At 55.6% G+C, this 57,671-nt stretch carries 52 protein-coding genes (1 of these 52 running past the window's edge); 22 read left to right on the top strand and 30 right to left on the bottom strand.

Annotation, left to right across the window (positions count from 1 at the left end; genetic code table 11):
• The 7 genes from RUM_RS02560 to RUM_RS02530 all read right to left on the bottom strand — a co-directional run.
• Positions 1-41 carry the 5' portion of a hypothetical protein gene (locus RUM_RS02560; RefSeq protein ID WP_015557658.1) on the bottom strand. 964 nt of this gene lie to the left of the window's left edge, so only the first 41 of its 1,005 coding nucleotides appear in the window; its start codon is at positions 39-41; its stop codon lies off the left edge, out of view.
• 11 nt (positions 42-52) lie between these two features.
• Entirely contained in the window at positions 53-1,687 is a 1,635-nt protein-coding gene (locus tag RUM_RS02555; RefSeq protein ID WP_015557657.1) for an MBOAT family O-acyltransferase, read from the bottom strand.
• A gap of 1 nt (position 1,688) precedes the next feature.
• Entirely contained in the window at positions 1,689-1,919 is a 231-nt protein-coding gene (locus RUM_RS02550) for a phosphopantetheine-binding protein (protein ID WP_015557656.1), read from the bottom strand.
• A 72-nt stretch (positions 1,920-1,991) separates the two neighbouring features.
• Positions 1,992-3,146: a diaminopimelate decarboxylase family protein gene (locus RUM_RS02545; RefSeq protein WP_041326223.1), complete on the bottom strand. Its 1,155-nt coding sequence runs from the start codon at positions 3,144-3,146 to the stop codon at positions 1,992-1,994.
• On the bottom strand, positions 3,143-4,663 hold the full coding sequence (locus RUM_RS02540) for an amino acid adenylation domain-containing protein (protein WP_015557655.1): 1,521 nt from the start codon (positions 4,661-4,663) through the stop codon (positions 3,143-3,145). The genes RUM_RS02545 and RUM_RS02540 overlap by 4 nt, the downstream gene beginning before the upstream one ends.
• Positions 4,664-4,760: 97 nt before the next feature.
• A complete protein-coding gene (locus tag RUM_RS11900; RefSeq protein WP_015557654.1) occupies positions 4,761-5,987 on the bottom strand; it encodes a sensor histidine kinase in 1,227 nt (408 codons plus the stop codon).
• Complete coding sequence (locus RUM_RS02530) at positions 5,984-6,694, bottom strand: response regulator transcription factor (RefSeq protein WP_015557653.1); 711 nt, start codon at positions 6,692-6,694, stop codon at positions 5,984-5,986. Before RUM_RS02530 ends, RUM_RS11900 begins: the two co-directional genes overlap by 4 nt.
• 454 nt (positions 6,695-7,148) lie before the next feature.
• Between RUM_RS02530 and RUM_RS02525 the strand changes: the two genes are divergently transcribed.
• Positions 7,149-8,630, top strand: a complete 1,482-nt coding sequence (locus RUM_RS02525; protein WP_041326519.1) for a glycoside hydrolase family 43 protein — start codon at positions 7,149-7,151, stop codon at positions 8,628-8,630.
• A 42-nt stretch (positions 8,631-8,672) separates the two neighbouring features.
• Here RUM_RS02525 and RUM_RS02520 read toward each other — a convergent pair whose 3' ends face one another.
• On the bottom strand, positions 8,673-9,233 hold the full coding sequence (locus RUM_RS02520; RefSeq protein ID WP_015557652.1) for a biotin transporter BioY: 561 nt from the start codon (positions 9,231-9,233) through the stop codon (positions 8,673-8,675).
• A 276-nt stretch (positions 9,234-9,509) separates the two neighbouring features.
• Between RUM_RS02520 and RUM_RS02515 the strand changes: the two genes are divergently transcribed.
• The 7 genes from RUM_RS02515 to RUM_RS02485 all read left to right on the top strand — a co-directional run bounded on the left by RUM_RS02515 (position 9,510) and on the right by RUM_RS02485 (position 19,112).
• Positions 9,510-10,904, top strand: coding sequence for an MATE family efflux transporter (locus RUM_RS02515; RefSeq protein WP_015557651.1), 1,395 nt, complete (start codon positions 9,510-9,512; stop codon positions 10,902-10,904).
• Between the two features lie 45 nt (positions 10,905-10,949).
• Positions 10,950-11,555: a cytidylate kinase-like family protein gene (locus RUM_RS02510; RefSeq protein ID WP_015557650.1), complete on the top strand. Its 606-nt coding sequence runs from the start codon at positions 10,950-10,952 to the stop codon at positions 11,553-11,555.
• A gap of 129 nt (positions 11,556-11,684) precedes the next feature.
• Positions 11,685-12,821 carry an exonuclease SbcCD subunit D gene (locus RUM_RS02505; protein WP_015557649.1) on the top strand — a complete coding sequence of 379 codons (1,137 nt, stop codon included), beginning with the start codon at positions 11,685-11,687 and terminating at the stop codon, positions 12,819-12,821.
• The gene (locus RUM_RS02500; RefSeq protein WP_015557648.1) at positions 12,818-16,069 is read left to right on the top strand and encodes an AAA family ATPase; all 3,252 of its coding nucleotides are present in this window, start codon (positions 12,818-12,820) and stop codon (positions 16,067-16,069) included. The genes RUM_RS02505 and RUM_RS02500 overlap by 4 nt, the downstream gene beginning before the upstream one ends.
• Positions 16,070-16,265: 196 nt before the next feature.
• On the top strand, positions 16,266-16,796 hold the full coding sequence (locus RUM_RS02495) for a stage V sporulation T C-terminal domain-containing protein (protein WP_015557647.1): 531 nt from the start codon (positions 16,266-16,268) through the stop codon (positions 16,794-16,796).
• A gap of 214 nt (positions 16,797-17,010) precedes the next feature.
• Positions 17,011-17,730: a LytR/AlgR family response regulator transcription factor gene (locus tag RUM_RS02490; RefSeq protein ID WP_015557646.1), complete on the top strand. Its 720-nt coding sequence runs from the start codon at positions 17,011-17,013 to the stop codon at positions 17,728-17,730.
• Positions 17,731-17,783: 53 nt separating this feature from the next.
• On the top strand, positions 17,784-19,112 hold the full coding sequence (locus RUM_RS02485) for a sensor histidine kinase (RefSeq protein ID WP_015557645.1): 1,329 nt from the start codon (positions 17,784-17,786) through the stop codon (positions 19,110-19,112).
• A 327-nt stretch (positions 19,113-19,439) separates the two neighbouring features.
• Here RUM_RS02485 and RUM_RS02480 read toward each other — a convergent pair whose 3' ends face one another.
• The 17 genes from RUM_RS02480 to RUM_RS02400 form a co-directional block, all read right to left on the bottom strand.
• Complete coding sequence (locus RUM_RS02480; RefSeq protein ID WP_015557644.1) at positions 19,440-20,159, bottom strand: zinc-ribbon domain-containing protein; 720 nt, start codon at positions 20,157-20,159, stop codon at positions 19,440-19,442.
• A gap of 103 nt (positions 20,160-20,262) precedes the next feature.
• Entirely contained in the window at positions 20,263-21,639 is a 1,377-nt protein-coding gene (locus RUM_RS11895; RefSeq protein ID WP_015557643.1) for an NPCBM/NEW2 domain-containing protein, read from the bottom strand.
• A gap of 31 nt (positions 21,640-21,670) precedes the next feature.
• Positions 21,671-22,408, bottom strand: a complete 738-nt coding sequence (locus RUM_RS02470; RefSeq protein WP_015557642.1) for a zinc ribbon domain-containing protein — start codon at positions 22,406-22,408, stop codon at positions 21,671-21,673.
• A 290-nt stretch (positions 22,409-22,698) separates the two neighbouring features.
• Positions 22,699-23,121, bottom strand: coding sequence for a TM2 domain-containing protein (locus RUM_RS02465; protein ID WP_015557641.1), 423 nt, complete (start codon positions 23,119-23,121; stop codon positions 22,699-22,701).
• A 20-nt stretch (positions 23,122-23,141) separates the two neighbouring features.
• Positions 23,142-23,534: a hypothetical protein gene (locus tag RUM_RS02460; RefSeq protein WP_147645543.1), complete on the bottom strand. Its 393-nt coding sequence runs from the start codon at positions 23,532-23,534 to the stop codon at positions 23,142-23,144.
• Positions 23,535-23,536: 2 nt separating this feature from the next.
• Positions 23,537-24,688 (bottom strand): SPFH domain-containing protein, encoded by a 1,152-nt coding sequence (locus tag RUM_RS02455; RefSeq protein ID WP_015557640.1) that lies wholly within the window; start codon positions 24,686-24,688, stop codon positions 23,537-23,539.
• Positions 24,689-24,900: 212 nt separating this feature from the next.
• Positions 24,901-25,371, bottom strand: coding sequence for a S1 RNA-binding domain-containing protein (locus RUM_RS02450; RefSeq protein ID WP_015557639.1), 471 nt, complete (start codon positions 25,369-25,371; stop codon positions 24,901-24,903).
• Between the two features lie 16 nt (positions 25,372-25,387).
• On the bottom strand, positions 25,388-25,699 hold the full coding sequence (locus RUM_RS02445) for an FtsB family cell division protein (protein ID WP_041326219.1): 312 nt from the start codon (positions 25,697-25,699) through the stop codon (positions 25,388-25,390).
• 116 nt (positions 25,700-25,815) lie between these two features.
• Positions 25,816-26,259, bottom strand: a complete 444-nt coding sequence (yabQ, locus tag RUM_RS11890; RefSeq protein WP_015557638.1) for a spore cortex biosynthesis protein YabQ — start codon at positions 26,257-26,259, stop codon at positions 25,816-25,818.
• Positions 26,260-26,263: 4 nt separating this feature from the next.
• On the bottom strand, positions 26,264-26,545 hold the full coding sequence (yabP, locus tag RUM_RS02435) for a sporulation protein YabP (protein ID WP_015557637.1): 282 nt from the start codon (positions 26,543-26,545) through the stop codon (positions 26,264-26,266).
• A gap of 130 nt (positions 26,546-26,675) precedes the next feature.
• Positions 26,676-28,766, bottom strand: a complete 2,091-nt coding sequence (locus RUM_RS13290) for a coiled-coil domain-containing protein (RefSeq protein WP_015557636.1) — start codon at positions 28,764-28,766, stop codon at positions 26,676-26,678.
• Positions 28,767-28,784: 18 nt separating this feature from the next.
• Positions 28,785-30,857, bottom strand: a complete 2,073-nt coding sequence (locus tag RUM_RS02425) for an efflux RND transporter permease subunit (protein ID WP_015557635.1) — start codon at positions 30,855-30,857, stop codon at positions 28,785-28,787.
• A complete protein-coding gene (locus RUM_RS02420) occupies positions 30,854-31,456 on the bottom strand; it encodes an HdeD family acid-resistance protein (protein WP_015557634.1) in 603 nt (200 codons plus the stop codon). The genes RUM_RS02425 and RUM_RS02420 overlap by 4 nt, the downstream gene beginning before the upstream one ends.
• A 224-nt stretch (positions 31,457-31,680) precedes the next feature.
• A complete protein-coding gene (locus RUM_RS02415) occupies positions 31,681-32,250 on the bottom strand; it encodes a TetR/AcrR family transcriptional regulator (protein ID WP_147645542.1) in 570 nt (189 codons plus the stop codon).
• A 12-nt stretch (positions 32,251-32,262) separates the two neighbouring features.
• Entirely contained in the window at positions 32,263-33,837 is a 1,575-nt protein-coding gene (locus RUM_RS02410; protein WP_015557633.1) for a S1C family serine protease, read from the bottom strand.
• 4 nt (positions 33,838-33,841) lie between these two features.
• The gene (locus tag RUM_RS11885; RefSeq protein ID WP_015557632.1) at positions 33,842-35,290 is read right to left on the bottom strand and encodes a sensor histidine kinase; all 1,449 of its coding nucleotides are present in this window, start codon (positions 35,288-35,290) and stop codon (positions 33,842-33,844) included.
• A 111-nt stretch (positions 35,291-35,401) separates the two neighbouring features.
• Positions 35,402-36,100: a response regulator transcription factor gene (locus RUM_RS02400; protein ID WP_015557631.1), complete on the bottom strand. Its 699-nt coding sequence runs from the start codon at positions 36,098-36,100 to the stop codon at positions 35,402-35,404.
• Between the two features lie 345 nt (positions 36,101-36,445).
• Between RUM_RS02400 and groES the strand changes: the two genes are divergently transcribed.
• Complete coding sequence (groES, locus tag RUM_RS02395) at positions 36,446-36,730, top strand: co-chaperone GroES (RefSeq protein WP_015557630.1); 285 nt, start codon at positions 36,446-36,448, stop codon at positions 36,728-36,730.
• 31 nt (positions 36,731-36,761) lie between these two features.
• Positions 36,762-38,390 carry a chaperonin GroEL gene (groL, locus tag RUM_RS02390; RefSeq protein ID WP_015557629.1) on the top strand — a complete coding sequence of 543 codons (1,629 nt, stop codon included), beginning with the start codon at positions 36,762-36,764 and terminating at the stop codon, positions 38,388-38,390.
• Between the two features lie 128 nt (positions 38,391-38,518).
• On the opposite strand, the gene RUM_RS02385 is transcribed toward groL, so the two are convergent.
• On the bottom strand, positions 38,519-39,859 hold the full coding sequence (locus RUM_RS02385) for a CCA tRNA nucleotidyltransferase (RefSeq protein WP_015557628.1): 1,341 nt from the start codon (positions 39,857-39,859) through the stop codon (positions 38,519-38,521).
• A 188-nt stretch (positions 39,860-40,047) separates the two neighbouring features.
• Here RUM_RS02385 and RUM_RS02380 point away from each other — a divergent pair, with 188 nt between their 5' ends.
• From RUM_RS02380 to RUM_RS02360, 5 genes are all read left to right on the top strand, one after another.
• Positions 40,048-41,487, top strand: coding sequence for a S1C family serine protease (locus RUM_RS02380; RefSeq protein WP_015557627.1), 1,440 nt, complete (start codon positions 40,048-40,050; stop codon positions 41,485-41,487).
• A gap of 136 nt (positions 41,488-41,623) precedes the next feature.
• Positions 41,624-42,502 (top strand): dipicolinate synthase subunit DpsA, encoded by an 879-nt coding sequence (gene dpsA, locus RUM_RS02375; protein ID WP_015557626.1) that lies wholly within the window; start codon positions 41,624-41,626, stop codon positions 42,500-42,502.
• Positions 42,495-43,079 carry a dipicolinate synthase subunit B gene (locus RUM_RS02370; protein ID WP_015557625.1) on the top strand — a complete coding sequence of 195 codons (585 nt, stop codon included), beginning with the start codon at positions 42,495-42,497 and terminating at the stop codon, positions 43,077-43,079. The genes dpsA and RUM_RS02370 overlap by 8 nt, the downstream gene beginning before the upstream one ends.
• Before the next feature lie 55 nt (positions 43,080-43,134).
• The gene (locus RUM_RS02365; RefSeq protein WP_147645541.1) at positions 43,135-43,431 is read left to right on the top strand and encodes a hypothetical protein; all 297 of its coding nucleotides are present in this window, start codon (positions 43,135-43,137) and stop codon (positions 43,429-43,431) included.
• Positions 43,432-43,535: 104 nt separating this feature from the next.
• Positions 43,536-43,763, top strand: coding sequence for a hypothetical protein (locus RUM_RS02360; RefSeq protein ID WP_041326217.1), 228 nt, complete (start codon positions 43,536-43,538; stop codon positions 43,761-43,763).
• 36 nt (positions 43,764-43,799) lie between these two features.
• On the opposite strand, the gene RUM_RS02355 is transcribed toward RUM_RS02360, so the two are convergent.
• Positions 43,800-44,918: a THUMP domain-containing class I SAM-dependent RNA methyltransferase gene (locus RUM_RS02355; protein ID WP_242821743.1), complete on the bottom strand. Its 1,119-nt coding sequence runs from the start codon at positions 44,916-44,918 to the stop codon at positions 43,800-43,802.
• Between the two features lie 49 nt (positions 44,919-44,967).
• Entirely contained in the window at positions 44,968-47,403 is a 2,436-nt protein-coding gene (locus RUM_RS02350; protein WP_015557623.1) for a transglycosylase domain-containing protein, read from the bottom strand.
• A 340-nt stretch (positions 47,404-47,743) separates the two neighbouring features.
• Here RUM_RS02350 and RUM_RS02345 point away from each other — a divergent pair, with 340 nt between their 5' ends.
• Complete coding sequence (locus RUM_RS02345) at positions 47,744-48,091, top strand: hypothetical protein (protein ID WP_015557622.1); 348 nt, start codon at positions 47,744-47,746, stop codon at positions 48,089-48,091.
• Positions 48,092-48,134: 43 nt separating this feature from the next.
• Here RUM_RS02345 and RUM_RS02340 read toward each other — a convergent pair whose 3' ends face one another.
• Complete coding sequence (locus RUM_RS02340; protein WP_015557621.1) at positions 48,135-51,839, bottom strand: phosphoribosylformylglycinamidine synthase; 3,705 nt, start codon at positions 51,837-51,839, stop codon at positions 48,135-48,137.
• A gap of 45 nt (positions 51,840-51,884) precedes the next feature.
• Positions 51,885-53,207 carry a tRNA (N(6)-L-threonylcarbamoyladenosine(37)-C(2))-methylthiotransferase MtaB gene (gene mtaB, locus RUM_RS02335; protein WP_015557620.1) on the bottom strand — a complete coding sequence of 441 codons (1,323 nt, stop codon included), beginning with the start codon at positions 53,205-53,207 and terminating at the stop codon, positions 51,885-51,887.
• A gap of 173 nt (positions 53,208-53,380) precedes the next feature.
• Between mtaB and RUM_RS02330 the strand changes: the two genes are divergently transcribed.
• From RUM_RS02330 to rpmF, 6 genes are all read left to right on the top strand, one after another.
• The gene (locus RUM_RS02330; RefSeq protein ID WP_015557619.1) at positions 53,381-53,611 is read left to right on the top strand and encodes an HPr family phosphocarrier protein; all 231 of its coding nucleotides are present in this window, start codon (positions 53,381-53,383) and stop codon (positions 53,609-53,611) included.
• 95 nt (positions 53,612-53,706) lie between these two features.
• Positions 53,707-54,837 carry a D-alanyl-D-alanine carboxypeptidase family protein gene (locus RUM_RS02325; protein ID WP_015557618.1) on the top strand — a complete coding sequence of 377 codons (1,131 nt, stop codon included), beginning with the start codon at positions 53,707-53,709 and terminating at the stop codon, positions 54,835-54,837.
• Positions 54,838-55,040: 203 nt separating this feature from the next.
• The gene (locus RUM_RS02320; protein WP_015557617.1) at positions 55,041-56,375 is read left to right on the top strand and encodes a glucose-6-phosphate isomerase; all 1,335 of its coding nucleotides are present in this window, start codon (positions 55,041-55,043) and stop codon (positions 56,373-56,375) included.
• Positions 56,376-56,443: 68 nt separating this feature from the next.
• Entirely contained in the window at positions 56,444-56,848 is a 405-nt protein-coding gene (locus RUM_RS02315) for a hypothetical protein (RefSeq protein WP_015557616.1), read from the top strand.
• 83 nt (positions 56,849-56,931) lie between these two features.
• Positions 56,932-57,387 carry a YceD family protein gene (locus tag RUM_RS02310; protein ID WP_015557615.1) on the top strand — a complete coding sequence of 152 codons (456 nt, stop codon included), beginning with the start codon at positions 56,932-56,934 and terminating at the stop codon, positions 57,385-57,387.
• 54 nt (positions 57,388-57,441) lie between these two features.
• Positions 57,442-57,627, top strand: coding sequence for a 50S ribosomal protein L32 (gene rpmF / locus RUM_RS02305; protein ID WP_015557614.1), 186 nt, complete (start codon positions 57,442-57,444; stop codon positions 57,625-57,627).
• The last annotated feature ends 44 nt before the right edge of the window (positions 57,628-57,671 follow it).

Raw genomic sequence — 57,671 nt, 5'->3', positions numbered from 1 at the left:
AACAGCAGACTGCAAAGCGTATTTTTAATGACTGTTCGCATGTATGATCTCCTTAGAAATTCGCATAAATCGGGTCAACCGGAATATACCCCGTTCCATAGGCACCGAATACGATGATGTACAGAATCAGCGCATACAGCACTGCCCAGCGTACCACCACATTCCGCTTCTGGAGGGAGGCTCTGACCTGGATGCCCTTTTCGTTCAGAATGCTGATGACAAATACGATCAGCAGCGTGACGCCAACGATGATAAGGTCCTGGATATCCACGCCCAGGGTATCCAGCAGATCCTCGTTCAGAGTGCTGAACCGGAAGTCGGTGACCATGCCCTTGAACATGGCAATACCGTTGCGCAGACCCTCTGCCCGGAAGAACAGCTCGCCAATGACCACCAGAATGCAGCTGCGGAGGATCTGGAACAGACGATAGCCGAACCATTCCGGATTGATGTGCAGCTTTTTGTTTGTCCACTGAACCGCCGGGGCAATGATATTGCCGGTGAGGATCAGGGTAAAGTGATACATGCCGTAGAAAATATAGCTCCAGGCTGCCCCGTGCCACAGACCATTGCTGAACCAGACGCAGAACAATGCCACAGCACCGGCAAGCAGAGGGCCAAAGTGGTTGCCGATCTTCTTGCGGGCGGCGGAGGTCAGGTTCTTCATGGGCTTAGACATGGTCACCGGGTAGAAGATGTAATCCTTGAACCAGGCGCCCAGGGTGATGTGCCAGCGCTTCCAGAACTCGGAGATGGTTTTGGAGAAGAAGGGACGGGCGAAATTCTCCGGCATGGTAATGCCGAAGATCTGGGCAGTACCCATCACTGCGTCCATGGAACCGGAAAAGTCCATATACAGCTGCACCGTGTAGCACACGGCTGCAATGGCGATCACGCCCCCCTGGAAATCCTTGTAGCCGGAAAATACCGTTTCGATCAGCGGGTTGAGCCGATCCGCCACCACCATTTTTTTCATCATGCCAAAGAGGATCCGCTGGATGCCCAGGGTCAGGTTGGAGAAGGTGATGCCCTTCACGTTCCACAGCTGCTCTGCGGTCTGCCCGTACCGGCAGATGGGGCCCTCCACGATCTGGGGGAAAAAGGACATGAACAATCCCAGCCGGAACAGATTCTCGTCTGACTTGATGGTTTCCCGGTACACGTCAAACATGTAGGAAACCGCCTGCATGGTGAAGAAGGAAATGCCGATGGGCAAAAGATACTTGGGGATCTCCAGCTGCAACGACAATCCCATATGCCCCAGCAGGGAATTGACATTCCGGGTAAAGAAGGGAGCATACTTCAGCGTCAGCAGGGTGCCGATGTGAAGCGCCGCCGCAAACAGCAGCACCCAGCGGCTCCGGAGCAGGTACGCATGCTTGATGGCCTTGCGTTCCGGCTTTTCCGCCGCCTTCACCGCTTCATCCCGCTGCCGGTGGATCCGATCCAGCCAGATGCCAAAGTAGTGGATGGAAATTGTAGTTAAGAATAGGTACACCACCAGCGTGCCGCTGATGAGCCAGTAGAAGCCTACGCTTGCCGCCAGAAGAAAGTATTTCTTTGCCTTCTGGGGCATCAGGGTATAGAGAATGATGCAAGTCGGCAGGAACACCAGCAGGAATGCCACCGTAAAAAACGAGGTCATTCCCACATAGCTGCCCCCCATCAGCAGGGAAGAGAGCGACATTTTAGTCCTCCTCTTGCAGGCGCTGAATCATGCTCCACATTGCCTTTGCGGAATTGAAGTTTGCCGGGATGATCTCCACAGCGGGAACAGTAATGTCGAACTCATCCTCCAGCTCGGCAATCAGGGAAATAATGGACAGAGAGTCCAGGTGATGCCCGTCGATCAGATCCTCGCAGGTGTTGTAGTCGATGTCCGGCTGAATGTCCTCCAGAATTTCAATAAGCTTGTCCATGATAGTTACTTCCTTTCTTTGTTCTTTGGCGGCAGTGCCGCATATATCGTAACTCCCTTCCGGGAATTCCGTTCAGTTTGGGGTGTTCAGAGGCGCAGTATCGAAGGTCTGCCGCACACAGACCGGATCGCCCCCGTCCATCAGATACACCGCCGGGATCTCCCGGCTCAGAAACAGGGAAATGCCCTCGGTCATGCAGTATGCGCCGGTATTTTCAAAGCAGATCGTATCCCCGATGGATACCTCCGGCAGCTCCACCTGCTTTGCCACGATGTCGTTCATGGAGCACAGAGAGCCGCAGATGTTCCAGCTCATGGTCTTGGGCGCCTGCTCCTTGTCGCAAACGGACAGGAAGGGGTGCTTCATTGCCATATGCTGTCCGAAGTATACCAGGTGGTGCATACCCCCGTCAATCAGCAGGTAATTCTGTCCCTTGTTGTGCTTGATGTCCACAATGTGGGTGTAGTATCTGCCGCAGCAGGCTGCAATGCCTCTGCCCAGTTCCAGGGTAATGTGGGGCTTGGATTCCATGGCGTTCAGCCCGGCGGAAAAGTCCGCCAGATAGGTTTCCTCGTCGAATACATCGTCCTCAAAGTAGCAGGCAGGAAACCCGGGCCCGTATTCCAGCTCCCGGGCGGTATAGCCGTATTCCTGCTCCAGCTTCAGCAGCAGCCCGTCCAGCTGCCGGATCTCCCGGCACAGCTTCTTGGCTGAGGTTTTCTGGGTGCCGGAGAAGAACTGGATCCCCAGGATATCCAGCTGGGGATACTGTGCCCGATCCCGGATGATATCCATGATATCCTCCTGGTTGATGCCGAACTGGCTGTCATTGGTAAGCCGCAGCAGCACCGGCAGGGTTCTGCCATAGGTCTTTGCCAGATCCCGCAGCAGGGCAAACTGGGTCAGGGACTCCACCGTATAGGTGCGGTCTCCGCCGGATGCCACCAGATGCTCCATGACGGAAGGGGTCTTGTACACCCCGGAGATCACCATCATATTGCCTGGAACTCCCAACTTTTCACAAATTTCCGCTTCCCCCGGAGAGCAGATCTCAAACCGCTCCACGTCCCGGAGCAAGCCCCCGATGATGAAGGTGTTCGCCTTTACGGCGTAGCACAGAGCTACTCCTTCCGGCAAATGCGCCCGCAGAAAGCGGATCCGTGCTCTTGCCCGTTCCAGGTCAAACACATAGAACGCAGACTCACACTGCTTCAGAATTTCATTCAATTTGTTTTTCCTCCCACAAGCTCCGCCAGCTTCTTCCGGTCGATCTTTCCATTCTTGGTCAGGGGCATGTCCTCCACCCGGCGCAGGATCCCCGGCACCATGAACGCCGGCAGCTTTTCCTTCATTTCCGCATGCAACGCATCCTTTTCCACGCTGCCGATATAAAAGCCCTTGAGCCGGGACTTCTTTTCGTCAAAGATGCAGCAGCACCGCTCCACCCCGTCAATGGCAGCCATTTCCCGCTCGATCTCCTCCAGCTCGATCCGGTGTCCCATGTACTTGATCTGGAAATCCTTTCTGCCGCTGAATACCAGTTCTCCGTTTGCGTCATACCGGGCAAGATCTCCCGTCCGGTAAATGGTTTCCGGATAGTGGGGATTCAGGGGATTGGGCACGAAGTGCACTGCATTCTGCTCCGGTGCTCCGTAATAGCCCAGCGCCAGCGCCGTGCCCCGGACGCAAAGCTCGCCCACGGTTTCCGGTGCCGTGATCCGGCGATCCTCCCCATCCAGCAGGAACACATCCTCGTTGGGGAAGGCTTTGCCGATGGGGATACCGGCGGAATAATCCCGTTCCTTGTCCAGAATATGATAGGTGCAGTTGCAGGTGATCTCCGTAGGGCCGTACAGGTTCACATAGGTCACCTCCGGCAGGTGGCTCTGGAAATTCTTCAGCGCCTTCAGAGGCATAACCTCTCCGCTGAACAGGATTTTCCGGATGGTGTCCGGGGTCTTGTAATCCAGGGCGTGGAAGGTGGTGATGAGGCACAGTGCCGATACCGCCCAGATCATGGTGGTGATCCGGTGGGCGCACAAAAAGTCGATCAGCTCCACCGGAGCGGAGAACAGCCGCCGGGGCACCACCACCAGAGTGGCGCCGGTACACATCGCCGAGTAAATGTCCTTGACGGACACGTCAAAATCAAAGGGTGCCTGGTTGGCGATCACGTCGGATTCGGTGATGCCGAAGGTTTCCGTAAAGCAGTCGATAAAGTCCAGCACGCTCCGGTGTCCCACCACAATGCCCTTGGGGGTGCCGGTGGAGCCGGAGGTAAAGTTCACATACAGCGGATCCGTATCGATCCTGCCTCTGCGGATCTGTGCCAGCCGGTCAAAGTCCGGCTCTGTCTGCATCAGCTCCTCAAAGGTCAGCAGCTCCATGCCGGAGAAGATCCCGGCAGCCTCCTGCTTCAATGCCCCGGTGGTGACCATCACCCTGGGCGCAAGCACAGAGGCGATCTGGGTCAGCCGGCTTGCAGGCAGCTCGTTGTTGAACACGGAGTAAAAGCCCCCTGCATACACGGTTCCGAAAAAGACAGGCAGTACGTCTGCGCATTTTTCCATATACACGCCCACAGGCTCCCCCGGGGCAATGATGCCGCTCAGGGCAGTACCGATCCGGGCGCTGCACAGCCGCAACTGTTCATAGGTATAACGCTTGTTTTCATCGACTACGGCATCTTTCTCTGGCTGCCGTGCCGCCGATCGTTCCAGATAATCCAGCACATTGCAGATCATTCCAACGTCCCCTTTCACATACATAATCAGTATAGCAAACCGGTTCAAGGGGTTTCCCCATGAACCTGCATTAAAATTGTCACAAAAGTGTCACAGACTATGGTGCTACCGGCAGGCGGATCTCAAACACTGCACCGCTCTTGTCGTTGTGGGCGGTGATGCTGCCCTTGTGCAGCCGGATGATGTCAGATGCCAGCGCCAGCCCGATGCCCGTATTGCCCTTTTTGCCGGAATAGAACCGGTCAAATACATGGGGCAGATCCTGGGGATCCATGCCGCCCCCATCGTCCCGGATGGTAATGGTGATAATATGCCGATCCGCCTTGCAGGACAGCCACACCGTCTTGTCGCAGTGCCGCATGCCGTTGATCAGCACGTTCATAAACGCCCGGGTCAGCTGATCCTCATCACAGCGCACCCGCACCGGCGCATCCGGAAAATCCGTCACCACGCTGCATTGCTTTTTGTTCTGGATCGGCTCTGCGGAGCGCAGACAGTCATACAACAGCTCCCGCACATCCAGCACCGCAATATGCAGTACTAACTGATGCACATCGATCTTGGAAATGTACAGGATCTCCTCCACCATCCGGGTCAGCCGGTCGCTTTCCTGCATGATGACCTCCGCCGAATGGATGGGATCCACCACCCCGGTCTGGATGCCTTCCGCATAGCCCTGGATCGCCATCAGAGGAGTTTTCAGCTCGTGGGAGGAATTCTGGAAGAAGCGACGCTGGTTTTCCTGGGATTCCTCGATCTGTCCTCCCAGCCGGAAGCCGATCACGCTCATGATGGCAGCCACGCACAGGAAAATGGCATCCAGCAGCCAGTTCAGCCGCTTGGTGTACTGGACGATGGGCTGAATGTTCAGATACATGATGGTGGGCACCTTTTCTCCGTCCCAGGAGAACACGTCCTCGTACAGAACCATGACGTAGTAGCCGTTGTCGGTTTTCAATGTCCGGATCTGTCCGAAGGGAAGCCCCTGGCTGTCGTAATAGGACAGCACGTCATGCTCCGCACTCTGTACATTGTACTTGCCGTAGCTGTTGTCCGCCGCACTGTTCTCCGCCGGATCCTGCGTCAGGTCGATAAAGCAGATATCCCCGCTGAAAAAGATGCCCACATAGTCCAGGGCGAGCGCATCCTCCGACTCCTGCTTCTGCATGCTGCTCATATACTCCATTTCATAGGTGAGCGCCGCCTTGGCTTCCTTTTCAAAATGCACCGGCAGAGTCAGGTTGAGGATGATGTAGAAGGGCACGAACAGTAAGAAGATCGAAACCCAGATGGTCGCCAGGATCCGGACTTTGATGTGTTTCATTTTACAGGCTCCGATACCTCAAGTTTATAGCCGTAGCCCCAGATGGTCTGTACGCAGACGCTGCTGCCTGCCAGGGAGAGCTTCCGCCGGATCCGCCGGAGGGTTTCGTCCGTCACCCGGGTCTCCACTTCAGTCTCATAGCCCCAGATGGTTTCCAGCAGCTTGTCCCGGGCATATGCCTTGCCGGGCTTCTGCATCATATAGGAAAGCATCCGCAGCTCCGTCTGGGTAAAGCCGATGCCCTTGCCGTTGCAGCTAATGGTGTTGGCCTCCGCCGAAAAGGTCAGATCCCCCACTACCAGGTCATCCGGTTCCTCCGGCTGCACGGGTCGCCGGCTGTTCATTTCCATCCGGCGCAGCAGGGAACGCACCCGCATCAGCAGAGTGGTAGGCCGGAAGGGCTTTGTCAGATAATCGTCACTGCCGATGGTGATGCCCTGTACATAATCGTACTCGGAATCCTTCGCCGTCAGCATAATGATGGGCACATCCGTCTTGGCACGAAGCTGCTGACAGATGGTAAGCCCGTCCGTACCGGGCATCATAATGTCCAATATTACAAGATCCGCCGGTGCCGCCTGGAATGCCCCCATCAAAGCGTCTCCGGTTTCAAACGCCCACACCCGGTATCCGTCACTTTCCAGGAAACTCTTGATCAGATCCCGGATATTCTTTTCATCGTCCGCAATATATATGGAATACCCCATAAAAAGCGCCTCCTCAAAAGCATGCTGCCGTCATAATACTATATTATTATAGTACGGCAAGCCAGAGCCTTCTCCGAAAATCTGCATGAAAAGTGTCATAAAACTGTCATGGGAAGGGATGCAACGCAACGCCTGCCCTGTGTGCACGCTTACAAAATAGTATAGCATAAACCCATCCGCTTTTCAATGGGTGTTGGAAAACTTTCGGCGTTTTTTTTGCAATCCATCCATTTGCGCCGATTTTTTCACATCAAACAACGCCCTTTCGGCAAAATGCACAAAGGAATGCTCCAACGCCCTCCTGCATGCCAAAACAAAGGGTTGCATAGCCGGATTCTCCGGAAGCATCGGCTTTACAACCGACGACGGGTATGCTAAAATAAAGGCAGCACCCCGCAAGCTGTGCCCGGTGCTGCCTGAAAAACATCCGCAGACAGCGGAGAATGGAGAAGCTATGATTTACCACAATCCGGTTCTGAAGGGGTTTTACCCGGACCCCAGCGTATGCTGCGCAAACGGCATGTATTACATGGTTTGCAGCAGCTTTCAGTACTTTCCCGGCGTTCCCCTCTTTGAAAGCAAGGATCTGGTGAACTGGAGCCAGATCGGCCATGTGCTGACCCGCCCCAGCCAGGCGGCACTGGAACAAGTTCCCAGCAGCGGCGGCGTTTTTGCTCCCACCATCCGGCATCTGAACGGCAGATTCTACATGGTCACCACCAACGCCTCCACCGGGGAGAATTTCTATGTGTACACCGACGATATCCACGGAGCATGGTCTGATCCGGTGGCGGTGGCTCAGGACGGCATCGATCCCTCTCTGTATTTTGAAGCCGGCAATGCCTACTTTATGAGCAACGGCACCGATGCGGACGGCGTCAACGGGGTGGTGCAGTGTCAGATCGACCTTGCCACCGGAGAAAAGCTGTCCCCCTCCAGATGCATCTGGCAGGGCTCCGGGGGACGGTTCCTGGAAAGCCCGCACCTGTACCGGATCGGGGACTGGTACTATCTGATGGCAGCGGAGGGAGGCACCGAGTACGGGCATATGATCACCTATGCCCGGAGCAAGTCCCTGTGGGGGTCTTTTACGGGATATCCCCACAACCCGGTGCTGACCAACCGGAACAAAGCACCCTACCCGATTCAGGGCATCGGTCACGGCGATCTGGTGCAGGATGCCCGGGGGAACTGGCATATTCTCAGTCTGGGCTTCCGGCAGCAGGCGCTGTGGATGGCATTCCATCACCTGGGCAGAGAAGTGTTCCTGACGCCTGTCACCTTTGATGAGGAGGGCTGGTTCACCGCAGGCACGGACGGCACCACGGCGGAGTGCTATGACATTGCAGGAGACTTTGCACAGAAGCCCCTGCCGGAACGGAGCTTTGCTGCGCCGGACTGGTACAGGGAATGGTGCTTTCTGCGGCATCCCCGGATGGAGCAGTACGGCCTGACCCAGGGCAGCGCCCTGCTGCATGGCACAGAGGTGACCCTGGACGAGCCGGGATCCCCCACCTTCATCGGACTGCGGCAGCAGGACTTTTCCGGCACTGTACAGTGCGTGCTGGAGCTGGACAAGGGAGAGGCAGGACTGACCTGCTACATGAGTGAGCAGGAGCATTACGAAGTGGCTCTGCGCCGTGGGGAGACAGGCATCACCGCCCTGTGCCGGCTGAACATCGGGGGCGTGCATCAGATTCAGAAGGAGATCCCTCTGACCGGGAACAGCGCCCGGCTGGTGATCCGGATGGAGCCTGCCTGCTACCACTTCTCCGTGGTCACCGAATCCGGCGAGACCCACCTGGGCACCGGACAGAGCAAATATCTGTCCAGCGAGATCTCCAGTCCCTTTACCGGGGTGATCCTGGGGCTCTATGCGGTGGGAGATAACACCGTCCGGTTCACGAACTTTTCCTGCGTCTATACGGAAACATAAAAACAACACCGTGCGGGTATGCCCTGCACGGTGTTTCGTTTGTCAGATCCGGAACTGCCTGGTGAGCCGCTTGGTGAGGAGCAATGCCAGCGCCAGCTTGATCCCATCCGGAATCAGAAAGGGAAACACACAGCTCCACAAAGCCGCCATCAGGGTGATTGCCCCCTTCTGCCTGGTGTAAACCTGTAGGAACCAGATGGTGCCGAAGGTGTAGCATACCGCAAGCCCAAGCACCATGGCAAGGATCATTACCGGCAGACTGCTGCCGGTAAGCCGGGTCATCAGCCAGTACAGCAGACCCATCAGCAAAAAGCCCAGAATATAACCGCCGGTCATCCCCAGTAACTGTCCGATGCCGCCGGTAAAGCCGGAGAACACCGGGATTCCCACGATCCCTAACAAAATGTACACCAGAATGGCGCAGGTACCACGCCTGCCCCCCAGCATGCCCAGGGTGCAGAACACCCCGAAGGTTTGGAGCGTGAAGGGCACCGCACCGGGAATGGTGATCCAGGAGCAGACAGCGATCAGCACGGCGAACAGTCCGATGAAGGCAAGATCCCGCAGGGCAAAGCCCTTGGCAGGGGCGGCAGTTTGTGACATAAGCATTCCTCGTTTCTCAAAAATCTGCTTTTATCATAGCATACTCCGGCCGAATTGTCAACCATATCTTAAAATCGGGTGACAATTTATTTTTCTGCGCCGTTGACTGACGCAGAGAAGTATGCTACAATGGGGGTAAGCTCAGAATTTGTTGAAATTGCCTATTACCTTCTCTGCGATTTTGTGCTAAAATAAAATCGTAATGAATCGTGTAGCTGCAAGGCATAAATCCAGATTTGCAGCGGCACGGTTCTTTTTTATTTTCAGGAGGTATCTATGAAGCAGGCAGTTTCAACAGAACAAAACAAAATGGGTACCGTTCCGGTACGCCGGCTGCTGCTGGGTATGGGGGCGCCTATGATCGTTTCCATGGCCTTGCAGGCTCTGTACAACATTGTGGACAGCTACTTTGTCAGCTGCATGCCGGACACGGAGCAGATCAGAAATATGGGGGATCTGGCGGTAAACGCCCTGACACTGGCGTTCCCGGTGCAGATGCTGATGGTAGCGATCAGCGTGGGTACCGGCGTGGGCATCAACGCACTGCTGTCCAAAAGCCTGGGGGCAGGAGACCGGCAGCAGGCAAGCGCCATTGCCGGCAATTCTATCTTCCTGTCCCTTTGCACCTTCGGGATATATCTGCTGTTCGGGCTGGTGGGCGTACCGGCGTATATCCACACCCAGACCCGGGATCCCCTGGCAACGGAGCTTGCAGTAAGCTATCTGCGGATCTGCACCATTGGCTCCCTGGGCGTGACCATGTACCTGACTTATGAAAAGCTGCTGCAGGCCACCGGCAGAACCATGCAGACCACCATCGCCCAGATTTCCGGCGCACTGGTCAACATCGTGCTGGATCCCATTCTGATCTTTGGCTGGCTGGGCTGTCCGGCACTGGGGGTTGCAGGCGCCGCATACGCCACCGTCATCGGGCAGTTTGTTTCCTGCGGGCTGGATGCGCTGTTCTTTTACCGACACGCCCGGACAGAGCTGGATACCGGTCTCCGCTTTCTGCGTCCCCGGCTCCGGGTGATCCGGGAAATCTACCAGGTAGGCATCCCGGCGATCCTCATGCAGGCACTCATGTCCTTTATGACCTATGGGGTCAACATCATTCTCCGGGATGTATCCGCCGCCGCAGTCACCGCATACGGCATGTACTACAAGATCCAGCAGTTTGTATGCTTTGCGGCGTTCGGCATGAACAACGCCATGATCCCGGTGATCGGCTTCAACTACGGCATGGGCAGCAAGCAGCGGATCCGGCAGGGCATCCGGTACGGACAACTGTATGCGTGCATCATCATGCTGGTGGGCGCAGTGATTTTACAGGTCTTTGCCCGTCCGCTGGTGGGCATCTTTGCCGTATCGGAGGAAACCCGGTTCCTATGCGTTCTGGCGATCCGGATCATCAGCCTGGGGTATCTGTGCATGGGTGCGAACATCGGCTACCAGGGCATCTTCCAGGCGCTGGGGCACGGCGTGCAATCCCTGCTGCTGTCCCTGGTGCGGCTGATTATCGTAGCACTTCCCCTTGCCTGGGGACTGACCAGACTGGACAATGCATCCGAACTGGTGTGGATCGCTTTCCCGGCAGCGGAGGCTTGCGCCCTGCTCCTGGGACTGCTGATGATGCGCCGGATCCGGCGACAGGTACTGGATAGATTATAAGCCAAAGCGGCAGACTGCCGCAGAACTGAATCAGGAGGGGATTTTATGACAAACATCATTACCATCAGCCGTGAATTCGGCAGCGGCGGACACGAGATCGGCGAACATGTGGCGCAGCAGTTGGGCTGGAAATTCTACGACCGGCACATTGTGGAGCAGGTTGCAAAGGAAAGCGGCCTTTCGGAAAAATTCATCGAGGAAAGCGGCGAATACGCCACCTCCCGCAGCAGTCTGCTGTTCAATCTGTCCATTGCCGGTGCTGCCATGGGCAGCGGCAGTCTGTCCCTGTACGATGAGATCTATGTAGAGCAATGCAAGCTCATCAAAAAGCTGGCGGCGGAAAGCCCCTGCGTCATTGTGGGCAGATGCGCCGACTATGTGCTCCGGGAGCGGCAGGACTGCATGCATATTTTTATCTGGGCAGATGTCAAGGCACGGATAGAACGGATTTCCGGGCAGGTGAAGGAGGGCAAAAGCCCGGAGAAGATGCTCAAGGAACGAGACAACCGGCGGCGGGTCTATTACCGGAATTACACCGGGCAGGAATGGGGCAAGGTTCAGAATTACCAGTTGGCACTGTGCAGTAGCGCACTGGGACTGGAAACCTGCGCCGAGCTGATCGTACAACTGGTCAAGCAGCAGAATGGATAAAACGGATGCAGTCAGGCAGAAATGCCCGGCTGCATTTTTTCGTCCCCAGACTGGATCACATTTGCAAAATTCCATGCAGCGTGGTATACTAAAGACAACAGAAAAAGACAAAGAAACAGGAGGAACAATATGAAGCTGATGCATTTGTCCGACCTGCACCTGGGCAAGCGTGTGAACGGCTTTTCCATGCTGGAGGAGCAGCGGTTTATTCTGGAGCAGATCTTACAGCTGGTTCAAGCAGAGCAGCCCCAGGGGGTACTGCTGGCAGGGGATCTGTTTGACAAGCCCACCCCGCCCGCAGAGGCAGTCAGTCTGCTGGATGATTTTTTAGCCGGGCTGTCCCACCTGGGCTGCACCATATTTGCCATCAGCGGCAATCATGACTCTCCGGAGCGCATTGCATACGGAGGGCGGCTGCTGCGGCACAGCGGCGTCCACATGTCCCCGGTGTACGGAGGCAGCATCTCCCCCATCACCCTGGAGGACGACCTGGGCCCGGTGGATTTCTACCTGCTGCCCTTTTTAAAGCCTGCCTACCTGCGGAGCGTTATGCCGGAAACGGAGATCCATTCCTGCCAGGAGGCAGTGGAAAAGGCGCTGGAGGGACTGCCGGTGGATCCCCGGCGGCGAAACGTGCTGGTGGCGCATCAGTTCGTTGCCGGCGCACAGGTACTGGAGCAGGAAGAACTGCTGATCGGCGGCTCTGACGGAGTGGATGCTGCCCTGTTCCGGGACTTTGACTATGTGGCGCTGGGACATCTCCACGGCCCCCAATCCGTAGGACGGGACACGCTCCGGTACTGCGGCACTCCCTTGAAATATTCCTTTGCGGAGGCATCCCACCACAAATCCGTCACCCTGGTGGAGCTTGACGCAAAGGGACAGGTCACACTGAACCTGCTGCCCCTGACCCCACAGCATGATCTCCGGGAGATCCGGGGAACCTATGACCAGGTGATGGACAGAAGCGCTTACACCCAGCAGAACCGGTTCGACTACCTGCATATCACCCTGACCGATGAGGAGGATGTGCCGGACGCCATCGGCAGACTGCGGACAGTGTACCCGAATCTGATGAAGCTGGATTATGACAACCGGCGCACCCGGGAAACCGGAGAGCTGCTGCCGGAGGATACCCTGGAGCATCAGTCCCCTCTGGAGCTGTTCGGAGACTTTTACCGGATGCAGAACAACAAGGAGCTGGATGATGCCCAACTGGCATATCTGAACGGGCTGACCAAGGAAATCTGGGAGGAGGAAGTATGAGACCGCTTACACTGACCATGTCCGCATTCGGCCCCTATGCGGGAAAGACCACCCTGCCGCTGGAGCAACTGGGGGAACGGGGGCTGTATCTAATCACCGGAGACACGGGAGCAGGCAAGACCACCCTGTTTGACGCCATTGCCTTTGCCCTGTACGGGGAGGCAAGCGGACAGAACCGGAGCAGTAGCATGCTCCGCAGCAAGTATGCAGACCCAGCCACCCCCACCTATGTGGAGCTGACCTTTGCCTACGGTGGAAAGCGCTACACCATCCGGCGGAATCCGGCATACGACCGACCCAAGACCCGTGGAGCAGGCACCACCCCCCAGAGTGCAGAAGCGGAGCTGACCATGCCGGACGGGAGGGTGCTGTCCCGGGTCAAGGAGGTGAACCAGGCGGTACAGGAGCTGCTGGGCATCGACCGGAACCAGTTCTCCCAGATCGCCATGCTGGCACAGGGGGACTTTTACCGGATGCTCCTTGCCACCACCGATGACCGGGTACAGATCTTCCGGAAACTGTTCCGGACGGAGCCATACCGCCGCTTACAGGACAGGCTCAAGGAGCGCACCGGAGAGCTGGAACGCACCAGAAGCAGCATCCGCAGCGCCATCAGCCAGTACACCGCCGGGATCCGGCTGATGCCGGAAGATCCGGAACAGGAAACGCTGACAGGACTCCTGGAGGGCACTCTGCCGGAAAGCGAGCTGCTGCCCCTGCTGGAACGGCTGCTGGAACGGGACGCACAGGGTCTGGAACAGGCGGAACAGACCTGCGCCCGGTTGGAGGAGCAGCTAACCGTTCTGCATCAGTCCCTGGACAGGGCAAAGCAGGCTGCCAGACTCCGGGAAGCATACCGGCAGGCACAGGAACAACTGAAGGCACAGAAGCAGCAGCGGGATGCCTGCAAGGCAACGCTGGATGCTTCTCTGTCGGATCAGACCCGGCAAAAGGAGCTGACCGTAGAGATCACCCGGATCCGGGAGCAGTTGCCCCGGTATGCGGAAAAGGAGCAGCTACGCACCACCCTGGCACAGATGAAGCAAGATGCGACCCACAGCCAGCAGGAGATCAAGCAGACCCAGGAGCGCATTGCCCAGGGGCGCAGCCGGTACGAAAAGCATGTCCTGGAGCTGAAAAGCCTCGCCAACGCCGGAGAGAACCGGGAAAAGCTGGCTGCACTGATCAAGGAGCAGCAGAAGAAGGATCAACATCTGGCAGTGCTGTCCGAAAAGCTGACCGGCTATGATAAGCTGTGCAGACAGCTTGCAGCCGCTCAACAGGCATATCAACAGGCGGAGCATGCCGCCGGACAGCAACGGCAGACCCTGGAGCAGCTCACTGAGCAGTTGCAGACGCTGGGGGATGCTCCGGCACGGCAGGAGCGGCTGCTGGCACAGAAGCAGGCAGCAGAACAGCGTACAGAGCAGCTAGCTACCCTTGCCCAACGGCTGGACGCATACCGGATCCAAAGCGGAGAGCTGGAACAGGCACAGCGGGCATATGCCGCTGCCGCAGAAACCATGCAGCAGGAAAAGGACGCCTATGACCGGATGCAGCAGGCGTTCCTGGATGCCCAGGCTGGAATCCTGGCGGCATCCCTGCAAGATGGCGCACCCTGCCCCGTATGCGGCGCTGCATCCCATCCCCACCCGGCACAGCCGGCAAAGAATGCGCCAACAGAAGCCGAACTGAAAGCTGCCCGGAACCGCAGCGACAAAGCCCAGCAGACATGCACCCAGGCAAGCCGGCATGCAGGCACCCTCCGGGGCAAAGCGGAAAGCCTTGCCCAGAGCATCCGGGAGCAGTGCAGCGCCTTGGGACTGGAGCGGGATCTGCCCGCCCTGCCGGGGCATTTACAGCAGGAGCAGAGCCTGCTCAAGGACAAGCAAGCCGGGCTGGATGCGGAGCTGACGGAAACGGAGCAGCATATCGCCTTGCGCAGGCAACTGGAAACGGAACAGCCCAAGACGGAGCAGATCCTGCGGCAGATGGAGGATGCGCTTGCCGGAAAGCGGGATGCCCGGAGCAGTCTGGATGCCCAGGTACAGGCAGCAGCGGAGCAGCTGCTGGAACACACCCGGACACTGGAACTGGACTGCACCCTGGATATGCTTCCCAAAAAGCTGAATCTGATGCAGAAGGCATCCAGTATTTCTGCCGACAGCCTGTCCGGCAGACTCCAACGGGAGGAGCAGAACGTGGCACGGCGGCAGGAGCTGGAGCAGTCCAATCCCCGGGACGAGGCACAGCTACGGCAGATGGAATCGGATTATGCCGACGCACGGGAGCAGCTTGCACGGCTGCTGGAGCAGGCATCCACTGCCGCCAAGCAGCTGGAGGAATACAGTCAGCTACTGCCCTTTGCCGACCGGAAGGAAGCACAGGCACAGATCACCGCACTGGAGGGGGAACAGAGCCGGTTGGAGCAGCTTGCCGTACAGCGGCAGCAGGCTTATGACGCCGCCCGGGAGGCGCATGCCACAGCCCAGTCCCGGTGCCGCACCCTGGAGGAGCAGCTTGCCCAGTACCAGCAGGAGGATGTGCCCGGTCTGGAGGCACAGCTCCGACAGCTTGAACAGGACAAGCAGCAGGCAGGTCAGGAAAAAACCCACCGGATCAGCCGGTTGGGACTGAACCGCTCTGCCAGAGATGGCATCCTCCAACAGCAGGCCCGACTGGAGAAAACCATGCAGGAGCTGCGAATGGTCAGCGGTCTTTCCAACACAGCGGCAGGCAAGCTATCCGGCAAGGAACGGGTGGCACTGGAAACCTTTGTGCAGATGCACTATTTTGACCGGATCATTCGCCGGGCAAACCGCCGGTTTTTGGTGATGTCCAGCGGGCAGTATGAATTAAAGCGACAGCAATCCGCCACGGATCTGCGGAGCCAGTCCGGGCTGGAGCTTTGCGTGGTGGATCACTACAACGGCACGGAGCGCAGCGTCCGTACCCTGTCCGGCGGCGAGTCCTTTATGGCGTCCCTGTCCCTGGCACTGGGACTGTCGGACGAGATCCAGTCCAGCGCAGGCGGCATCCGGCTGGACACCATGTTCGTGGATGAGGGCTTTGGTTCTCTGGATGAGGAAACCCTGCAGCAGGCCATGCGTGCATTGCAAAGCCTGACGGAATCCAACCGACTGGTGGGGATCATCTCCCATGTGGGCGCACTGAAAAATCAAATTGATAAGCAGATCCTTGTGACCAAGCAGCCTGCGGGCGGAAGCCATGCGCAGGTGCAGGTATAACGCAAGCTCATTGATGCAATGATAAACAGTCGTCAGACGTGTTTTGTTCGACGTTGCAGAAACATAGCAGAATGCAGAGCTGGAATCCGCCCTGTCCTCTGCCAAAAAATAACGAAGCCCTGTGGCGTGTATATTCCAATCCCACAAACAAATACTAGAACTGCAAACAAATCTATGGATTGCGAGGTATGAAGCAATGAAAGCCACAGGGATAGTCAGAAGAATCGATGATCTGGGACGGGTGGTCATCCCCAAGGAGATCCGCCGCACCATGCGGATCCGGGAGGGAGACCCTCTGGAGATCTACACCAGCAATGACGGAGAGGTCATTTTCAAAAAATATTCCGCCATCAACGAGATCGGCGAAAACGCCGCCCAGGTGGCGGAGATCATGCATAAGCTTGCAGGCTGCCCCACGGTGGTGTTTGACCGGGATCATGTGGTCGCAGTAGCAGGTGTGCCGAAAAAGGAATTCCACGAGCGGCGGGTGTCTCCGGCGCTGGAGGATCTGATGGAAAACCGGCGCAGTTATGCAGGCAAGCCGGAGCAGACCTTTTTCTCGGTGGAGGGCATCGACAAGAGCGCCATTGCCTGTCAGCCTATTTTCACCTCCGGAGATGTGACCGGGGCGGTGGCATTCCTGGGAGACGGCAAGTCCCCCTCGGAGCTGCAGGTGAGTCTGATTACGGCAGCCGCCCAGTTTCTTGGAAAGCAAATCGAAGCATAAAAACAAGCCAGGCATATGCCTGGCTTGTTTTTTTGATATGGAGTAAATCTAAGACAGGGAACAAAGAATGAAGCATGTACGCTGTGCCGCCGTTGACCAAATTCGACAAATATGCTACAATGAAAATAACGCACCCACAGGATGCAGCATCAAAACTACAGGCAACACCGCAAAGAACTTGCGGCACGTTGCCTATATACCATTGGAGCCAATCATGTATCTGATTTACGATGACGACCCGGCGCATTGTGCCCAGCTGCGCACGCTTTTGCTGTCCGATCCCAATAACACCGAGCAGGACATCCGGACAGCCTCCACGGAGGCGGATGCAATCCGGCAGTTGTCCGGGGACACCGCCGTGCTGTTCCAGGATATCCGACTGGAGCACGATGAAAACGGCATCCGCTTTGCCGAATACATCAAACAGCACTATCCCCTGTGCCTGATCGTGTTTATCACTGCCTATACCCAGTACTGGGAAAACGTGTTTTCCGTCATGCCCTCCGGCTTTATCACCAAGCCCTTTACTCCGGAAAAGGTAGCACGGGTGGTGCTGAATATCAACCACCATCTGCCCATTCTCCGACCCATGATCCATATCCGGGAAGCCGACAACAAGCTAGTTTCCCTGCCGGCGGCGGATGTGGTATTCATTGAAAATGAAAACCGCCGCACCCAGTTTTACGATGATTATTATGCAGGCAGCAAGCCGGCACCCCTGTTTTCCTCCCATTACAGCATCGCTGAAATTGAACAGTTCCTGCCTTCCTGCTTCATCCGGTGTCATGTAAGCTACTACATCAACATGAACCATATCCGGGAGCTGCGCCGGTATGAGATGATCCTCCACAACGGAAAGTCCATTCTGATCAGCCAGCGCCGCTACAAGGATGTAGAGAATGCGTTCTTCCGGTTCACATCCGACAAACTATAAAAGCAGCACCGCACATCCCTGCGCAATGCTGCCGAAAGAAAGAAGCATGATATATGGCTGCCTACATATTTTCCATTCTGTCCTGCGTGGCGGATCAGCTAACGGTACTCTTTTTCCTGCGGGAATACGGAACCTTCCGGGGGTCTTTTCTGAAAGCAAACGTCATCATCGACACCGTTCTAATCCTGGAGCATACTATCCTGGTGTTCGGCATGGGTCTTCCCCAGGGAGGGCCCATCGTTTCCACCTTTGATACCCTGTTTCTGCTGGGCAGCTGGCTGTGGCTCTGCAAGGAAAGCGTCAAAAAGAGGCTGATTCTGCTGGGGATCCTGATCGTCACCGCTCTGATCGGAGAATTGTCCATACTCGCCGTGCAATGCGGGCTTTTCGGACTCAGCATGGCGAACATGAACGGCTACACGGTGTATACTCTGGTTGGAAAGATTTTGACTTTGGACGAAATGTTCCTGATATATGTAGGCATCACCATTGTGCTGCGGCTCAAAAAGGACAGATACCGGATCCGATACCTTTGCTCCATTCTCTTTACCATAGCCGCTCACTTTGGCTTCCAGATCTGTTTTACGTATCTGGACTGGAACCATCTTACCACTGCAAAGCTGCTGTGTCTCCAGGCATTTCAGCTTTTGCTGCTGATCCTGGTGATCCAGCAGTACTTTTACTTTCTCCGACAGCACGATTTCCGGATCAAGGAGGCAGAGCTGCAGGGACTGCAGCTGGAAATGCAGAACACCTACCAGTACTACCTTCTGGCAACAGAGCAGTTTGAGGAGGCATCCCGGATCCGGCACGACTACAACAACCAGATCCAATCCATCCAGTGTATGCTGGACAATCAGCAAGTGGAGGAAGCCAGAGCATTGCTGCACAGCTGCGGCGGCAGCACCCGGGGCGCAAAGCTCATCTCCTTTTGCAGTACGCCCATCATCAACGTGGTTCTGACCATCAAGACCAACGCCGCCCGGAATCTTGGCATCGAAACCCAGTGCATCCTTCAGGACAGCCAGCGACTGGAGCTGAACAACTATGAACTGTGCGGGTTGTTTTCCAATCTGCTGGACAATGCCATTGAGGCGTGCCAGCAGTCCGGCAGCAGCTACCGCTATATCGAGATCAAGGGGAAAGCACTGGGGCAAACCTATATGCTGCGGATGGAGAACAGCTGCAAGCCCCAAAGCGATTCCGCCAAAGCACCTCAAAAAACCACCAAGCAGGAGCCGGGGCACGGCTACGGGCTGAAGATCCTGCAAAGCATCGCCCAGAGCCACGGCGGCAGATTTCAGCTGGATATCCTCCAGGAGGGTTGTGCCGTTTCTACGTTGAGTCTGCCGCTGCATGCATCCGCCACGGTCAGAGCGTAAAAATGCGGCAAATCAGTAGGTGGGGTATAAAGGCATCAGGTCTTTTTTCGATACACCGCAACAGCTCCCACAAGAATCAGAGCCATGCCAATGATACCGACCCATACCCAAGGACACTTGTCCTTACTCTCAGTAAAAACTCCATTTGGATTTGCTTCAAACACTTCTCCTTGCTTTAGCACCCTATCCAAGGCAGGTGAGATCCTTTCTCCCAGAAACTACGTAAGACGCCAAAAGCACCAGCGCAGTCAGCCACAAAATCACGCGTCTTACAGTTTGCTTTATCATAAAATCCTCCTTTTTTAAACAGATGCATTCAGCAATGCGCTATGTCTCTGATGTTTTATGCTCGTGATTGCCGATGAGACCCACAACAGTTGCAGCCACAGAACAAATCAAAGAGATTGCGATTCCCTTCCCCCTTGTAAACCGCAAATACACAAGCCCAGAAGAACCAGTTGTCATAATCGGGGATTTCCCTGTCAGATACGCTGCCAATAGAAACATGATCACAACACATGCGCACGCTGCCACAGCTGCTCCGGAATATCGATGAGATACAAGCCCCACAATGAGCCCCACAATCAGCAATATTGCGGATAGAATTTCCGAAATACAAAAGAAGACAAAGCAGGTGTGAATGGCTTTCTCATCTTTAAAGTGGAGTATTTGTTCCTCATCTTCATCCTCATTCTCAATACTCCATGCGGTTGGTCGAATCTCCTCCTCCGAAACAAACATCTGGATCACATGGGGTAAATTATATTCTCTTGCATCAAACTCCAGCTTCACATAATGGAGCTGTGCAGAAAGTCCCGGCTGCATAAGACCCAGGAACGCCGCCACAAGCAGCATCAAAGCAATTATCCCCTTGATCGGATACCCATATAGCGTTGCCTGATCGGCTGAAGCGTAGCGATGGGCAGCAGGCTCAGGTTCTGGCACAGGGGGTGTAATCTGCTGACCAACCGACTGCATGGTATAGCCGCATTTGCGGCAAAAGACCGCATCATCCGGATTTTCATTTCCACAACGCATACAAAACATATCATCGTCCTCCTTCACTTTTTCGTTTTGTGCAAACTCTCCTTTCACACGGAAGCAAGCAGTATGCCCCCATTTGCACATATGGCAGCAGGGGGCAGTAGGCTTATTCCTCGTTGTCTTCAGAAGAATCCGACGATTTGTCTGCCTCTTTTGGATTCAATTTTCCGTCATAAATGGTTGCCAATTTCGCATTTCCATTTGAATCGGGATAATAGATTTTCAAAACCTTCACACCGGAAATATCAATATTAAATGCTTCCGGGAAAGAGTCATTCTTCATTGTCGGCGAGGTATACAGTAGCTTTCCGTCTCCATATACTTCAAAATAAGCTGAATTTGAATCATTTGCAAATCCCCGCGGCACAGCAACTGTTCCGGAAAATGTCGCATATTTTCCGTTGATAAAATAATCTGCGGATCCTTCGCCATCTTGCCAAGAGACTCTCTCATACATATACAGTGCATTATGATACATATTCCCCGTATTGTCTTCCAGCGTGTCGTGCGTTGCCACATGGTTTTTACAAGACATATAATCCAGATCCACCAGGTACACCGGCAGGTGAGAACGGTATGCATCATAGGCGCCGGACAGCTTTTCATTGTCCTGCCCCAATGCATTCATTGCCTGCTTCACCACAGCGGATGCTCCCTCATAATTCTCTGCGTCAGCATCCTTGTCTGCAATTTTCAAAACATAAACAACAAATTCATCTGCAAGCTGCGTTTGCCGGTCACTCAGATCGGAGGAGTAACAAAGCGGAGTTACCTGCGCCAGGTAACCTACTGCGCCTTCATAATCAAAGGCATCAAAGTAGGACGTTAACCTGGCGTCTGCATCAGCCTTAAGTGCAGCATCATACTCTGTAACCAGCTTGTCTGCTTCTTCCTTGTCCGTATTTTTCAGCTGCTCGATCTTATAATGTGCCTCTTTAAATGCTTTCGTCTGAATCTGGGACTGAATGTCCTGAACCAGCTGCTTACTTTGTTCCGCACGGCATGCTTCTATTGTTTTCTGCGCCTCCTCATATCGAACCGTGTCCCTTTGCATGACTCCGCCAAAGTAGGCGATGGCTGCATCGTAATCCTTTTGGTCGTAATACTGCATGGCAGTGTCATAATTCTGCTTGGATTGATCGATGTAGGCAAGATCCTGCAAAAAGTCGCTGTATCCGGATGTTTCAGAAAATTCGGCATCCGATGTAAGCTGCTTGAACAAAGAAAGCTTTTCCGAATCCAGATTCCCCGCAATGTACTGATCCACCAGTTTGTCATACAGTCCGTCCATGGATTCACTGATCTCCTGATCCAGTTCTGCTTTCTTTTTGGAGGAATCAATATGATCCTCATAGTAGCTGTAGGCACCCTGCATATCCAGATCCTCTATGTAGCCGGTAAATTTGGATGCATCCGCACCGCAGGCCGTCAGCGTCAGCCCCATCAGTAAAGCGCAGCCCCAAGCCATCGTCTTCTTTTTCATAACATTCATCCTTTCTGTGTAAAAGTGTGCATTACGCACTCTGATTCTTTTTTTGCTCGCTATCGCTCATCAGGCTGAGAATGAAACCAGCAAAAGACGCCAGCCAACAAACAGCAACCCACCCATTGGCTTCAATGTACAAACTAATATAGCCTTGATATGGCGAGTTTTCATCCAACGTATCCAATATGGAAAATATGATCCAAAACGAAATGCAAGCCACCCCGACAGGAATCCAAACTTTCTTCCTGCAAATAAAGCCCAGAAACAATCCTGCGCCCAAAGCAATGGTGGCGACAATTGAAGTGATTCCTAGTAATTCCAGATTATTTTTTAATTCCATGTCCTTCTTACCGTACTTCTCCATTTTATCCGTAATAGGATTGGATTCGCCCCCTATTGTGCCTAAAAAGATCGATTCATACTGGAGACCACTGACCTTGCCCATCTCCCGTTTACGTCCATAATCACCACCCTCGTCACCATAACTAAACCAAGGCAGCAGCATTCCCAACAGCGCCACCCCAATCAGAACCAAGGCGACGATCAGCTTGGGCGGGTACACACGCCGTGCCAGCGATGGAGCAGGAACCGATGCCGGTTTGTGTGTGTGTTCGTGCCTGGGCACAGATACATGGGCGGACACAGACTCGGTTGATGGATTGGGCACCGGCGGCTTCTGCTTGCTTTTATCCCACATGTTGTAGCCGCATTTGATGCAGTAAACTGCATCCTCCGGATTCTCATTTCCACATCGTTTACAGAACATATCAATCTTCCTCCTTGTTTTGGGAATGCGCAGACTTCCCTTTTCATCATCCTATAAAAAAAGCAGAATGAAGTCAATCCATTCTGCAAAATGTACATGAATCTGCGCAAAATGTACACTTTTCAAGAAAATCAGTCCGATTCCGCCCTCAAAATCAGACTGACTGAAGAAAGCTGCAAGTCCCAAAGCAGATGCATGCATCCGAACCGGTCAGAGCATAAAAAAAGACCCACCCGCTATGCGGATGGGTCAAAAAATCCCCCGTTCCATGCCGGAGCGGGGGTTTTGCATTACTGCAATCTTACATGGTTCTTCACCTGGAAGTTGTGGTCATTGGAGCACAGATACATGATACCCTCTACCAGACCAACGATGCCGGGAATGTAAGTCCAGCAAAGCAGCAGATACAGAATACCCATACCGGTTTTGCCCAGATAGAACTTGTGAATGCCAAGACCGCCCAGCAGGATCGCCAGGAGGCCGGCGGTGATCTTGCTCTTTACCGGCCAGCTGGGATCGATGCCGTCATTGTCGCCGGTCTGTACAAAGACCTGTACCGGCTGACCGGGCTGACCGTATGCGCCCTGCTGCTGGTACTGGGGCTGAGGCTGGGGCTGCACCTGCGCAGGGGCTACTGCCTCGCCGCAATATTTACATTCTGTTGCGCCAGGTGCCAGCGGAGCGCCGCACTGGGGACAAAGATTTTCTGCCATAATAAATTTCCTCCTATAAGTTAGTCTTTTTTATTGTTTATGCCCATAACTCCGATCGGAATTACAATTGCACAATACACAAACAGCAGCAACAAGTGAAACAGGGTGTACCCTGCGGTGGCATCCGTCTTGAAGCAGAAGCCCAGATGGGTGAACTGGATCAGGGTGTAGATCACAGTGACCCCACAGACAGAAGCATAGGGGGCGGTACCCATGGCGTTTGCCAGGAATTTGCCGCCGCCGATCACCAACGCAAAGATGGCGAGATTGATGCCTGCAAAGGTGATGATCTGGGGAAAGGCGTGGTAATCCCCCACCTTCAGAACCTCCAGCAGCACAAAGAGCATAATGCCCACGAAGAATACGGAAAGGAACAGAGAAGCGATCAGTACCAGAGGACTTGCTTTTTTCATGTTCACTCACCCACCTTTCTGCCGCACTGGTTGCAGAACTTGGAGCCTGGCTCCAGGGTTGCGCCGCAGGCACAGACCGGCGGCTGCAGGGACATGCCGCATTCGGTACAGAACTTGGAGCCATCCGGCACGGCTGCACCGCATCCGGGGCAGGTCTTTCCTGCGGGCTTTGGCTCCGGCGGTGTCATGGATGCGCCGCAGCTATTGCAGAATTTCGCACCCTGCTTGTTGGCTGCGTGGCATGCAGGACAGTAGGCTGCCTCCGGGGCAGGCGCCTGCATCACGGAAGCCGCAGGCTGCACGTTTCCGGCAATGGCTGCACCGGCACCAAGTCCAATGCCCCCGGCTGCAAACGCACCGGCAACCCCGTTCTGGTTGGTGGCAGCCCCTTCGTATACGTCAAAGGAGCGCTTGGTGGCGTAGCGGGAATCGCCCATAATGTCGAACGCCGCCTTATCCTCCAGGATCTTGTTGATGGTCTCGAAATCCTCCTCCGGGAAGTTGATGGACTTCACGAAGAAGTTGATCAGCTGCATGCCGAACTTGCCGAACTCCGGCGTCAGAATCTGCTGAGTACGCTGAGAAATGCCATCCAGTTGGGCAGCGATCTCCAGAGCGGAGATCTGGTCGTGGATGATGATGTCCGCAATGATGGACTTGACCTTGGTGACCAGGATGCCCTTGTAGAAATCCAGTACCTTGGTGTACCGCACCACATCGGAGGCGTTGAGGGAACCGATCAGCTCCCGCAGGAAGCCGGCATAATCGGCGATCTTCATTCCCACCTGCCCGAAGGCACGGATCCGGAGCCGGACATGGTACTTCGGGTCAATCAACTGGATGGGGTCAGAGGTGCCCCATGCAAGATCCAGCTTGGTCACGGTATTTATGTAGTAGATCTCCGCAGAGAAGGGAGTTTTGCCACCAAATGGAAGGTTGATGATGCCCTGCAGCAGCGGCAGGTTGTTGGTGCTGAGGGTATAGGTGCCCGGGGTAAATACATCGCAAACGGCGCCGCCCTTTACGAAAATCGCTACCTGACCCTCTCCCACGATCAGTTGGGAGCCCAGGGTAATGCTGTCCTTGGGATGCTTATACACCAGCCAGTCACGGGACGCAAGTCCGCCAAACTTGATTACGTCAAGGATTGCCATAGGATCACTCCTTTTGATCAAATCAGATGATATAATTACGCAAAATATTACTGTATAGCATTATAACACGAATTTTGCCCGGATGCAAGGGGAACTGTCGGAATCCGTCGATTCAAGTGGGAAATTCAGCATTTCCACAAAAAACGGGAAATCCGGATTGTCCAAATAAGCGAAAAAGAAAAGGGAAAGCGGCGTATGCTTTCCCTTTCTGCTTATTTTCCTCTGCTGCGGGAGCCGTTCTTCCGGTCGGATCCACGCTTGAGATCACAGATCTTTTCCTCGCTGCTCTGCTTGAACCGTGCCATCATATCCTCAAAGGACAACTCCGTAATAGGGGGCTGCTTCTTGGGTTCCCACACATTGGGACGACCCCTGTCCTGTCTGGGGCGGCCGCCGTTCTGAGGACGGGACGCACCATCCCGGGGTTTCCGCTGTTCCCGCTGGGGAGGCGGACATGCCTTCTTGATGGAAAGACTGATCTTTCCGGCTTCGTTGATGCTCAGCACCTTGACCTTCACGGTCTGGTTCTCTGTCAGATGGTCTCTGATATTGCTGACGTACACGTTGGCAACTTCGGAAATATGCACCATTCCGGTCACCCCGTCCGCCAGATCCACAAATGCGCCGTAGGGTGTGATGCCCTTGACTACGCCTTCATACACTTGACCGATTTCTACCTGCATTGACTTTGCGTTCCTCCTAATTTCTGGATGTATCATAGAATCTGCGCTCATTAGGGTATGCATAATTCAGGTAATTGAGCGCATAGTTCTCCATGTAACTGTACTCATCGCTTTCCAGTTCTCTGGACAGCCGGACATTCTCTGCCTGCAGCATTGCCTTTTTCGCCTGGATCTCGGCAAGCTCCTGCTGCTTTTCTGCCAGGGTGGACTGGTTGGAGATGATCATTGCAATGCAGACGATTATGACTGCAAACACGCCCAGCCGCAGCACCAGGGAGGATAAGACCCCCTTGGGTGTTTTCTCATGATTCAGTTTATGCTTTTTCACGGCTTCTCACTTTCCTTATGTTCTTTCTTTGTTCGTCCCGTATCTTCCGGATTCGGCGCACGGTTTTCTATCTTATTCATTATACAACATTCCATTCCCTGCAATCAAGTGTTTTTTCACTTTTTTTCTGCCTTTTTCGATTTTTGGAGAGTTCCCACAAAAACCGGGATGGTTTTTTCACGGATCAGTGCATACCCCTTGACAAAGGGCAGCAGTAGCACCCGTAGGATCCGCCGCAGGATCCCCAGAATCCGGTGGATCACTCCCATGACCACCCTGCCGGCAGTCAGGTAATACACCGTAAAGCCCAGCAGATTCCCCACCGGGAAATACCACCGCAGATGCCCCCGGGCAAAGCCGAAGGAAAAGGCGGACACGAACAAAGCGTAGAGCATGCAGAACAGCAGATCCTCCAGCGCCACCAGCACCCGGTTATGGGGCAGCACCGCCCGGAGAATCCGGAACAGGTCAAAGCCTATGCCGATGGGGATGCCGAACAGACAGGAATACCAGAACAGCCGCCCCTGTTCACTGGCGGTGAAAAAGCTCTCCAGCCCCATAGGCTCACCGGAACAGCTTTCCCAGCAGGCTCAGTGGCCCCCGCTTGTCCCGTTCTCCGTAGCAAAGCGCCCACACATCCCCCTCAATGGTGACCTCCCCGGTCTCCAGGTTCATGCCGTTTACATGCAGCTGTCTGCCCTGGACGGTCAGCTCCCCCAGCTGGGTATACAGGCTGACGGTACGCTCGTCAAAGCTTTCCACATCCGTGACCCCGGTCAGCAGCAGATTTTTGCGGTTTTCCAGTATGGCGTTGTGATTGGTTCCCGTAACGGCGGCTTCCTTCATAGCATCGCTCCCTTTCTCTCATCCTCCGGATCTCCGGTTCTGTAGCATATATATGCGTTCACGGGAGAGAATATGCAGCAAAAGGCGCCCCGCTGCCAGATCCGGCAGTGGGGCGCCCGCAAAGGAGGAATCAATCTTTGGAAATTTCATCGGTCTTATAGATGAACTTAACGGAGCCCTCCATGTCCTCGCTGATGCCGCCGAAGGAGCGGTAATCTACGGACACATCGAGCATTGCCTTGAACCGGGTGATGATCCCGTTCAGATCTCCGTCCACAGCATCCACCAGCTTCTGCACGCCGCTTTCGTCAAATTCCTTCAGACCGTCGGACAGCTGCATGGAACCATCCTTCAACTGGGATACCCCATCCACCAGCGCATCCGCACCGGTCTGCAATTCCCCGATGCCGGACTTGAGCGCATCTGCGCCCTTGCTGAGGGTGGTTGCACCGGCGCTCAGCTTACTGCTGCCGGATTCCAGCTCTGCAGCGCCCTGGGCTGCGGTATCCACACCGCCGGTGTACTGGAGCACACCCTGGTAGAAGGTGTTGTAGCTGTTCAGCTGCTCCAGCAGGTTTTGCAGCTGTGCCTTGCCCTGCTTTGCGCTTGCCACTGCCTGCTGAATCTTGCCGGTAACCTCATCGGACTGCATATTCTGGTCAATGAGCTTCTGCTTCTGTGCTTCAACATTCTGGTTGATCTGGCTCTGGACAGCCTCCGTCTGCATCTGGGCATTGACAGCCGCAGCGACCTGCTGCTGCATGGCTTCCGGTACCACTCCAGCCTCTACCGCCTGCTGATACTGCTCTGCGGTCATGCTCTGACCGGCTGCTGCCAGTACGCCCTCCAGCACCTTGCTCTGTACCGCTGCGGTGACTCCGGTGCGGATCTCCGGCTCCTTGGCGTTGACCGCTGCGGTCACCTGCTTGAGGGCGGTGTTGTATGCCAGCTTCTGTACCGCATCGCTGTCCAGGGAAGCGATGACCTTGTTCAGCACGGTCTGATAGTTGCTGACGGTGAGCTTATCTGCCTGTAAGCCTGCGGCTGCAATCTGGGTATCCGCTGTGGACAGCAGGGTGTCAAACACCTGCTTTGCGCCGCCGTTCAGGGTTGCGCTGTTGCCGCTGAGGGTATCCAGTCCGTCCGCCAGCTGAGATGCGCCGCTGTTCAGATCCTTTGCGCCGCTTTCCAGCTGGGATGCACCGGAGGCAAGCTCCTTGGCGCCGGTTGCCAGCCGGTCAATGCCCGTAATGAGGGTGTCGGACTTGCTCAACAGGGTGGACAGACCGTCATACAGCTGGGAGGAACCGTCCAGCAGCTGCTTCATGGCGCTGGTCAGATCGTCCATCGCATCCGTCAGATCGTCGTACTGATCCAGACCGGAGGTGTCAATGTTGTTGAATACTTCATTGCTTGCAACGGTCATGGTAGTTGCCAGGGAGAAATCCGTTACATCTGCGGTGATCTCCACATAATCCGGAATGGTCAGCGTGTCCTTGTCCAGCTGCAGGCTGTCCTGCATGCCCGGCAGAGCGATGCCTGCAATCACGGTGTGATCCCCGTCATTGATGAGCTTGCCGTTGGATACCTCCACGTTCCGGAAGTTGTCGTTGTCCACGATCATACCGGTCAGCATCACAAAGGGCACATAGATCTTCTCGTCCTTGCCGTCGATCTTCACGGTTTCATACTGGTTGTTCTTGTAGTCGAACCGGATGGTGACCTTGCCGCTCTTTCCTGCAAGATCCTCTGCGGAAATGGGGTTGCCGTCCAGCTGATAGCTGACCTTGAGGGATACCGGCAGATCCTTTTCAATGCTGCCCTGGTAGTAGATATCACCGCCGGCTGCATCCCAGATCCGGGCATTGTCCCCGTTCATGGTGTAGCCCTGCTCCCCCTTGACGTTGGTCACATCCTTCAGCTCTGTGCTGTCGTCCAGGGAGCTGCTGCCGGCTGTATTCTTGATCCAGTCGCTGACGATGATCTTCTTGGCACTGCCGTCCGCCCCGGCGATCACATACACGGTCTCGTCCTTGGAGGCGGTCTTGCTGGTGTCGGATGTCTTTTGTGTATCCACCGTCTGGGTGACAGCGGCGGTCAGTTGGGATTCTCCGCTCTTTTCCCCGGCGGCATACGCCAGCATGCCGATGCAGCTGCACGCCATGGCGGCGCACAGGGTCAGGGAAACGGTTTTGGCTGTAATCTTTTTATTGGATTTCATAACGCATACCTCCGGAGCTTAATGATTCTTCGGCAGAAAGCCGATGGTGGTTTTGCTGATGATCTTATCGAACAGCATGAACATAGCCGGCAGGATCAGGATGACGCAGAGCATACTGATGATTGCGCCTCTTGCCATCAGCGTACACAGGGAGCTGATGATATCCACGTCGGAGTAAACCGCAACGCCGAAGGTGGAAGCAAACAGCCCCAGGGCGCTGACGATAATGGAAGGAATGGACATGCTCAGTGCATCGGAAACCGCTTCCCGTTTGTCCATGCCATCAAACCGGTTCTTCTTGTACCGGGTGGTCATAAGGATCGCATAGTCCACCGTTGCGCCCAGCTGAATGGTACTGATGCAGATGGGGGCGATAAACGGCAGGGATGTATTGGTCAGATAGGGGATGCCCAGGTTGATGAAGATGGACAGCTCGATGACTGCCACCAGGATCACCGGCAGGGAAATGCTCTTTTCCACAAAGAGAATGATCAGGAAGATCGCCAGGATGGAAATGGTGTTGACCACCTTGAAGTCCCGGTCGGTGATGTCGATCATATCCTTGGTGCAGGGCGCCTCGCCGATGAGCATCCCCTTCTGGTCGTACTGCTTGATGATGCTGTTCAACTGTTCGATCTGATTGTTCACCGCATCGCTTGCAGTGGTGTATTCCGAGTTGATGAGCATCAGCTCCCAGTTGTCGCTTTCCAGAATGCTCCGGATGGAATCCGGGATCATATCCTGGGGCACCAGAGAGCCCACCACGGATTCCATGCCAAGCACATACTTGACGCCGTCCACCTGTTCAAGCTCCTTGGTCATCTGCTTGACCTGCTTTGGCTCCAGGGAGGCATCCACCAGCAGCATGTGGGTGGAGCCAACATTGAAGGTATCCTTCAGCTTGGTGTTGGCAATGACGTAATCCATATCCTCCGGCAGGGTAGCGCCCAGGTCGTAGTACACAGCGTCATTGGTCTTGGAGTATGCGTAGTACGCCGGCACAATGGCAATGGCGAACACTGCAAGGAATACGGGGAAGATCCTGGTCAGACCCTTTGCCGCCTTGTTCATACTGGGCAGCAGGGCACGGTGCCGGGTCTTTTCAATGGGCTTATCCAGCACCAGGATCAAAGCCGGCAGAGTAGTAACGCATCCGATCACGCCCAGGATTACGCCCTTCGCCATGACGATGCCAAGATCCATGCCCAGAGTAAAGGTCATGAAGCACAGAGCGATGAACCCGGCAATGGTGGTGATGGAACTGCCGATGACGGAGGTAAAGGTTTCGTGGATGGCAGTTGCCATTGCGCTGTACTGATCCCCCTGGAGCTTTCGCTGCTCACAGTAGCTGTGCCACAGGAAGATGGAGTAGTCCATGGTGACTGCCAGTTGCAATACCGCCGACAGCGCCTTGGTCAGATAGGAGATCTCTCCTAAGAAGTAGTTGGTGCCCATGTTGATCAGAATCGCTGCACCGATGCTGGACAGGAACAGAAACGGAATGATCCAGCTGTCCATGAACAGCATCATAACGATGCACGCCATGACCACCGCAAGCGCTACATAAATGGGCTCCTCGTTTTCGCAAAGCTCCTTCAGATCTGTAACCATGGCGCTCATGCCGGAAACGAAGCACTGCTTGCCGGCAATGTCCCGGATGGAGGCAATTGCCTGCATGGTTTCGTCGGCGGAGGTGGAGGTGTCGAAGAACACGGCAATCATGGTGCAGTCCCCGGCGTTGAATGCGTCATACACCTTCTGGGGCAGCATTTCCATGGGAACGGAAATGTCCAGCAGACTGTCGTACCAGAGCACCGTATCCACATGCTCTACCGTCCGGAGCTGTTCCTCCAGCTTCACAATGTCCTTGGCGGGCATATCCTCCACGATTAAAAAGGAGAATGCGCCCTTTCCGAACTCATCCATCAGAATATCCTGACCGGTGGTGGTGTCCATATCATCCGGCAGATAATTCAGCATATCGTAATTGATCCGGGTCGCCATCATACCCAGCACCGAAGGCACCAGGAGCACCAGCGTAATGATCAGAATCAGCACCCGGTGCTTGACAACCGCTTGTCCCAGTTTCATAAATCATCTTCCCCCTTTATTTCTGCATGGGTCTCGATCACGTCAACCTTGCCCTGCTTCTGGATCTTCACTGCATACACTGCAACCAGAAGATTCAGAACACCCTCCAGCAGTGCGGTAATGCCGATCAGCCGCATAATAAGCTTTGCCCCGTCAAAGGGGTTCAGCACCAGCAGCACCCCACAGACACCGGTCAGCAGGGATGTCAGCCCGATGACCCACCAGTTGGAGATGCCGAAGCGTTTGGCATCAAAAGCGGTTTGCAGCTTGAACATGCTGTCGGTGAGCACCACGATGCCGATCAGGAAATGCACGAAGGTGGTAAAGCCCACCGGATTGCACAGCAGGATCAGCCCCAGCAGCAGGCACAGCAGCCCCAGCGCCAGATCGAACTGAAACGCCAGCCGGTACAGATCCTTGGAAAAATACCCGATGATCTTGATGATGCCGCACACAGTCAGCAGACCGCCTGCCGCCATGCACAGGAGCTTTACAGAGGTGCCCGGCAGGAAAATCAAAAGCAGTCCCGCTGCGCACCAGAGCATGGAGGTTGCAATGTAACCGGACTTTGCTGCCCGGATCCAACCTGTTCCTTTCATAGGATCACTTCCCTTCACTGTCCTTATTGTACCCCCGGCGGCGGAAAATGAAAACGGATAATAAAAAAGCGGTGCATAAAATTTATGCACCGCCCGGAAATTATCTGATTTTTGGACACATCGCCCGATTTGTCTAACAAACGCCGGTTTTTCGGCATTTCGTCGCAGCCGCATGCACAGAATTTCATGCGCACACGCCGTATTTTTATGCACAACACACATGCTTATGTATGCCGCTGCTGCTTCTCCACTTTTTTCAGGGACGCCCGGATGTTCCCCTCCAGCATGACTCCCAGTCTGCCGATGATCTCCTCCGGGTCGTATTTCATACCGTTTGCCAGCCAGTCCAGGATCATGCCCACCAATGCCGCCTTATAAAAGCTTGCAATCAGCTTTTTGTCCGACGCATCACAGGCAATGTCCCGGGCAATGGTATCCACAAACCGGTACATAATGTCCCAGGTAATGTCGTTCAGATACCGCTCGAAGATCTCCCGGCTCACGGAGTTGTAAATGTGGTAGATCAGCCGCTTGTTGGACAGGGCAAACTGGGCGGCGGCAATAAACCCCTCCTCCCAGGAGTGCACATCCCTGTGCAGGGACAGCGCCCGGTTGGTCTCATCCTCCAGGATCCTGGTCACCAGGGTGGGAATATCGTCAAAATGGTAGTAGAATGTGTTGCGGTTGATGCCGCAGTCCTCCACAATGTCCTTGACCGTGATCTTGTCAAGGGGCTTTGCGTTCAACAGCTTGATGAAGGAATCCATAATTGCCTTTTCGGTAAATGACGCCACTGCAGCCTCCTCTTAAAAGTCTCCCGACCTGTCTTCCATCAACTGGAAACTGATCTCAAAATCCTCATAGTCTGACTGACTGCTGCCGTACCGGCGGCACTTGGCAGTCACCGTATCTCCGGGGCCACGACCCTCCAGCGCAACGGACAGGGAATCGTAGTCATAGACCTCCTTGCCGTTGACGGCGTAAATGAAATCCCCGGTGCGCAGCGCCGTGCTTGCCACCGAGCAGTCTCCGGAAATCCCCTCGATCCAGATGCCCTGGAAATCCTCCGGGATCTCATAGCCCTCCTGCTTTTCAAAGAGCCGTTGTGTATAAGTGTCCTCCGAGCTGTAGAAGGTGATACCGATCCGGTATCTGCCGGCAATATAGCCGTTCTGGATCAGCTCCTCAATAATGGGCAGCGCCTCGTTGATGGTAATGGCAAAGCCCAGTCCCTCATAGCTGGAGCTGACATACTTGGAGGAGGTAATGCCGATGACCTGCCCGAACATATTCACCAGTGCGCCGCCGGAATTGCCGGGACTGATGGCGGCGTTGGTCTGGATACAGGTCATTTCATAGCCGGTGCTGTCCGCCCGGATCTTCCGGTTCAGCCCGGACACGATGCCGTTGGTGAGGGTGCCGGACAGCCCTGCCGGATTGCCGATGGCGACCACCTCTTCTCCCAGCACAGTTTCGTTGGAATCTCCCAGCACAGCTACTGTCAGATCCGCTGCATCGATCTTCAGCACTGCAATGTCCGTCTTGGCATCCCTGCCCACCAGCTTTGCCGGGTGGGGGGAATCATCGTCCAGATGCACCACATAGGTTTTTGCGCCGTTGAGCACATGCTCATTGGTCACAATATATCCATCCTCGGAAATAATGATGCCAGAGCCACTGCCGATCACCAGAGAGTCCACCTCCCCGTAGGTGTAGATCTCCACGATGCTGGGGCGCACCGCCTGGGCAATACCCTCTACGGTATATCTGCCCGTATCGTCCTTATAATTCTCCGGTACATCCGGCTTTTTCTGGGTGCCGATGCTGATATGGACTCCGCCAGGGTCGGACTGCATCGCCCCATGGGACAGATCCCGCACTATACAGTACACGGAAAAGCCCAGGATCAGCACAAAACCCACAATGGCGGCAATCAGCATGGCACGGTTGATCCGTGCCGGAGAAGGCTCTGCCGGCGCAGGCTCCGGAGCGAACCGGGGCGGCGTGCCGTAGTATCCCTGGGCATAGCCCTGCTGCCCGTAGGGCTGTTGATTCTGATAGGTACGCTGATACCCCTGCCCATAGGGCTGTTGATTCTGATAGGCACGCTGATATCCCTGCCCATAGGGCTGCTGATTCTGATAAGTACTCTGATATCCCTGCCCATAGGGCTGCTGATTCTGGTAGGTACGCTGATATCCCTGCCCATAGGGCTGCTGATTCTGATAGGTACTCTGATATCCCTGCCCATAGGGCTGCTGATATCCGGACTGACTGTCGGGACTGGTCTGGTTCTGTGCCGGCGTCCCGGCAGCGGCAGGCTCCTGAGCAGGGGATGCCTCCGGCTGGCTGCCACTGTGTTCGTACTGGTTTTCTTCCATGTTCCTAATCCTTTCGTTCCTTGGGGGGCAGCTGCTTTTTCCCCTTCACGGGCAGCGTGATCACAAATTCCGTATAGTCCCCCTTCACGCTCTTTACCATAATATTGCCGTTGTGGAGCCGGATGATACGACTGACAATGGACAGCCCCAACCCCACCCCGGTGGTATCCTTGCTCCGGGATTCATCGGTCTTGTAGAACCGGTTGAACACGTTGGAAAGCTCCTCCTCGCTGAGACCCTCTCCCGTGTTGCGGATCACCACCTGGCACTGCTCTCCCTGGGGCATCACTGAAAAGGTCAGCTCCCCGTTCCTGGGAGTGAATTTTACCGCATTTTCGATCAGATTGTAGAATACCTGCTGCATCAGATCCTTATCCGCCTGCACCTCCGCCCGGGGACAGTCCTCCAGACCGCAGACCTGGATCTGCCGGGCTTCGATCTTCTGCTCAAACATAAATAACGTGGAAATCAGCAGACCGGTCAGTTCCACCGGCACCAGCTTCAGCTCCATGCCCCCCTCCTCAAACTTGGAGATGTTCAGCATGGAGCTGACCAGCCGGGACAGGCGCTTCACCTCTCCCGAGATCCGCCGCAGATAGCCCTGCTGCTGCTCCGGAGGAATGGTACCATCCAGAATTCCGTCCACAAAGCCACTAATCGTGGTCATAGGGGTGCGCAGCTCGTGGGACACGTTGGACACGAAGCTTTTCCGGTTCTTTTCGTTGGAATCGATAAAGTCCGCCATCCGCCCCATGGTCATGGCAAGATAGGTCAGCTCTCCTGCGTCCGCCACATCCGGCTTGAAGGAAAAATCCCCGTCCGCATAGCGTTCTGCGGCCTTGGTGATCTCCTTCACCGGTTTCAGCATATGCCGGGTATTGAAGTAAAAGACGATGGCTGCAAGAACCGTCACTGCCATCAGACCGATCACCAGCACGAAGAACAGCTCCTTGGAAAAGCTGGTCAACTGCTCCGCCGGATACACCAACGCCAGATATGCCCCATGCTCCTGATCCGTATCATACAACTGGAAATGCTCAATATAGCACACGCTAAGCTCCTGGGTCAGACCCGTGAACTGATTGACCTGGAAGGTGGGTTTGCGCTGCACGGAGTTCATCAGAGAGTCACTGAGCCGGATAGAGCCGTCCGCATAATCCGAGCGCAGCAGACACGCCCCGTTTTCGTCAAACAGATAACAGGATACATTATAGGTCAGAGCATAGTAGGAAAACTGGGAGTGGATCTGGGGGGTATCCACATTGCCGTACCGGCTGTAATTTTCCCGGGTCTCCGTGATCATCAGATGCGCCATATTGGCTGCCTGCTCCCGCTTTTCATCCTCATACCTGCCATCCGCCCACAGAAGCACCAGGCTTCCCAGCAGGGCGGCAAAGAAAAAGGTAATGATCGTCCCCAGGTAGAAATACCGGGAGAAAATGCTTTTCTTCATTGCATCAACCGCCTATGCTCTTTCCATGTCCAAAGGGAAATGAACACCGCACAAAGCACACCCAATGGCTTTGTACGTCCATTCGGCACACACGCTTTGTGCGGTGTTTCCTTAGTCTTCTTCGTCCGTCTCAAATTTATAGCCTACGCCCCAGACGGTTTTCAGCTCCCACTTGTCCGAAACACCCTCCAGCTTTTCACGCAGACGCTTGATGTGTACGTCAATGGTACGGGAATCTCCGTAGTACTCAAAGCCCCATACCTCATCCAGAAGCTGATCCCGGGTGTATACCCGGTTGGGGTTGGATGCCAGGTAGAACAGCAGCTCCAGCTCCTTGGGGGGAGCGTCCACAACCTTGCCGTCCACCTTCAGCTCATACCGGGTCATGTTCACAGAAAGCTTGTCATAGCGAACCTCCCGGACCTCCATTTCCGCCGGAGACTGACCGGTACGGCGCACCACCGCCTTGATCCGGGCGATGACCTCCTTGCTGTCAAAGGGCTTGACGATATAGTCGTCCGCCCCAAGCTCCAGACCCAGTACCTTATCAAAGGTATCGCTCTTGGCGGTGATCATCAGGATCGGGATATTGGACTTTTTCCGGATCTCCCGGCAGACCTGCCAGCCGTCCAGTCCGGGAAGCATCACGTCCAGCAGAACGATGTCCGGCTTTAAGGCGTTGAACTTGACCACAGCTTCCTCCCCGTCGTGGGACAGGATCACGCTGTAGCCCTCCTTCTCCAGGTAGAGCCGCAGCAGGTCGCAGATATTTTTATCATCATCCACAATTAAAACTTTATCCAGTGCCATATTTTCCTCTTTTCCGCACAATTCGTGCTTCGGGATTCCTTTTTATTATACAATATATAACGCAATTCATATACGCATAAATTGTGTCTGATATATGAACAAATCGTAAACAGTCCCATAGAGATTGGCAAATACCTTAAGATGCCAAAAGTATGTATTTGTACATTCTGCACAATATAATTTATTTATCTTCGTGTACACTGTGAAATCCTACAAAAATAATAGAAATGCGCAAAAACCCCTTGATTTTTTATAGGAAGTTGGTAAAATAGGTATTAGCACTCGGACAGTTGGAGTGCTAACATAACGCAAGCGCAAGTACAGCAAGTACAGGAGGAATGAACAATGACTATTAAACCATTGGCAGACAGAGTTGTCATTAAAATGATGGAAGCAGAGGAAACCACCAAGGGCGGCATCATTCTTGCAGCGTCCGCACAGGAAAAGCCTCAGGTTGCTGAGATCGTAGCAGTCGGCTCCGGCGGCGTGGTAGACGGCAAGGAAGTAAAAATGTACTTGAAGGTGGGCGACAAGGTGCTGCTGAGCAAGTATGCAGGCACCGAGGTCAAGCTGGACGGAGAGGATTACACCATTCTGCGTCAGAGCGACATTCTCGCAATTGTAGAATAAATCAGATCATACCAAAAGGAGATTGAGGAACATGGCTAAGCAGATCAAGTACGGCGAAGAAGCAAGAAAGGCACTCCAGGCAGGCATCGACAGCCTGGCGGATACGGTCAAGATCACACTGGGCCCCAAGGGCAGAAACGTGGTTCTGGACAAGAAGTTCGGCGCTCCGCTGATCACCAATGACGGCGTGACCATTGCAAAGGAGGTCGAGCTGGAGGATCCCTTTGAGAACATGGGCGCACAACTGGTCAAGGAGGTTGCAACCAAGACCAATGACGCTGCCGGCGACGGCACTACCACTGCCACCCTGCTGGCACAGGCAATGGTTCGGGAAGGCATGAAGAACATTGCAGCAGGCGCAAATCCTATGATCGTCAAGAAGGGCATCCAGAAGGCTGTTGACGCAGCAGTCAACGCCATCAAGGCAAACTCCAAGCCGGTAGAGGGCAGCGCAGACATCGCAAGAGTCGGCACCGTATCCTCCGCAGACGAGAACGTGGGCAAGCTGATTGCCGAGGCAATGGAGAAGGTTTCCACCGATGGCGTCATCACCCTGGAGGAAAGCAAGACCGCAGAAACCTACAGCGAGGTCGTTGAGGGCATGCAGTTTGACCGGGGCTACATCTCCCCCTATATGGTCACTGACGCTGACAAGATGGAAGCAGTTTACGACGACGCTTACATTCTGATTACCGATAAGAAGATTTCCTCCATCCAGGAGATCCTGCCTCTGCTGGAGCAGGTCGTACAGGCTGGCAAGAAGCTGGTCATCATTGCGGAGGATATGGAGGGCGAAGCGCTCACCACCATCATCCTCAACAACCTGAGAGGCACCTTCAAGTGTGCTGCTGTCAAGGCACCGGGCTTTGGCGACAGAAGAAAGGAAATGCTGAAGGATATCGCCATCCTCACCGGCGGCGAGGTCATCACCTCCGAGCTGGGTCTGGAGCTGAAGGATACCACCATTGCACAGCTTGGCCGTGCAAAGCAGGTAGTCATCCAGAAGGAGAACACCATCATCGTGGACGGCGCAGGGGCATCCGAGGAGATCAAGGCGCGCATCAGCCAGATCCGCAGCCAGATCGAGACTACAACCTCCGACTTTGACAAGGAAAAGCTCCAGGAGCGTCTGGCAAAGCTGTCCGGCGGCGTAGCTGTCATCAAGGTGGGCGCTGCAACCGAGATCGAGATGAAGGAAAAGAAGCTGAGAATCGAAGACGCTCTGGCTGCTACCAAGGCTGCTGTTGAGGAAGGCATCGTTGCCGGCGGCGGCACAGCCCTCATCAATGCGATTCCGGCAGTGGAAAAGCTGCTGCCCAGCCTGGACGGGGACGAAAAGACCGGTGCAAAGATCATCCTCAAGGCACTGGAGGAACCGGTTCGCCAGATCGCACGGAATGCCGGTCTGGAAGGCAGCGTCATCATCGACAAGATCCGCCGCTCCAGAAAGGTTGGCTACGGCTTTGACGCATACAACGAAACCTATGTAGATATGATCCCTGCCGGCATCGTAGATCCCACAAAGGTGACCCGTTCCGCATTGCAGAATGCAGCATCCGTTGCAGCAATGGTTCTGACCACCGAGAGTCTGGTTGCAGACATCAAGGAGGAGAATGCAGCAGCTGCTCCCGCAATGCCCGCAGGCGGCATGGGCTTCTAAGTCCGCTGTCTCACCTCATAAGCATCATAAAACCGCCTTCGGCAACGCAAATGCCGGAGGCGGTTTTTGTTTGGGGACTGTACTATGCGCCGAACATTTCCGCAGGATATGGAGCATTCCACCATGGTTCAGAAGCCTGCTTGCAGCTCCCGCAGGCACACCTGCGCCAGCTCCAGTAGCTGCGCCCGGTCATTGCTTGCCCGTTCCGCCACCACTGCGTCCAGCAGCATTTGCAAAACCTGTCCGATCTGCCTGCCCTGCGCTCCGATGGCTACCAGATCCCTGCCGTTCACCGCTAACTGCTTTAAGGTCAGGCACACCCCTGCATCCAGCAGGGCTCTGGCGTAATCCGCCGCCTCCAGCAACCCCGGCAGCTCCTCCAGGCAAAAGGGCTGCTTGGCAGAATTGTCCGCACACATCACATCAATGAGCCGGAAGAACTGCTCTGCCCCCAATCTGGACAACGCATGCCGGACGGAAGCCCGACTCCGCAGCTTTTCCGCATGCCAGGCGATCAGCTCCGTGACCTGTTCACAGGTGTGCTTGTCATACCGGAGCCGGGGCAGGATCTTTGCCGCCAGAACTGCACCTTTTGGGGCATGCCCCTTGAAATGCCCGGTGCCGTCCGGATCCAGGGTAAAGCAGTCCGGCTTTCCCACATCATGCAGCAGCATGGTGAGCCGCAGCAGGGGATCCCTGGGCGCCGCTCCCACCGTATGGGCAACGTGGGTCCACACATCGTAACAGTGATACCGGCTGTGCTGGGCAAAGCCAAGACAGGGGGCAAGCTCCGGAATGGGCACAAACACCACATCCCCGTACCGGCACAGAATTTCCGTCACATGCTCCCCCATCAGCAGCTTATCCAGTTCTGACCGGATCCGCTCGGCGGAAACCAGCTCCAGCCGCTGTTTCATGCTGTGTACGGCGGCGGCAGTTTCCGGCTCCACGGCAAAGCCCAGCACGGAGGCAAACCGGACGCACCGAAGAATCCGCAAAGCGTCCTCCGTAAAGCGGCGTTCCGGCTCCCCCACGCAGCGGAGTATACCCCGTTTCAGGTCATCCCGCCCGCCAAAGGGATCCGTCAGACCCAGCCGGGGGTGGTATGCCATAGCATTGACGGTGAAATCCCGGCGGGCAAGATCCTCCTCCAGGGTGGGGGTGAAGCGCACCGAGTCCGGGTGCCGTCCGTCGGAATAGGTGCCGTCCACCCGGTAGGTGGTGCATTCCAGGGACATGCCCTCCAGCAAAATGGTAAGGGTGCCGTGGGCAATGCCGGTTTCAATGGTGCGGCAGGATGCAAATACCTGCTGCATCTGCTCCGGCAGGGCGTTGGTGGTCAGATCATAATCCGACGGGGTACGCCCCAGCAGCATGTCCCGGACGCATCCTCCCACAATGTGGCAGGCATAGCCCGCCTGCTCCAGCAGCTCCATGGCGGTCAGCACCTGGGGCGGCAGTGTGTGCATCCGAATCCCTCCTTCCCTGATTTTCATCTGTTTCTATTGTACAATACTTCTGTGAAAGAATCAACCCCGCAATTTAACCGCCTTTTTGGTTGGCTATCATACAATTTTCACATTTCGGCGTATAATTAGAACCATAGAAACAAGAACAACACCTCCAGCCGGAGGTTACGATAGAAAGGATGAGAATCATGTTTGAACACAATCACGAAAACGGCAAGGATAACATGAACAACGCACAAAACCAGGGCTTCAACGAAACGCCTCTGGATCAGGAACCGGTTTACAACAGCTACAGCGCAATGCGCAATGACGAGCCGGGCAGCTATCAGCAGAGTTATTACAGCCAGCCCCAGCAGAGCATACCGGGGGACAGCAAGCCCCCGAAAAAGCGTCGTATTCTCCCCAAGGTGGCAGCAGCCGTAGCCGGCGTTATGGTGGTGTCCTTCGCCTCCATCCAGTGCTATCGGTTCATTGACGGCAACGAGACTCTGAGTGCGTTCTTTGCCTCCACCAATTCCGGAGTGTCCCTGACGGACTCCTCCAAGGCAGACAGCTCCTCCGCAGCAGACAGCAGTCTTGCGGACGACGGAAAGAACTGGATGAACCTCGCCGCATCCACCGGTACCCTTTCTACCACAGAGGTGGTTGACAAGGTAATGCCCTCCGTGGTGGGCGTAGCCTCCACCTTCAGCTATCAGTCCAGCGGCTTCGGCGGCTGGTTCGGGGCAGGTCAAAGCCAGGAGCAGAACGTATCCGGCACCGGTACCGGTATCATCATGTCGGCGGACGGCTATATCATCACCAACGCCCATGTGATCTATGAGTCTGACTACGGCGGGAAGGCAAGCAAGGTTTCCGTGGTACTGAGCAGCGATTCCGGCTATGACCAGACCGAATATGAAGCCACCATCGTGGGCTATGACGTGGAGGCGGATCTGGCGGTACTGAAGATCGACGCCAAGGACCTGGTTCCGGCGGAATTCGGCGACAGCGACAAGCTGAAGGTAGGCGAGCTTGCCATTGCCATCGGCAACCCCCTGGGCTTTGAGCTGTTCGGCTCCGTTACCTGCGGCATCATCTCCGCACTGAACCGGGAGGTCACCATCAGCGAAAATACCATGAATCTGATCCAGACGGATGCTGCCATCAACTCCGGCAACTCCGGCGGCCCCCTCATCAACAGCAGCGGTCAGGTCATCGGCATCAACTCTGCAAAGCTGTCCTCCAATTACTCCAACACCACCATTGAGGGTCTGGGCTTTGCGATCCCCATCACCGAGGCAAAGGCTATCATCAATGATCTGATTAACTTCGGCTATGTGACCGGTAAGCCCCAGATCGGCATCGGCGCAGCAGATGTCAGCGAGACCCAGTCCAGAATGTACAACATTCCGGTGGGCGTGTATGTGTCCGAGATCTATGAGGGCGGCGCTGCTGACCAGGGCGGCATCAAGAAGGGCGATGTAATCATCGCAGTAAACGGCGAGACCATCAAGACCTACGAAGAACTGAACGGCATCAAGAACAAGTTCAAGGCAGGCGATAAGATCACCCTGACCGTAACCCGTGGGGATCAGGATCTGGATATCGAGATCGTCCTCCAGGAGAAAAAGCCCACTGCGGACTAAGCAATTTTCAACATCTTTTTCATACTTCCTTCTTTCAGCAGCTCTGTCGTATTTGCGGCAGGGCTGCTTTCCGTCTGCACACTTTTTCCGAAGGCTCATACACTGTAAGAGAATACTGAGGAAAGAGGCGGAGCATATGAGGCGACCTGCATTCCTTGTCGCAGGGGGAGATCTGCGGCAGTTATATACCGCAAGAGCATTGCTGCCGGAGGGCAGCGTATCCGTGCTGGGCTTTGATGAAAATGTGAACCTGCCGGAGGGACTGGAACGACTGGACAGCATGGAGCTTTCCGGGAAGCGGGCAGATTATCTGGTGCTGCCCATGCCGGTCACGGAGGACGGCGTGCTGGTGCATGCCCCCTTTGCCCGGCACAGCATTCCGGTGGCAGGACTGCCGGGACTTGTGAAAGCGGACGGTGCCGTATTCGGCGGCAGGATCCACCCGGCAGTGCGCAAGGTCTTTGACGGCGGTGCTGCGGTGGTGGATTACTACCAGCGGGAGGAGCTGAGCGTGCTGAACGCTGTGCCCACCGCAGAGGGAGCCATCCAGATTGCCATGGAGGAGCTTGCCACCACCATCTACGGGCAGAACGTTCTGGTCACCGGCTTTGGCAGGATCTCCAAGGTACTGGTGCGGATCCTGACCGCCATGGGCGCCCATGTGACCGTGACCGCACGGAAGTATCAGGATCTGGCGTGGGCGGAGATCTCCGGCTGCCGGGCGGTACATATTTCCCGGCTGGAGGAGACTCTGCCGGGGTATGACCTGGTGTTCAACACGGTGCCGGCGGTGCTGTTGGATGAAGCACGGCTGTGGAAGCTGCGGAGCGATGCCCTGATCATTGATCTGGCATCCAAGCCCGGCGGCGTGGATTTTGACACCGCCAGCCGACTGGGCCGCAAAACCGTGTGGGCGTTGTCCCTGCCCGGAAAGGTTGCGCCCATTACCGCCGGGGATATGATCGCCTGCACCATCCGCAACATCCTCAAGGAAAGGAGTTTTGCTGATGATTGATCTGAAGGGGGTACGGGTCGGATTTGTGATGACCGGCTCCTTCTGTACCTTTGCTGAAGCGTTTGCCGCCGCAGAAGCCCTCCGGCAGGCGGGCGCAAGCCTTTTGCCGGTGATGAGCGAGCATGCGGCAGGCACGGACACCCGGTTCGGCAGTGCCCTATCCCACATCCAGCGGCTGGAGACCATCTGCGAAAAGCCGGTGATCCGGAGCATTCCAGAGGCGGAGCCCATCGGTCCCAAGCATCTGACGGATATTCTGGTAGTGGCGCCCTGTACGGGGAATACCCTGGCAAAGCTGGCTGCAAGCATTACCGACACCACTGCTACCATGGCGGTGAAATCCCACCTGCGCACCGGGAATCCCGTGGTGCTGGCGGTCGCCACCAATGACGCTCTGGCAGGCAGCGCCAAGAACATCGGGCAACTGCTGAATCTAAAGCATTACCGGTTCGTGCCCTTCGGTCAGGATCAGCCCACCGGGAAACCCACCTCTCTGATCGCCGACTTTACAAAGATCCCCCAGACCCTGGCGGATGCTTTGGATGGAAAGCAGCAACAGCCTATTTTACTATCTTGACAAAATCCCCCTCCTATGCTATAATGCATATAATTTCATATAGGAGGGGATGTTCTTGGAATTTATGAGCTTGGCGCTCAGCTTTATGACACTCGAGGAGCTGGCGCATAAACTTTCGGAACCAATTCTGGAAACCCTTATCATAGTAATTGTATTCGTTCTGATTCCCCAGTATATCCTGGGCGCAGTACTGTTGGCGAGGGGCTGCTCCGCATGCTCCAGGGAGGGACGCACGGCACATGCCATCGCACTGCAATGCATCGGTGTGATCCTGCTGCTCCCGATGATGCTGTTTGTGTTGTTCCAACCTATATCGTTTTTAGTTTCTATATTGTTCATCTTCTTTGCTTAAAGCACCCCGGAGGTGTATCCATCTCCGGGCGTTATCTCAGTTGGCTTGACAAAATCCCCCTCCTATGCTATAATGCATATAATTTCATATAGGAGGGGATGTCCTTGGCATTTATGGGCTTGACGCTCGCCATGGTTGCGATAGCACTGTTCATTCTGAACCTGCTGCGCACCCTTGGTGCCGTGTTGTTGGCAGGGGGCTGCTCCGCACGCTCCAAGGGTCATCCGGTACTTGCCACCGGATTGCAATGCATCGGTGTGATCCTGCTGATCCCAGTGCTGCTGTCTATGGCAAGCATCCCTGTATTTTATATTATCTGCATGCTGCAATAACAAACCCCGGAGGTGCATCCATCTCCGGGGTTTGTCTTATTTAAAGTACATGAACAGCTGGCACTTGAGCATACCGTTGTACAGCTTCCGCCGCTTGGAGGCAGGCTTCCCAAAGTGGCTCTCAAAGGTTTCGTGGGGAGAGATGATGTAGCAGGGATGGGCTGCGTCCGCCGGGAACCGCTTACCCATAACGGCGTACAGCTCCTCCGCCTCCTTCACCTCCAGCATCCGCTCGCCGTAGGGCGGGTTGCACACCACCGTGGCATGCTCCGGTTGGATGAACTTCCGCACATCCCCCTGTTCAATATGAATCCGGCTGGCTACGCCGGCTTTTTTTGCGTTTTCCCGGGCAAGCTCCACGCAGTCCGGGTCAATGTCCCAGCCATATGCCTCAAAGTCCGCATCCCGGCGGACAGAATCGATGGCTCTGCCCCGTTCCTCTCTCCAGATCTCCTGGGGAAACCAGCCCCATTTGGATGCGGCAAACTGCCGGTTGATGCCGGGAGCAATGTGCAGCGCCTTGATGGCGCCCTCGATCAGGAAGGTGCCGCTGCCGCAGAAGGGATCACACAGCACGGAATTGCCCCGGATCCGGGCAAGATCCAGGATCCCTGCCGCCAGGGTCTCCTTGATGGGGGCAAGGTTGGCGTTCTGCCGATAGCCCCGTTTGTGCAGGCTTGTGCCAGAGGTATCCAGATACATGCACACGTGATTGTTCTGTAAGCTGAACTGAATCCGGCAAACCGCACCGGTTTCCGCAAAGCTGTTGATGTGATAAGCGCCGCTAAGCCGATCCACCGCCGCTTTTTTGATGATGGACTGGCAGGCAGGCACGCTGTGCAGCTCGGAATTGAGGGAGTAGCCCTTCACCGGGAATGCGTCCAGCTTGCCGATGTACTGCTCCAGGGGGATCCGCTTGACCCCCTGGTACAGCTCCTCAAAGGTGACAGCGTCAAATTCTCCCAGCACCAGCAGCACCCGCTCCGCCGTAGCCAGACACAGATTCGCCCGTGCCAGCAGGGACAGATCCCCGGTAAAGGTGATCCGTCCGTCAGACACCTGTAAATTGGAAGCGCCGATCTGGGTCAGTTCAAATTTCAGTACACTCTCCAGTCCGAAATGGCATGGACAGCAAAATGTCAATTCCTGTTTCAAGCAAATTCTCCTTCCGGCGCAAGCGCCGTTTGGTTCGGCAGCGCCTGGCTCAATTATCAGCCGCAGGCTTGGTGGTTACCGGCGTGCTGGAGCTGCCACCTCCGTGACCGGTACACTTGGGAGCATTGGTGGACTTCCAGTAGCCGGTAATGCCCTTGGGGCAGGAGCTGCCGGCAATGTTGCCGGAGGCAGTGCACATGGGTGCCTCGATTACGCTGTCGGAAACGAAGAAGTCGTTGCCGTCATAGTGCTCCTTGATGTAGTCCCCGATGATATTTTTCCAGATGCCGGCAGATTTCAGCCGCCCGTGACCCTGGATCTGATAGTTCTGCTCGTAGCCGATCCACATGCCGCTGACAAAATCCGGGCACAGACCCACAAAGGTCAGATCGCACCAGTCAGAGGTGGTACCGGTCTTGCCGGCAATGGGAATCTTGGTGCCGTCGGATGCAGTGATCTTGGCTGCGGTCGCAGTACCCTGCTTGACAACGTTCTGCAGCAGCTTGTTCATAACGGTGGAGGTTTCCTCGTCCACCGCCTGGTTGTAATCCGTGCCGCCGGAGTATACCAAAGTGCCATCGCCGGATTCTACCTTACTGATGATGTGCGCCTTGGAGTAATAGCCCCCGTTGCCGTATACCATGTAGGCATTGACCAGGTTGGTGATGGAAACACCATAGGTCAGCGCACCAACGGACAGCGGTGCATAATCCTGGTCATTCTGCACCAGCTCCAGTCCCAGATTGTTGGTGGCAAAGTTGTAGATCTCGATTCTGCCCAGCTCCTTGCACAGCAATGCAGGAATGGTGTTGTAGGACTTTTGCAGTGCATAGTACACGTTCTTCATGCTCCCCGTGTAGGACATGCCGCCGCCGCTGGAGTAGTTGGTGGGCCACAGCTTGCCGGTTGCCGGATTCTTGATGGGGGGATAGTCCCGCAGAGGCGTGCCCCAGTGGATATAATCCGTGGAAAGGGCATAGCCATAGGTGGTCACCGGCTTGATGGTGGAACCGGGCTGCTGGGGCTCATAGGCATAGCTGGTACACAGGGACGCAGTCTTTTCCCCGATGGCACCTACCGTGGCAAGGATCTCGCCGGAGTAATTGATGGCGCAGAAGCCGGATTGCAGGAACTGTGCTTCATCCTCGGAAGCCACACCGTCTCCGTTCAGATCCCGCCAATGGGCAGTGTTCTGCACGGTTGCCATGCCTGCCAGCAGGTTGTTCATATCCTGGTACCGGCCCTCCACATATTCCTGCATCTCCAGGTCAACGGTGGTATAGATCTGGTAGCCGCCTCTGTTGACACGGGATCTTGCTTCCTTCTTGCTGATGCCGTACTTGTCCATCAGCACCTCGGAGAACTCGTTGATGGCAGCGTCCACCACCCAACTGGTAGGCTTATCCGGCTCGATCTGCGTATCCTCGTCCTCCTCCGGATGCAGCTCCTTGTACTCCTCGGAATCGGTAAAGATGATGTGCTCCGCCAGCGCCGCCTGGTATTCATCGTAAGAAATGGCGCCGTTGCTGTACATCTGATACAGCACATATTCCTGGCGCTCCCGGTTCTTTTCGTGACCGTAGTTGACCCGCTCCCCGGTTTCATCGTCCACATAATACGCAAAGGGGTTCAGCTTCTCCGGGTTCTTGGGGATCGCCGCCAGGCAGGCAGCCTCCGCCACGGTCAGTTCATTGGTGTGCTTGCCGAAATACTTGATGGAAGCCATTTCAATGCCGTTGGCAGAGCCGCCGAAGCCGATGTAGTTCAGGTAGGCGGTGAGGATCTCCTCCTTGGTGTAGGTCTTTTCCATCTGCATCGCCCGGAAAATCTCCCGGATCTTCCGCTCTGCATTGGTGGCATTGTCTCCGGTGATGTTCTTCACCAACTGCTGGGTAATGGTGGAACCGCCCTGGTTTGCCGACCAGAAATGCAGCACCATGTTTGCCATTGCCGCAGCGGTACGCTTGTAGTCCACGCCCTCATGCTCGTAGAAGCGCTCATCCTCTGCATAGGTAAAGGCATCCCGCACATGCTGGGGAATCTCGGAGGCTTCAATGGGGATCCGCTTGATGGAGCTGGGCACCTGGTGCAGGGTGACGATCTCCCCGTCCTTGTCCTCCGCATAAATAAAGGTGGAGTAGCTCATTTCCATTTCCTTGATGCTGACCTCGCTGGTACCCTCCATAAAGCCCAGCACATACACCACCAGGGTGGTACCCACAATGGTGCAGGTAATCACCAGGATCAGCAGAAAGGACAGGGTGGTGGTCAGCAGAATGGAGCCGGCTCTCTGCAGACCCCTCTGCCAGGCAGGACGCTGCTTTCTGGGCTTTCTGGGCGCTGCCGGAGCCGTATGCTTCGGTGCCGTGCGCCTGGTCTTTGCCCCTGCCGGCGCAGCATGCTCTGCGGGACGCTTTCGCTTGGGGCGCTGTGTATTCCCTGCCGGACGCTTTGTTTTATTTGCCGGCTTTTTCGGTTCGGTCATAAGTGTGAAACTCCTTTCTTTCGGGCGAAAGAGTTATGGCAACACCGCACAAAGATTGTGTGGTAGATGTGCAACAGATTTTTCGTCAGATTGCATAGAAACGACGCAGGAATACTGGCGTATTGCAAGAAGCTTCTGTTTGATATGACGGAAAATTCGTCTGCAAATGCTGCGTAAAGCCGACAGGCAGGCTTTGCGCAGTGTTGCCTTATATATATTTGTATTATACCACAGCGTGCCCGATTTGTTAAGGGGATTTGAAAAAAATCTCGGCAAACGCATATTTTTTCTGATCCGGGGCAGACTCCTGTTGATAAAGAAGCCAGAAGGAGGCGGAACAATGAAAGCAACCGGTTATATGATCCTTGGCTCCATGACCTTTTCAGCGGTGGTGCTGATCGCCACCCTGTCCCAGATGGTACGCTGGGAGCGTGCAGCAGCGGATTCCCTCGCCTTTGAAAGCACCATCCCCACCCGGGCGGTGGAAACCACCATGCCCGCCGGGTATACGGTGCGGCTCCACAACGGCAGAATCGGAGTGTTCCGGACGGGAGAGAGCCTGCCCTACCGGTACCTGGATGTGGAGCTGTCCCTGCTGCCGGAGCTGGATCGGCAGCTACTGGAGGAGGGAATCCCTGCCCGGGACGATGCAGAGCTGCAAAGCCTGCTGGAGGATCTGCGCGAATAAAAGGGCAGTGCATCTGCACTGCCCCATTGTAACTGTAGCTCTTTTATTTAAAATAGTTTACGCCGCTCTGGAAGATCAGCTGATCCTTGTTGCCGCATACGTTCTTGCAGATATCTCTGCCGATCCGCTCGCTGTGCCCCATCTTGCCCAGGACTCTGCCGTCCGGCGAGGTGATCCCCTCGATGGCGTCAATGGAGGTGTTGGGATTGTAGCGGATGTCCATAGTTGGCTTGCCGTACTCGTCTACATACTGGGTGGCAATCTGACCGTTGTTCGCCATCCGGCGGATCAGAGCGTCAGAAGCAACAAATCTGCCCTCCCCGTGGGAAATGGCAACCGTGTGCAGATCCCCCACCTTGCAGCCTGCCAGCCAGGGGGACTTGTCGGATGCGATCCGGGTGGTGACCATCATGGACTGGTGCCGTGCAATGGTGTTGAAGGTCAGGGTGGGGGAATCCTCGGTCATATCTACGATCTCGCCGAAGGGCACCAGACCCAGCTTAATGAGCGCCTGGAAGCCGTTGCAGATACCCAGCATCAGACCATCCCGCTGCTGCAGCAGAGCATGCACTTCATTCTTGATCCGGGGGTTTCGGAAGAATGCGGTAATGAACTTGCCGCTGCCGTCCGGCTCATCGCCGCCGCTGAAGCCGCCGGGCAGCATCACGATCTGGGACTGCTTCATCTGTGCTGCCACCGCTGCAACGGATGCTTCAATGTCCGATGCGCTCAGGTTCCGGATGACCATCACGTTCACATCCGCACCGGCACGCTCAAAGACTCTTGCAGTGTCGTATTCGCAGTTGGTGCCCGGAAATACGGGAATCAGAACCCGGGGACGTGCCGCCTTGATTGCAGGGCCCTTCCGGGACTTGGTTGCATAGCTGTAGGACTCGATGGTGGCAAACTCGGTCTTGATCCGGCAGGGGAACACGGACTCCAGCTTGCTTTCCCACGCCTTTTGCAGTGCCTCCGCCTGCATGGTGTAGCCCTCGCCGTAGATCCGGTAATCCGGCATGGTTCTGCCGATGATCTCCTCCCCGTAGCCAGCCTCGCCGGTCAGCTCTACGATAAAGGAACCGTACCAGGGCTTGAACAGGATGGTGTCGGACAGCTTCCGGGAAAATTCAAAACCGATGTGGTTGCCAAAGCACATTTTCGCAATGCCCTCGGCAACGCCGCCCCCTGCCACGCTCCATACGGCGCAGGCTCTGCCGCTGTCGATCATGGATTCGATCTGGTCGAAGCACTGCTTCACGCTGTCGAATACGGGCAGCCCGTTGCCGTCATACTCCGGCGCAATGCGAATGACCGTATGACCTGCTGCCTTGAATTCCGGAGAGATCACCTTCCGGCTGTCGGCGGTGCAGACTGCAAAGGAAACCAGCGTGGGGGGCACGTCGATGTTTTCAAAGGTACCGGACATGGAGTCCTTGCCGCCGATGGCTGCACAGCCCATTTCCAGCTGCGCCCGGAATGCGCCCAGCAGTGCTGCAAAGGGCTTGCCCCAGCGAACCGGGTTGTTCTGGGTGCGCTCGAAGTATTCCTGGAAGGTGAGCCAGCACTTGTGGTAGGTGCCGCCGGCTGCCACGATCTTGGCAATGGACTCGACCACCGCCATCATTGCCCCGTGGTAGGGGCTCTTTTCGCTGATGACCGGGTTGAAGCCCCAGCCCATCAGGGAACAGGTATTGGTCTCCCCCTTGAGCACCGGGATCTTTGCCGCCATAGCCTGGTTGGGGGTCAGCTGATACTTGCCGCCGAAGGGCATCAGCACGGTGCCGGCGCCGATGGTGGAGTCGAACTTTTCTACAAGCCCCTTCTGGGAGCATACGTTCAGATTGGACATGAGGGCTTCCCAGCCGTCCGGGGTATCCTCCAGCATATTGGGGATCTCCGTTGCCGGATCCGGCACCTCAATGTCGGTATACTTGGGAGCACCGTTGGAGTTGAGGAAGTCCCGGGACAGGTTCACAATGGTCTTGCCGTTCCAGACCATTTCCAGCCGCCGGTTGTCGGTCACGTCCGCAACCATGGTAGCCTCCAGATTCTCCCGGCGTGCCTCCGCCAGGAACCTGGACAGATCCTCCTTGGCGATGACCACTGCCATACGCTCCTGGGATTCACTGATGGCAATTTCCGTGCCGTCCAGTCCGTCATACTTCTTGGGCACTGCGTTCAGATTGATGAGCAGCCCGTCGGTCAGCTCTCCGATGGCAACGGATACGCCGCCTGCGCCGAAGTCGTTGCAGCGCTTGATCATCCGGGTGACCTCCGGATTCCGGAACAGGCGCTGGAGCTTCCGCTCTACCGGCGGATTGCCCTTCTGCACCTCTGCGCCGCAGTGCTCCAGGGATTCCAGGGTGTGGGACTTGGAGGATCCGGTTGCGCCGCCGCAGCCGTCCCGTCCGGTTTTGCCGCCCAGCAGGATCACCACATCGCCGGGCACGGGTGCTTCTCTGCGGATATTCTCCGCCGGTGCAGCGCCGATGACTGCGCCGATTTCCATGCGCTTTGCCACATAGCCCGGGTGGTAAATCTCCGCCACATGACCGGTGGCAAGACCGATCTGGTTGCCGTAGGAGCTGTAGCCGTTGGCTGCCCCCACGGTGATCTTCCGCTGGGGCAGCTTGCCGGTGATGGTATCCTCCACCGGCACCAGGGGATTTGCCGCACCGGTGACACGCATTGCCTGGTATACATAGGAACGGCCGGACAGAGGATCCCGGATGGCGCCTCCCAGACAGGTTGCCGCACCGCCGAAGGGCTCGATCTCGGTGGGGTGGTTGTGGGTCTCGTTCTTGAACATGAGGATCCAGTCCTCATCCCCATTTTCGGTGTCCACCTTGATTTTCACGGAGCATGCGTTGATCTCCTCGCTCTCGTCCAGATCCGGCAGCTTTCCGTCCGCCTTCAGCTTCCGCACTGCCAGGGTCGCCATATCCATCAGCGTCAGGGGCTTTTCCGCTCTGCCCAGTTCCCGGCGGATCCGCAGGTATTCATCGTAGGTATCCTGGATGTAGGGGGCAAGGATCTGTACGTCCTGGATGTTGGTGGAGAAGGTGGTGTGACGGCAGTGATCGGACCAGTAGGTGTCGATCATGCGGATCTCGGTAATGGTGGGATCCCGCCGCTCTGTATCCTTGAAATATGCCTGGCAGAACTTGATGTCGTCCAGATCCATGGCAAGACCGTATTGCTTGATAAAGTCCGCCAGTCCTGCCTCGCTCAGCTCGCAGAAGCCCTTGAGGGTCTCCACGGTGGTGGGGATCTCGTAGTTGCTGTCCAGGCTGGACACCAGGTTCAGCGAAGCCTCCCGGCTCTCCACCGGGTTGATGATGTACGCCTTGAGCCGGTCAAATTCCTGGTCGGTCAGATTGCCGGCAATGATGTATACCCGGGCATTCTGCACCCGGCAGCGATCCTTCTGGGTCAGAATCTGGATGCACTGCTCACAGGAATCCGCACGCTGGTCAAACTGACCCGGCAGATACTCCACCGCAAAAATCCGCTCCGTATTGGCAAGGCGGGGCAGGGTGTCATAGGTCACGTCCACCGCAGGCTCTGAAAATACAGTGCTGACAGAAAGCTGGAAATCCTCCTTGGTGATCTTGTCGGCGTCATAGCGGTTGATGACCCGGATGGAGGTGATGTCCAGCCGCAGGGCGGTGCGGATATCACTAAGCAGGGACTGTGCCTCTACGGCAAACTCCGGTTTTTTCTCCACATAGATACGAAAAACGGACATAGGCTTCACTTGTGATCTCTCCGGAGGGAGAAATCCACGCTCCTTTCAATCATTCTGGGCGGACGCTTCCGGCAGCAACGTGCCGATGCAGCAATCCGGCTCACTCGATTTTATTATAACACGGAAAACCGATTTGCGCAAACTTTTTTCTCCTTTTTTTGCGGAAATTTTTACGGGGGTGTAATTGGGGGTATAGCCCCGGTGCCACGCCGGATCCGCCGACCGCTCAAACAGCACCGGCATCACCTTTCCCACCTGGCTCCGGAGGAATGCCCTCCGGCAGGCTGCCGCCGTTTCCCCCATCAGCGCCGCCCGGCGACGTTTTTCCGGTGAGGGGATCTGCTCCGGCATCCGGGCAGCGACTGTGCCCTCTCTGGGAGAATAAGGGAACACATGCACCTTGGCAAAGCCCATCTCCCGGACAAATTCCAGGGAGCAGGCAAAATCCGCCTCCGTTTCTCCGGGAAAGCCCACCATTACGTCCGTGGTCAGAGCGGCATCCGGAAAGATCCGCCGGATCCGTGCCGCCAGGTCTGCGTATTCCGCCGTGGTATAATGCCGGTTCATGGCACGGAGGGTACGGTCACAGCCGCTTTGCAGGGACAGATGGAACTGGGGGCAGAACTGGGGATGCGCAGCCAGACGGCGCAGCAGATCGTCGCTGAGCTTTTCCGGCTCCAGAGAGCCAAGCCGCACCCGATCGATGCCCGGTACAGCACAGCAGATGTCCACCGCATCCCCCAGATCTCCCTGCCACTCCATGCCGTAAAAGGCAAGGTTGATGCCGATGAGCACCGCCTCCCGGCAGCCTGCCTGCGCCATCTGTGCCGCCTCCTGTGCCAGCGCCTCCCTGGGCTTGGAGCGACAGCGCCCTCTGGCGTAGGGTATGATGCAGTAGGAGCAGAACTGGTTGCAGCCGTCCTGGATCTTGATGAACGCCCGGGTTCTGTCTGCATTCTCCGCCGGGGGCAGTAGCTCATACCCCTCTCCGGGCGTATAAGGTGTCACCCCATCCCAGGGAACGGCGCTTTCCATCAACTGCCGGATCCTTTGGATCAGAGCGGCACGGTCCTTCGTGCCGGTTATGAGATCCGCCTCCGGGCACAACTGCGCCGCATCCGGATGCGCCTGGGGCAGACAGCCGGTCAGGACGATCTTTGCCGCCGGACAACGGCTTCGCAGGCTCCGCAGCGCATGCCGCACCTTCCGGTCGCTGGAGGCGGTCACAGTGCAGGAGTTCACCAGGATCAGATCCGCATCCTCCGGCTGCTCCACCGGCTGAATGCCCTCCCGGGAAAGCATGCCCCGCAGCGCATTGGTTTCATATTGGTTGACCTTGCAGCCAAAGCTGAGATAATAAGCAGTCATGCAGCATTCCTTTCCACATTTGCACAAATGCAGTTTTTTCTTTTCGTATCCATTATACTAGATTCACGAATCGAATGCAAACAGCTTGACAATAATAGGGGAAGGTGCTATGATAAAGGCAGGCAAAGCGGAACAGGCTTTGCACACTACAACAGCATATGGGAGGTATTTTTATGACAACAGTAACCATTTCCCTGCAGGCGATCAACGACGTAAAGGAATTCGTAAACATCGTAATGCGTTTTGATTTTGACGTAGATCTGGTTTCCGGCAGATATGCCATCGATGCAAAGTCCATCATGGGTATCTTCAGTCTGGATCTTTCCAAGCCGATCGAGCTGCATGCGCATACCGATAACGCAAAGGAATTCCTGGACGCCATCGACAAGTTCATCGTCAAGTAATTCTGCACACCCCGGACGGCACAATGTGCCGTCTTTTTTTTGTTCCTTCCGCATACACTGGCATAACGTCAATCACAACCGGGAGGGATCCGATCATGCAAAAACGTGCCCTGACTGCCCTTGTCACCGTCCTTGCTCTGGTGCTGCTGTACCTGCCGGAGCCGGGTGCCGCTGCCGGAAAGCCCTGTCGTGCCTATGCTCTGCTGGAGGCACGAACGGGACAGCTACTGCTGGAGGAAAACAGCAGTGAAAGCCTGCCCATGGGCACCATGGCAAAGCTGATGACCATGCTGCTGACCGCAGAAGCCCTGGAATCCGGCGCTTTGTCAGAGAATACGGCAGTGACTGCCTCCCCGGCGGCGAATGCCCAGAAGGGTGCCTCCATCTGGCTGATGCCCGGAGAAAAGATGACGGTGGGGGATCTGCTCCGGGGCATGATCATCGGCAACGCCAACGACGCAGCGGTTGCCCTGGCGGAGGCGGTATCCGGCACGGAGGAGCAGTTTGTCATGGACATGAACGCCCGGGGCTTTGAGCTGGGGCTTCGCAGCACCGTATTCACCTGCGCCTCCGGTCTTTCGGAAGAGGGACAGGTCACCACCGCCGCCGACCTGGGCAGGCTCTGCTGCAAGCTGACGGAGTACCCGGTGCTGACCCCCTATATGACCACCTGGCGCACCTTTCTCCGGGGGGAGCAGACAGAGCTTGTGAACGAAAACACCCTGGTGCGCAGCTATGACGGGCTGCTGGGCATGAAGGCAGGACACGGGGAACGCACCGGCTATACCCTGGCGGCGGCAGCCCAGCGGGGGGACGGGATCTATGTGGCGGTGGTGCTGGGCTGTCAGGAGGATGCAGACCGGTTCAGCATCGCCAAGACCCTGCTGAGCAAGGGCTTCGGCAGCTACCAGGTCACCACTCCCGCCTTTTCCGGAGAATTTCTCAAGCCTTTGCAGGTGCTCCACGGCACGGATACCGCTGTGGAGGTGGAGGCGCAGGGGCTGACCGGCATCACCGTGCCCAAGGGGAATGCCGGGCTGCAAACGGTACTGGTACTGCCGGAGTATGTGGAAGCCCCTGTCAGCAAGGGACAGCAGCTAGGTACGGCAGCCTTTTACCAAGGAGATATTTACCTGTACGAAGTGCCTCTTACGGCGGCATCCTCCGTGCCAAGGCTGACTTTTTCCCGGGCATTTCTGCGTCTTTTGGATAATATGTTAAAATAGATCATGGTTTTTTATGCTGTCTGCACAAGAATCAGTCGAACCGCTTGCAATCGGGTGCAAAATATAGTAAACTAGTACTATACGAAACTGTCGGCAGTTCTCTGTCCTGTGCAGGGCATTGTCCATACGCCGGGGAATCCTCCGGCAAGGCTCGTAAATGTTGAAAAAGACTTTCTTTTTCTGATCTGGAGGAGACAATCATCATGGCACTGAAGCTGAACAAAAAATATCTGGAAGGGTTCATCAATCCGGACGAAATGACCGGCATTGCACCCCAGGTTGAGCTTGCTGCAAAAACCCTGCAGGACAAGTCCGGACTGGGCAGCGACTTTCTGGGCTGGGTAGATCTGCCCGTCAACTACGACAAGGAGGAATTCGCACGGATCCAGGCTGCTGCCAAGCGGATCCAGGAAACTGCGGACATCCTGATCGTCATCGGCATCGGCGGCTCCTATCTTGGCGCCCGGGCAGCCATCGAGCTGCTCAAGTCCCCCTTCTATAACAATATGAAGAAGGATACCCCGGACATCTACTATGTGGGCAACAACATCAACCCCACTTACCTGAATGAGGTGCTTTCCATCTGTGAGGGCAAGGACATCGCAGTCAACGTGATCTCCAAGTCCGGCACCACTACAGAGCCGGCACTGGCGTTCCGGATCTTCAAGAACCTGGTGGAAAAGAAGTACGGCAAGGAGGGCGCAAAGTCCCGGATCTTCTGCACCACTGATGCCAAGAGAGGCACCCTCAAGAGCCTGGCTGATACCGAGGGCTACGAGACCTTCGTGATCGCAGACGACATCGGAGGCCGGTTCTCCGTGCTGACCGCAGTTGGTCTGCTGCCCATCGCCGTTGCAGGCTGCGACATTGCTGCCATCATGCAGGGCGCACAGAAGGCACGGGAGGATTTCGCTGCTCCCTTTGCTGAAAATGACTGCTACCAGTACGCTGCCATCCGCAACATCCTCTACCGCAAGGGCAAGAGCGTAGAGCTGATGGTTTCCTACGATCCCTCCTTTGCCATGATGAACGAATGGTACAAGCAGCTGTTCGGCGAAAGCGAAGGCAAGGACAACAAGGGGCTGTTCCCTGCAAGCGTGATCTTCTCTACGGATCTCCACTCCATGGGCCAGTACATCCAGGAAGGCTCCAGACTCATGTTCGAGACCGTGGTAGACATCAAGCAGCCCAAGCAGGATCTGTACCTGGAGGACGATGCCGAGAACCTGGACGGTCTGAACTTCCTGACCGGTCAGAATATGAGCGTGGTAAACCGGAAGGCACTGGAGGGCACCATCCTGGCTCATACCGAGGGCGGCGTTCCCAACATCGTGCTGGAGCTGGACGACACCAAGGAAGAAAGCTTCGGTTATATGGTCTACTTCTTTGAAAAGGCATGCGCTGTTTCCGGCTACATGCTGGGGGTAAACCCCTTCAACCAGCCCGGCGTAGAAAGCTACAAGAAGAACATGTTTGCTCTGCTGGGCAAGCCCGGGTATGAATCCCAGAAGGCTGCACTGGAGGCAAAGCTCAACTGATCCACTTCCGCCAGGGGCGGTCTGATAAAAAACACGAGCTGTCCGCAGGGCGGCGAAAGGAGTATAAAATGATTAAACTGATTACAGGTAAAAAGGGCACAGGCAAAACAAAGATCCTGGTTGATATGATCAACAACGCAGTCAAGGACACCAACGGCGACCTGATCTGCATCGAAAAGGGCGCAAAGCTCACCTACGACATCAGCTACAAGGTTCGTCTGGTTGACTCTGACCGGTTCGCCATCGAGGGCTATGAGGCATTCTATGGCTTTATCGCAGGCATGTTCGCAGGCAACTACGACATCAAGGAGATCTTCATCGACGGCATTCTGAAAATCGGTGGCCCGGACTTCAACGAGCTGGGCAAGATGCTGGAGAAGCTCAACATTCTTTCCGGCAACGATACCCAGATCATTTTCACCATCTCCGCAGACAACAATGAGCTGCCGGAGAGCGTTATGCAGTTTGTGTGATACTTTTTTAAAAAATCCTATTGACAAGCTGTGCGCAATTCTATATAATATAGATTGTGATGCACAAAAAAGGACGGAGCATCATGACATTTCAACTCAAACAACTGTTTCACCGGGAAGGCGATACACTGCCGGTGGATTATGAGATCCCGCCTCAGGCGCTTTCTCAGATCCGGGGTTATCGCTTTGACCAGCCGGTTCATGTAACCGGAACCTTCCGGAACCGGGCAGGGATCGTCACACTGGATCTGACAGTGGACTGTGTCCTGACGGCGGAATGCGACCGTTGTCTGGAGTTGTTTGTCCGGCCGTATTCGTTTTCCTTTACCCATACGGTTGTTTTGTCCGTCAATCGTGATAACGATGAATACATTGTTGCACAGGATGCGCAGTTGGATGTGGATGAGGTCGCTGTGACCGATCTGCTGCTGCAGCTGCCTACAAAGCTGCTTTGCAGAGAAGACTGCAAGGGGCTTTGCATGCACTGCGGCTGCAACTTGAACACATCTTCCTGCGATTGCCAGGGCGGTTTGGCGTAAAGCCATCGTCCCAAAATAAGACTCTTTCCGGGAGTAATGTAAGGAGGTGCCAAAATGGCAGTACCGAAGAATAAAGTCTCCAAGGCGAGACGGAACAAGAGACGTTCCGCAGTATGGAAGCTCGATGCTCCTGCAATGAGCAAGTGCACAAACTGCGGCGCACTGAAGGCTCCGCACAAGGTTTGCAAGGCTTGCGGATTCTACAAGGGCGTTGAGGTTCTGAAGCTGAACGCTGACTAAAACCCAGCAAAGCGATGAGGAGGAGAGGAGCGATCCTTTTCTCC

The sequence above is a fragment of the Ruminococcus champanellensis 18P13 = JCM 17042 genome (genome assembly GCF_000210095.1).
Lineage (GTDB): Bacteria > Bacillota > Clostridia > Oscillospirales > Ruminococcaceae > Ruminococcus_F > Ruminococcus_F champanellensis.
The sequence above is the reverse complement of the archived record's forward strand: the minus strand, read 5'-3'. Positions and strand labels throughout refer to the sequence as shown.

Coding starts and splice junctions, on each gene's coding strand:
- RUM_RS02325 (WP_015557618.1), top strand. CDS start 53,707: ATGCAAAAACGTGCCCTGACTGCCCTTGTCACCGTCCTTGCTCTGGTG.
- RUM_RS02450 (WP_015557639.1), bottom strand. CDS start 25,371: ATGCAGGTAGAAATCGGTCAAGTGTATGAAGGCGTAGTCAAGGGCATC.
- RUM_RS11895 (WP_015557643.1), bottom strand. CDS start 21,639: ATGAAAAAGAAGACGATGGCTTGGGGCTGCGCTTTACTGATGGGGCTG.
- RUM_RS02485 (WP_015557645.1), top strand. CDS start 17,784: ATGGCTGCCTACATATTTTCCATTCTGTCCTGCGTGGCGGATCAGCTA.
- RUM_RS02465 (WP_015557641.1), bottom strand. CDS start 23,121: ATGGCAGAAAATCTTTGTCCCCAGTGCGGCGCTCCGCTGGCACCTGGC.
- RUM_RS11900 (WP_015557654.1), bottom strand. CDS start 5,987: ATGAAACACATCAAAGTCCGGATCCTGGCGACCATCTGGGTTTCGATC.
- RUM_RS02315 (WP_015557616.1), top strand. CDS start 56,444: ATGATTAAACTGATTACAGGTAAAAAGGGCACAGGCAAAACAAAGATC.
- RUM_RS02350 (WP_015557623.1), bottom strand. CDS start 47,403: ATGACCGAACCGAAAAAGCCGGCAAATAAAACAAAGCGTCCGGCAGGG.
- RUM_RS02540 (WP_015557655.1), bottom strand. CDS start 4,663: ATGATCTGCAATGTGCTGGATTATCTGGAACGATCGGCGGCACGGCAG.
- yabP (WP_015557637.1), bottom strand. CDS start 26,545: ATGAAGGAAGCCGCCGTTACGGGAACCAATCACAACGCCATACTGGAA.
- rpmF (WP_015557614.1), top strand. CDS start 57,442: ATGGCAGTACCGAAGAATAAAGTCTCCAAGGCGAGACGGAACAAGAGA.
- RUM_RS02555 (WP_015557657.1), bottom strand. CDS start 1,687: ATGTCGCTCTCTTCCCTGCTGATGGGGGGCAGCTATGTGGGAATGACC.
- RUM_RS02400 (WP_015557631.1), bottom strand. CDS start 36,100: ATGGCACTGGATAAAGTTTTAATTGTGGATGATGATAAAAATATCTGC.
- mtaB (WP_015557620.1), bottom strand. CDS start 53,207: ATGACTGCTTATTATCTCAGCTTTGGCTGCAAGGTCAACCAATATGAA.
- RUM_RS02310 (WP_015557615.1), top strand. CDS start 56,932: ATGACATTTCAACTCAAACAACTGTTTCACCGGGAAGGCGATACACTG.
- RUM_RS02345 (WP_015557622.1), top strand. CDS start 47,744: ATGAAAGCAACCGGTTATATGATCCTTGGCTCCATGACCTTTTCAGCG.
- RUM_RS02510 (WP_015557650.1), top strand. CDS start 10,950: ATGACAAACATCATTACCATCAGCCGTGAATTCGGCAGCGGCGGACAC.
- RUM_RS02550 (WP_015557656.1), bottom strand. CDS start 1,919: ATGGACAAGCTTATTGAAATTCTGGAGGACATTCAGCCGGACATCGAC.
- RUM_RS02380 (WP_015557627.1), top strand. CDS start 40,048: ATGTTTGAACACAATCACGAAAACGGCAAGGATAACATGAACAACGCA.
- RUM_RS02340 (WP_015557621.1), bottom strand. CDS start 51,839: ATGTCCGTTTTTCGTATCTATGTGGAGAAAAAACCGGAGTTTGCCGTA.
- RUM_RS02495 (WP_015557647.1), top strand. CDS start 16,266: ATGAAAGCCACAGGGATAGTCAGAAGAATCGATGATCTGGGACGGGTG.
- yabQ (WP_015557638.1), bottom strand. CDS start 26,259: ATGGGGCTGGAGAGCTTTTTCACCGCCAGTGAACAGGGGCGGCTGTTC.
- RUM_RS02425 (WP_015557635.1), bottom strand. CDS start 30,857: ATGAAACTGGGACAAGCGGTTGTCAAGCACCGGGTGCTGATTCTGATC.
- RUM_RS11885 (WP_015557632.1), bottom strand. CDS start 35,290: ATGAAGAAAAGCATTTTCTCCCGGTATTTCTACCTGGGGACGATCATT.
- groES (WP_015557630.1), top strand. CDS start 36,446: ATGACTATTAAACCATTGGCAGACAGAGTTGTCATTAAAATGATGGAA.
- RUM_RS02385 (WP_015557628.1), bottom strand. CDS start 39,859: ATGCACACACTGCCGCCCCAGGTGCTGACCGCCATGGAGCTGCTGGAG.
- RUM_RS02520 (WP_015557652.1), bottom strand. CDS start 9,233: ATGTCACAAACTGCCGCCCCTGCCAAGGGCTTTGCCCTGCGGGATCTT.
- RUM_RS02530 (WP_015557653.1), bottom strand. CDS start 6,694: ATGGGGTATTCCATATATATTGCGGACGATGAAAAGAATATCCGGGAT.
- RUM_RS02320 (WP_015557617.1), top strand. CDS start 55,041: ATGGCACTGAAGCTGAACAAAAAATATCTGGAAGGGTTCATCAATCCG.
- RUM_RS02480 (WP_015557644.1), bottom strand. CDS start 20,159: ATGTTTTGTATGCGTTGTGGAAATGAAAATCCGGATGATGCGGTCTTT.
- RUM_RS02420 (WP_015557634.1), bottom strand. CDS start 31,456: ATGAAAGGAACAGGTTGGATCCGGGCAGCAAAGTCCGGTTACATTGCA.
- dpsA (WP_015557626.1), top strand. CDS start 41,624: ATGAGGCGACCTGCATTCCTTGTCGCAGGGGGAGATCTGCGGCAGTTA.
- RUM_RS02370 (WP_015557625.1), top strand. CDS start 42,495: ATGATTGATCTGAAGGGGGTACGGGTCGGATTTGTGATGACCGGCTCC.
- RUM_RS02455 (WP_015557640.1), bottom strand. CDS start 24,688: ATGGCAATCCTTGACGTAATCAAGTTTGGCGGACTTGCGTCCCGTGAC.
- RUM_RS02490 (WP_015557646.1), top strand. CDS start 17,011: ATGTATCTGATTTACGATGACGACCCGGCGCATTGTGCCCAGCTGCGC.
- groL (WP_015557629.1), top strand. CDS start 36,762: ATGGCTAAGCAGATCAAGTACGGCGAAGAAGCAAGAAAGGCACTCCAG.
- RUM_RS02410 (WP_015557633.1), bottom strand. CDS start 33,837: ATGGAAGAAAACCAGTACGAACACAGTGGCAGCCAGCCGGAGGCATCC.
- RUM_RS02500 (WP_015557648.1), top strand. CDS start 12,818: ATGAGACCGCTTACACTGACCATGTCCGCATTCGGCCCCTATGCGGGA.
- RUM_RS02515 (WP_015557651.1), top strand. CDS start 9,510: ATGAAGCAGGCAGTTTCAACAGAACAAAACAAAATGGGTACCGTTCCG.
- RUM_RS02330 (WP_015557619.1), top strand. CDS start 53,381: ATGACAACAGTAACCATTTCCCTGCAGGCGATCAACGACGTAAAGGAA.
- RUM_RS13290 (WP_015557636.1), bottom strand. CDS start 28,766: ATGAAATCCAATAAAAAGATTACAGCCAAAACCGTTTCCCTGACCCTG.
- RUM_RS02470 (WP_015557642.1), bottom strand. CDS start 22,408: ATGTTCTGTAAACGATGTGGAAATGAGAATCCGGAGGATGCAGTTTAC.
- RUM_RS02460 (WP_147645543.1), bottom strand. CDS start 23,534: ATGAAAAAAGCAAGTCCTCTGGTACTGATCGCTTCTCTGTTCCTTTCC.
- RUM_RS02505 (WP_015557649.1), top strand. CDS start 11,685: ATGAAGCTGATGCATTTGTCCGACCTGCACCTGGGCAAGCGTGTGAAC.
- RUM_RS02525 (WP_041326519.1), top strand. CDS start 7,149: ATGATTTACCACAATCCGGTTCTGAAGGGGTTTTACCCGGACCCCAGC.